Here is a 57671-nt window from a genome sequence, read left to right as displayed (position 1 = left end):
ACACCCTTTCACTGCATTACTGCAAGCAAGGGTGTTTAATTTTAGTATTATATTAGTCGATGGACAAGCCTGCATAAGGGCCCTTTTTACTCTTTCCCATCCAATAAACGACCAAGGCCACCTAATACACTACCTTCACCAGTACTTTGCGCTGCTGGGCTTGTAAGACGTGCTGCTAATCGGCTAAGTGTTAAGGACTGAATCCAAACTGTTCCAGGACCTTCTAATGTTGCGAAGAATAAACCCTCGCCGCCAAATAGAGCTGTTTTTACTTTACCAACGAATTCGATATCATAGTTAATATCTTTTGTCATGGCAACGAGACAACCTGTATCAATGCGAAGTTTCTCACCAGGTTTTAATTCACGTTTATATACAGTTCCACCTGCGTGCATGAAAGCAAGGCCGTCACCTTCAAGTTTCTGCATGATAAACCCTTCACCACCGAAGAAACCAGTTCCTATTTTTTTCGTAAATTCAATTCCGATAGAAACACCTTTTGCGGCACAAAGAAAGGCATCTTTTTGACAAACTACTTTTCCTTGATATTCTGTTAAATCTACAGGAATAATTTTACCAGGATAAGGAGCAGCAAATGAGACGTGGCGTTTGCCGTGACCTGTATTTGTAAATACAGTCATAAACATACTTTCGCCTGTAACGAGACGTTTACCAGCGCCCATTAATTTGCCGAATAAACCGTTAGATGGGCCAGAACCGTCACCAAAGATTGTTTCCATTTCAATGTAATCTTCCATCATCATCATTGCGCCAGCTTCTGCGATAACGCTTTCTTTTGGATCTAATTCAATTTCAACAAACTGCATATCATCGCCATATAACTTATACTCGATTTCATGTGCTTGCATTTTTTCACCTCATAAATATGTAGTAATTATATTGTACAGAAGTTAAAAGAATTAGAGTACTGTATTTTTGTTAATTTTTGAATAAAAATAGAATAAAAATTTAAGGTTATACTAGGATTATAAAAAATGATGGAATGAAAGTGTTCTCATTTGACGTTTTCGATATAGCATGATATAGTGAAAGCACTATTGAGCTACATAATGTGGTACGGAAATAAAGCACGTTGTATTAAAGGCTGTAAGCTTGTTATACATTCATGTCCTTTATATCCACCTTTTCATGTGGATTCATAGTTTCATTTTTATTTAGGAGGTACATGACATGCAAACAGGTAAAGTTAAATGGTTTAACGGCGAAAAAGGTTTTGGCTTCATCGAAGTTGAAGGCGGAGAAGACGTATTCGTACATTTCTCAGCTATCCAAGGCGACGGCTTCAAAACTTTAGAAGAAGGTCAAGAAGTTTCTTTCGAAATCGTTGAAGGAAACCGCGGACCACAAGCAGCTAACGTTACAAAAAACTAATTAGCTAGCGATAAAAAGCATTCCGATTTTCGGAATGCTTTTTTTTATTCTTTGGAACTAGATTCATTTGAAGATAATTCGCCCTTAAAGGTACGTTCTTCAAAATCATCAAGCATTTGTTCATATTCTTCATGCTCTTCTGTAGCGAAAACTTGTGGGTTTTTCCCGTACATATCCGTACCGATAAAGTTTTCAAAATCCTCCACGTAGCCTACGTTTTCTTCACTATTTACATACATGCCATTATAGTTTTTTGAATCTTGTCTTTCTAAATCAGACGGCGTTTCAGATGTTCCGTAATTTGCGACATCTTGCCACGCATCTTCCGCATCGTACTCAACAGAATGGTCCTCATCATGCTTGTGGAAAGAAGGAGACAACACTTCTTCTTCAACTGGCCGTGTATTCATATTTAACTTATTTGTCGCGTGCTGTATGCATGTTGTAGCAGTCGGCATTGCTTCCAATCTTTCAAATGGAATTTCTTCGCCAGACACTTCGCAAATGCCGTACGTACCCGCTTCTATTTTTTGTAGGGCATGTTTCGTCTCCTCAAGCTGTTTATGCCAAAGTTCAATAAGCCCGAAGTCTTTTTCCCGTTCATATAGCTCTGTAGCCATATCACCTGGATGGTTGTCATAGCTAGACAGTTCTCCTACTGAATCGCGTTCAGAAGCACGATCTGTATTTTCATGAGTTTGTATCGTTTGTTCCAGTTCTTGTTTTTGTTTTTCTAAAATGGATTTAAATTGACCTACTTGTTGTGGAGTTAACATAGTCGTCCACCTTCCTACAATTCAGTTTCTTTACATAGTATGAGCGTTGAGAGTAGGAATTATGAGATGAATTTCAGATATGAAAAAGGAGCCGCATAAGCAGCTCCTTTTATAGAAAGTATCCAAGTAATAATCCGATTCCCATTAGGAAACCGAAGATTGTATTTGTTTTTGCTGTTGCAATCATCGCAGGTACCATTTCCATTGGAATGCTTTTGCCGATAAAGCCTTTCGTCGCTTTAAATGCTTTCGGTGCACTTAAAAATACGATAAGCATCCATGGTGATACGATGCCTACGATAATTAAAGCAATTGTCCAAATGTAGGAAACGATGAACATCGAAGCAAGTACACCAACCGCTCGCTCGCGTCCAACGAGAATTGCTAACGTTTTACGACCGTTTTCTTTATCGCCATCCAAGTCACGAATATTATTAGCTAGTAAAATGGCACCAATTAAAATGGAGCTTGGAATAGATAGTAAAATGACTTCTGATGTTACAGTGCCAGTTTGAATAAAGAATGAAATCCCAATAATAATGACACCCATAAATAATCCGGCTGTCAACTCTCCAAATGGTGTATATGCAATTGGAAGTGGGCCACCTGTATAAAGGTAAGCAACGGCCATACAAACAAGACCGATTGCAGCAAGCCACCAACTAGAATTTATACAAATATAAACACCTAATAGTATTGCGATGCCGAAAAATCCAAATGCTAAGTTAAGCACTGTTTTTGGCTGAATGCCATCGCGAACGATAGCGCCGCCGATACCAACTGAACCTTCGTGATCAAGTCCTCTTTTATAATCAAAGTATTCATTAAACATGTTTGTTGCTGCTTGAATGAGAAGACAAGCAAGAAGCATCATAAGGAAAAGAGGAAGATGTATTTGATTTATACCTCCGACCTGCATCGAATATGCTGTTCCGATGAAAACAGGTACGAAAGCGGCTGTTAATGTATGGGGACGTAGTAAACTCCACCAGATGCGCCAGCCTGTTTGCTTACTTGGCTTTGGCGCCGTAGGAGAGGAATTCGTTTTGACGTTCATTTCCATGTTGAATCCTCCTTTGGTCACATATTGTACACAACTAAGTGTAGAAAAAGCATCATTTAGTGTCAACGTTTATTTTCTAGGAAGAGAAGGTGAATTTCTCAGAAATGCTAAACGTTGACAGGCCTTTCGTTTGAGGTGTATCTTAAAATCAAGCGTAATTATGACTATTTTTCGCCCATAGGGGGGAGACAATTGTGATTCAAACGAAACAAAAAGGCTTGCAAGAAGTTCTTATTGCAGCTATCAAGCGTGCAACTAACGAAAAAACATTGGTTAGTTTTGTAAAACAAATAGACTGGGTGGATCCGCTTCTGTTCTATGCAGCAGGAAAAAGGATTTCATTCGAAAATAGATGTTATTTTGCAGACCCGGCTCAGCATGTAATATTTGCAGGAATTGGCTCTGTTTTCACTATAGCAAATTCTTCTCATAAGCGCTTTCAAACCGCTCGTGACGAGTGGGAGAAAGTAAAAGAGAATGCATTTGTCCAAAGAGATGAATATGAATTTGGAACGGGTCCGCTTTTATTTGGTGGTTTTTCATTTGATCCAGAAAAAGAGAAAACGGACCTATGGAAAGAATTTAAAGATACGACATTTTCACTACCAGCATTTTTATTAACTGTAAAAAATGAAAAAGCATGGTTAACGATGAATACATTTGTTGCAGCAACAGATTGTGCAGAAACTGTTTATAATGAAATGATTTCTTTAGAAGAGAAAATTTTTGAGGAGAGTAAATGTGCGCTAAACGGATCGAAATTAACTGTTATTTCTAAAGTAGAAGTGGATCCGAAAGGCTGGATGAAAGCAATTGAAAAAGTACAAGATGAGATGAAGCAGGGTAACGTGCAGAAGGTTGTATTGGCGAGGGAACTAAAAGTAGAGATGAACCATTCGATTGATTCTGCTCTTGTTTTAGAAGCACTTCGCATTGGTCAACCGGATTGTTACGTATTTTCTTTTGATTATAAAGGAGCATGCTTCTTAGGAGCGACGCCTGAGAGATTAATTCGCAAAGAAGATGAGAAATTTACATCGATGTGTCTTGCTGGTTCAATCGGTCATGGTCATTCTATAGAAGAAAGTGAACGAAATAGTAATGCGCTTCTTCATGATGAAAAGAATTTAGCTGAACATGGTTATGTCGTTAACATGATCCGCTCGGTACTAAATGAACATTGCGAATACGTTAATATTCCGGAAAGCCCAGGTTTATTAACAACGAAAAACTTAATTCACTTATATACGCCTGTAGAAGCAAAAGGCGATGCGAGTCTTTTAACAATGGTAGAAGAATTACATCCAACACCAGCTCTTGGCGGGACACCTCGTTTGGAAGCGATGAAACTGATCCGTGATGTTGAATTGTTAGACAGAGGGTTGTATGGTGCACCGATTGGCTGGATAGATGATGAAGGAAATGGTGAATTTGCGGTTGCGCTGCGCTGCGGATTATTAAACGGCGAGAAAGCATCCTTATTTGCCGGTTGTGGTATTGTAATTGATTCAATCCCGCAGCTTGAATATGAAGAAACAAGTTTGAAGTTTAGACCGATGCTTGGTGCTTTGGAGGAATTAATGAAATGAACAATCATATAGAAGCATTATCATATTATTTAGGCGCGTTCGTGGATGAACTGACGCGTCTAGATGTATGTGATGTTGTCATTAGTCCAGGCTCACGGTCAACGCCGATTGCTTTACTAATGGAACAACACGAAGGAATGAACACATATTTACATGTAGATGAAAGATCAGCTGGATTTTTCGCGCTCGGTATTGCGAAAGCGAAAAAACGCCCAGTAGCATTATTATGTACGTCAGGAACAGCAGCAGCTAATTACTATCCAGCTGTATGTGAAGCTTTTCATTCAAGGGTCCCGCTTATCGTCTTAACAGCGGATAGACCGCATGAATTAAGAGATGTGGGTGCACCACAAGCAATGAATCAATTTAATTTATACGGTACTTTTGTGAAACAATTTACAGAGATGGCACTGCCAGAAGCGAGTGAAGCGATGTATCATTACGCTCGTATGACGACGCAGCGCATAGTAGCAAATGCTTGTTTAGCGCCGCAGGGTCCTGTTCATCTTAATTTTCCAGTTCGCGAGCCACTTATCCCTGATTTCTCACTAGAAAGCTTATGGGATAAAGGACGTAGTGAATATACAAGAGTAGTTCAGCAAGGAAACGTGACGATGCCGAGTGAATATGTAGATTCTCTTGTAGGGCGCCTTTCACATATGGAAAAGGGGCTTATTATTTGTGGAGATGATAGTCATTCAGAAATTGCAATGTTTGCAACGCAACTAGCTGAAAAAACTGGCTATCCTATATTAGCAGATCCACTTTCTAATATTCGTAGCGGACACCACGATAAAACGATGGTAATTGACTGTTATGATACATTTTTACGAAATGAGCAGTTAAAAGAAAAATGGAAACCGGACGTGTTAATTCGCTTTGGTGGTATGCCTGTTTCTAAATCATTAACGCAGTTCATAAAAAAACAAACGAAAGCAGTTCATATCGTTGTCGATGAATCAGGACAATGGAGAGATCCAGCTCTTATTGCGACAGAAGTTGTGCAAGCAAGTGACATTGAATTCTGCAAGGCAGTAATAGAAAAAATGCCAGTTATGAAGAAGAATGATTGGTTCGTAATGTGGCAACATATAAACGAAAAAACGAAGGAAACGCTTCGTGAAATGGAAACATATGAAACTGCATTTGAAGGAAAGGTTATTACAGATATTGTGCGCGTATTACCAGAAGACGCAACGTTATTTGCGAGCAATAGTATGCCAATTCGTGATACAGACTCATTCTTCTTCACATCGGATAAAAACATCCATGTGATGGCAAACCGTGGCGTAAATGGTATTGATGGAATCATTTCGACAGCTTTAGGAGCGAGCATTATTTGCGATCCACTTGTATTAGTGATTGGTGATTTATCATTTTATCACGATTTAAATGGGCTATTAGCAGCGAAATTACATGAATTAAACATAACAATTGTCGTTGTAAATAATGATGGCGGGGGTATTTTCTCATTCTTACCACAATATGAGAAAAAGGAACATTTTGAATCATTATTTGGAACACCAATTGGACTTGATTATGAGCACGTTGTCAAAATGTACGGTGGTTCATTTAGCCGTGTAAATGGTTGGGAGCAATTCCGTGAAGAAGTACAAAAGGGAGCAACGACAAAAGGTTTACACGTTGTGGAAATTTGTACGAACCGTGATGAAAACTTAACATTGCACCGTACGTTATGGGCAAAAACACAGGACGTAATTACTACATCGTTGCAAGGTGAATCAAAATGAACGTAACACTGCAAGGTGTATCGTATGAATATGAAGTAGTTGGAAGCGGGGAACCACTTCTACTTCTTCATGGTTTTACGGGAAGCATGGAAACGTGGCGTTCCTTCGTTCCTTCTTGGAGCGAGCAGTTTCAAGTCATTTTAGTAGATATTGTTGGGCACGGAAAAACGGAAAGCCCTGAAGATGTGACGCATTATGACATCCGAAATGTGGCATTGCAAATGAAAGAACTATTAGATTACCTTCATATTGAAAAAGTACATATACTTGGCTATTCAATGGGCGGTAGATTGGCGATTACGATGGCATGTCTATATCCAGATTATGTACACTCTCTTTTATTAGAAAACTGTACAGCTGGGCTCGAAAACGAAGAGGATAGAAAAGAACGTCGTGAAAAAGATGATCGACTTGCCGATAAAATTGAGCGAGAAGGCATAGAAAGTTTTGTATCCATATGGGAAGATATTCCACTTTTTGAAACGCAAAAACGTTTAGCAAAAAACGTACAAGAAGCGGTACAAAAAGAGAGGCTTGCTAACAACCCAAAAGGGCTCGCAAATAGCTTGCGCGGCATGGGAACTGGGGCTCAGCCTTCATGGGGGGATGAGCTGAAAAACTTAAAAATACCTGTTCTTTTAATGAACGGAGAATATGATGAAAAGTTCTTCCGCATATTAAAAAACATCGAAAAATGCGTGTCTGATGCGAAATTTGTCAAAATTCATGGCGCTGGCCATGCAATTCATGTGGAACAACCGGAAAAGTTTGATACAATAGTAAAGGGATTTCTAAAAACTATGCAGTGATACTTTTTTCAGCAAGAAGGAAGCCACACTTATAGGTGAAATCAGAAATATACAAGGAGGTAGTTGTAATGGCTATTGAATGGGTAAAAGAAGGCAATTACGAAGATATTATTTATTCAACATACAATGGTATCGCAAAGATTTCGATTAACCGTCCTGAAGTACATAACGCATTCCGTCCAAAAACGGTAATGGAGTTAATCGATGCTTTTGCACAAGCTCGTGATGATGCAAATGTTGGCGTTATCATTTTAACAGGTGAAGGTGGACGTGCATTCTGTTCTGGCGGCGACCAAAAAGTTCGCGGTCATGGTGGATATGTAGGTGACGACCAAATCCCTCGTCTAAACGTATTAGACTTACAACGTCTAATTCGCGCAATTCCTAAACCAGTTATCGCAATGGTAGCAGGTTATGCAATCGGCGGTGGACACGTACTTCATATCGTATGTGACTTAACAATCGCTGCAGACAACGCTGTATTCGGACAAACAGGTCCTAAAGTAGGAAGCTTTGACGGTGGATACGGAGCTGGTTACCTAGCTCGTATGGTAGGCCACAAGAAAGCTCGTGAAATTTGGTACCTATGCCGTCAATACAATGCACAAGAAGCGCTTGATATGGGCTTAGTAAACACAGTAGTACCATTAGAAGAGCTTGAAGCAGAAACAGTACAATGGGCACAAGAAATTTTAGCAAACAGCCCAATGGCACTTCGTTTCCTAAAAGCTGCATTCAACGCAGACACGGACGGTCTAGCTGGTATTCAACAACTAGCTGGAGATGCAACGTTATTGTACTACACAACTGACGAAGCAAAAGAAGGTCGCGACGCATTCAAAGAAAAACGCAGTCCGGACTTCGGTCAATTCCCTCGTTTCCCGTGATGAAAGCGGAGCCGACTGTTTAGCCCCGTTGGCTAAGGTTCTTTCGCACAGAAAGTGTTTTTTACGTTCTCGTGCGGAAGGTTCTTAGACGGAAGGGTCTAGGAGGCGTAGCTAGATGAGATTAAACCGGAAACAAAACAACTAAGAGACTTGATATCATATCAAGTCTCTTTCTTTCATGAAAGGAGAATGAATGATGGAGACGATGCCAAATTGGTTAATGCAACGTGCATTTTTAACACCAGATCGCACTGCAATTGAAATAGAGGAAGAGAAAGTTACTTTTATGGAGCTACATGAAAAAGTAGTATCTGTTTGTGAACACCTCACGCATGTTGGAGTGGAGCGAGGGCAAAAGGTGGCTGTTCTGATGAAAAATGGTATGGAGATGATTACAGTTATTCACGCCCTATCTTATGTAGGTGCAGTAGCTGTGCTTTTAAATACGCGTCTTTCAAGAGAAGAGCTACTTTGGCAAATGGATGATGCTGAAGTTGTTTGTTTAGTAACGGATCAAGATTTTGATGCTAAAGATGTTCCTGTTTATTCATTCGCCGAAGTGATGAATGGACCAAAAGAGGAAGCCTCTATACAAGAAGAGTTTTCTTTAGAAGAAGCGATGACAATTATTTATACGTCTGGGACGACAGGCAAACCGAAAGGCGTTATTTTAACGTACGGCAATCATTGGGCAAGCGCAGTCGGTTCGTCGCTTAATTTAGGACTTCGTGATGATGATTGTTGGTTAGCCTGCATGCCGATGTTCCATGTTGGCGGGCTATCTCTTTTAATGAAAAACATTATGTACGGCATGCGTATTTTACTTGTTCCGAAATATGATGCTGATTTTATTCATAAAGCACTTCAAACGAGAGGAGTAACAATTATTTCTGTCGTTTCTAAAATGTTAACTGATTTATTAGAGCGACTTGGAGAAGGGACATATCCATCTTCTTTACGATGCATGTTACTTGGCGGAGGACCAGCGCCGAAACCGTTATTAGAAACATGTGTGGAAAAAGGAATCCCAGTGTATCAAACGTACGGTATGACAGAAACATCTTCGCAAATTTGTACGTTATCCGCAGATTACATGTTAACGAAAGTAGGATCAGCTGGAAAACCACTATTTCAGTGCCAACTTCGTATTGAAAAAGATGGCGTAGTAGTGCCACCATTTGCGGAAGGTGAGATTGTAGTAAAAGGACCGAACGTAACAGGCGGTTACTTTAACCGTGAAGATGCGACGCGAGAGACTATTCAAAACGGATGGCTTCATACTGGCGACCTCGGTTATTTAGACGAAGAAGGGTTTTTATACGTATTAGATCGCCGCAGTGATTTAATTATTTCTGGCGGAGAGAATATATATCCAGCTCAAATTGAAGAAGTGTTGCTTTCTCATCCGGCAGTAGCGGAAGCTGGTGTTGTCGGCATGGCTGACGATAAATGGGGACAAGTACCAGCTGCTTTTGTTGTGAAAAGTGGGGCGGTAACAGAAGAAGAAATTCTTCATTTTTGCGAGGAGAAATTAGCGAAATATAAAGTGCCGAAGAAAGCATGTTTCTTAGAGGAATTACCACGTAACGCTTCGAAAAAATTGTTAAGACGAGAGTTAAGACAATTAGTGGAGGAGATGTAGGTGGAGATAAAAAAAGCGACACTTCATATAACGGAAATGCCACTCGTCATCCCGTTTGCTGCAAGCTACGGGACTTACGAAAAGCGTGAGAGTATCGTTATTGAATTAGAGGATACGGACGGGTACATCGGATTTGGGGAAGTCGTTGCATTCTCTGAACCGTGGTATACGGAAGAAACGGTGAAGACAGCGCTGCATGTACTGCAAGACTTTTTAATACCTGATTTATTAAAGGCTGAAATTTCTCATCCGAATGAGGTACCGGGTCTATTTCAACATATAAAAAGAAACCGAATGGCAAAAGCCGGAATAGAGGGGGCTGTTTGGGGTTTATATGCGAAGCGTCAAAAGAAATCGCTAGCGACAGTACTTGGCGGAACTAGTCATGAAATTGAAGTCGGCGTTGTAATTGGCCTTAATACGATTCCAGTTATGTTAAAACAAATCGAGAAGTACGCGGAAGAAGGATACGAGCGTTTTAAAGTGAAAATAAAGCCAGAGCATGATTATGAGTTATTAAAAGAAATTCGAAAAGAGTTTCCGCATATCCCGCTAATGGCTGATGCAAATTCAGCATATACATTAGCGGATACAGAGAGGCTGAAACGACTAGATGAATTCCAATTAATGATGATTGAACAACCGTTAGCGGATTACGATTTTCTTGATCACGCGGAGTTGCAAAAGAAAATTGAAACGCCGATTTGTTTAGATGAAAGTATTCATGGTTTAGAAGACGCACGCGTTGCGATTACGCTTGGTAGTTGCCGCATCGTTAACATTAAGCCAGGGCGAGTGGGCGGATTAACAGAGTCGGTTCAAATTCATAATTATTGTATGGAACATAACATACCCGTTTGGTGCGGTGGTATGGTGGAGATGGGGATTTCACGAGCGCAAAATGTTGCTCTTGCTTCATTGCCGAACTTTACGATTCCAGGCGATATATCCGCTTCTAGCAGACATTGGGAGAAGGATATTATTTCGCCGGAAGTGATGCTTGAGAGCGGGAAAGTGATTGTACCACAAAGCGTTGATACTGAGTATGAAGTAGACCGCGGAAGGCTGGCGGAAATCACGAAGCAGCGGATTGTTTTTGAACGGTAAATGGAAGTTGCGTTAGGATGCCCGCAAGTAGCGAGAGGATTTTGTCGTTCATTGTCGGTAAGTCAATATAATTGGAAAATCGCTGATATAATTTTATTTACCAAGGTTACTTTAACGAGTAGCCTTTTCGTATTGTACAAATTGGATAGACTAGTTTACAATCGAGCGTATAAAAATGGAATGGAAAAGGGGGAGTAAAATGAAGCGCATTTCAATTTTAATAGCTGATGATGAGGCGGAAATTGCTGACTTAATTGAGATACATTTAGAAAAAGAAGGGTACCATGTTGTGAAAGCAGCGGATGGGGAAGAGGCGGTTCATATTATTGAAACGCAGCCAATCGATTTGGTAGTTTTAGATATTATGATGCCGAAAATGGATGGTTATGAGGTGACGCGTCAAATTCGCGCGAAACATCATATGCCAATTATTTTTTTAAGCGCGAAAACTTCGGACTTTGATAAGGTGACAGGTCTTGTACTAGGTGCGGATGATTATATGACGAAGCCTTTCACACCGATAGAATTAGTTGCACGTGTAAATGCACAACTGCGTAGGTTTTTTACGTTAAATCAACCGAAAGTAGCGGAGAGTAAATCTGCTTTAGAAATAGGCGGAGTCGTAATTAATCCTGAGCGCAGGACGGTTGATGTGTATGGTGAGCAAATTGAATTAACGCCGAAAGAGTTCGATATTTTATATTTATTAGCGAGTCATCCGAAGAAAGTATACAATGTGGAAAATATTTTTCAGCACGTATGGGCGGATGATTATTATGAAGGTGGAAATACAGTAATGGTACATATTCGTACTTTGCGGAAGAAACTTGGAGAAGATAAAAGAAAGGATAAATTAATAAAAACAGTGTGGGGAGTAGGTTATACTTTCAATGGCTAATATGATGAAAAGTTTTCGATTTAAAATGATTGCCTTATTTGCGTTAAGTATGGTGCTTGCAGCAACTGTAACTTATATAATTTATAAAGGATTGCAGTTGTATTATAAAACGATGGTTCGCTACGAAGAGCCTTTAGCACAATTTAGGTCAATGGTAAGGGAATTTGGAGACATTAACTTCTTTTTAATTTTCTTTATTCCGTTATCTATTATCTTTTTCTTCTTTTTGACAAAACCGTATTTAAAATACTTTGATGAAATTTCTAATGGGATTCATCATCTTGCGAACGGTAACTTTACGAATAAAGTTCAAGTTTCATCAAATGATGAGTTTGGAAATATCGCGCGTGAAATAAATGTTGCAAGTGAAAAGTTAAAAGAAGCTGTTGAAAGAGGAGATTTTGCAGAAAGTAGTAAAGATCAGCTTGTTGTGAATTTAGCTCATGATTTAAGAACACCGTTAACATCCGTGTTAGGATATTTAGATTTAATTCTTAAAGATGAAAATTTAACAAAAGAACAAATTAAACATTTCTCCACAATTGCATATACAAAATCGCAAAGACTGGAAAGTTTAATTGATGAGCTATTTGAAATTACACGTATGAATTATGGCATGCTAAAGCTGGATAAAAAGCCGATTGATATAAGTGAGTTGCTTATACAGTTAGAGGAGGAATTGTATCCGTTATTAGAAAAACATCATTTAGAAGCTAGATTGAACGTGGCTCCTCATTTACCGATGCACGGTGATGGAAAATTGTTAGCTAGAGTATTTGAAAACTTATTAACAAATGCCGTTCGTTACGGGTATGATGGGCAATTTGTTGATATGAATGGATATGTTGATAATGGAGAAGTTGTCGTACAAATTATGAATTACGGAGATAGCATTCCGGAAGAAGATTTACCGTATCTTTTTGATATGTTCTATACAGGTGATAAAGCAAGAACTGAGAACCGTGGCGGGACTGGCCTAGGACTATTTATTGCGAAAAATATTGTCGAGCAACATAACGGTACGATTTCTGCTGAGAGCAATGTAGTTAGAACGCTATTTGAAGTACGATTGCCAAAAGACGAGAATGTAACAATTTAATAAAAATTTAAACTTTACCCCACTTTTTATTTTAATAGTTTTTTCTATTCTATACGTAAGTTACGTTAAGGAGGAACTAGAAATGAAAAAGTGGGTATTTATTTCTTTTTTTATAGCATGCACAGTATGTGTAGGCGTTTATATATCACCGTTATTTCAAAAGGAAATCGATGTTAAAATTGTCGGGAAAGATGAGCTAGTAAAGGCGGCAAACACCGAGAGGAAAGAGATTACGAAGGAACAAATTTATAAGGGTGATTTATTATTAGTTAACAGGGATTATCCAGTAAAAAAAGATAGTATTAGGTCTGATATTATAAATGTAAATCATAATAGTGAATTAGTGAGAGGTTATGTAATATTTGATAGAAATCTTCGTTTATCAAAGGATGTTGTGAAAAAGTTTTTGAACGTAGTCGATGCGGCTGGAAAAGAAAGTGTTAACCATTTTTTGATTAGTAGTGGTTATAGAGATTTCCAAGAGCAAAAACAGCTATATGAAAAAATGGGATCTGATTATGCACTTCCAGCAGGATACAGTGAACATAATTTAGGATTATCACTGGACATTGGGTCTACTCAAAAGAAAATGGAGAAAGCGCCTGAAGGAAAATGGATTGAAGAGAACGTATGGAAGCATGGCTTTGTATTACGTTATCCGAAAAATAAAAGTAACATTACTGGAATTCAATATGAGCCATGGCATATCCGTTATGTCGGCCTACCTCATAGCGCAATTATGCAAAAAAAGAATTTTACACTAGAGGAATATTTAGAGTTTTTAAAAGAGGAAAAAGAGGTTTCAACTGAAGTAGAAGGTAAGAAATATACTGTTTCTTATTATAAAGTTTCTGAGAATACGAAAGTGAACGTTCCAGCAAACAAGCAGTATGAAATTTCCGGGAACAATATGGATGGGGTTATTGTGACGATTCAGGAATAGAGAAAAAGGCTGTGCCATTTGGGACAGCCTTTTCTTATATAAGAAAGGAAGTGACGTTTTTTGTCGGTAAATCGATATTCTTTGTCGAATCGTTAATATATTATAAGTTATGATAGATATAATTGAAAAATCGTTGATATATTGTAAGTTATGATAGATATATTCAAAAAATCGTTGATATAATTTCCTATACTATTAGCATTTTGGAGGAGCATCTTTTTATGTATTTTTAAACATTATAACGTTATATTTACTTCTCCCTTTTTTTGTGTTACGCTAAACGTGTGAAAGAGATATAAAATGAAACTTTAATGTAAGCGTATTCTTATGGCTTCTTATAGAAAAGGGTGGAAATACAATGACAGAACGATTCGTACTACGTAATGTGAAACGTGTGAACGGGGAAGAGATTGACATTGTAATTGAAAATAATAAAATCGCACAGGTGACAAAAGCTGGTGCTGGTGAGGGTGGAAAGGTTCTTGATTACGCAGGTACTTACGTATCAAGTGGCTGGATTGATTTGCACGTTCATGCTTTTCCAGAGTTTGATCCGTATGGCGATGAGGTGGATGAAATTGGCGTTAAGCAAGGGGTAACGACAATTGTTGATGCGGGTAGTTGCGGTGCTGATCGCATTGCAGATTTAGTAAAAAGTAGAGAGCAGGCAAAGACAAATTTATTTGCCTTTTTAAATATTTCTCGCATCGGTTTGAAACGAATTGATGAATTATCCAATATGGAATGGATAGATAAAGAGAAAGCGATAGAAGCAGTAGAAAAGTATAAAGATGTAATCGTTGGGTTAAAGGCGAGAATGAGTAAAAGTGTCGTTTGTGATAGTGGAATTGAACCGCTGCATGTAGCGCGCGCTTTATCCCATGAAACATCATTACCGATTATGGTACATATCGGTTCAGCGCCTCCCCGTATAGAGGAAGTTGTACCTCTTTTAGAAAAAGATGATGTCATTACACATTATTTAAACGGGAAAGAAAATAATTTATTTGATGAAGAAGGGAAACCGCTACCTGTGTTGTTAGCTGCGGTGAATCGCGGCGTGCATTTAGATGTTGGTCACGGTAATGCTAGCTTTTCTTTTAAAGTAGCAGAAGCGGCGAAGCGTCACGATATTGCCTTTAATACAATTAGTACGGATATTTACCGGAAGAATCGTATACATGGTCCAGTGTATAGTATGGCTCACGTTCTTTCGAAATTCCTTTACTTAGGTTATCCGCTAGAAGAAGTGATTGATGCGGTTACGAAAAATGCGGCAGAGTGGCTTAAGAAACCAGAGCTTGGCCGTATTCAAGAAGGAGATATTGCAAACTTAACTTTATTTACGGTTAAAGATGAGAAGGTTACGTTAATTGATTCAGAAGGGGATCAGCGCATTGCTGAAAAAAGAATTGATACGAAAGGGGTTGTAATTAATGGGTCATTCATTGAATGCTAAGTACGGATTAAAAAGAGTAATTAATGCGAGCGGTAGAATGAGTATTTTAGGTGTATCTGCTCCTACAGATACGGTAATGGATGCGATGAAACATGGTGGACAAAATTATGTGGAAATTGCAGATTTAGTAGATAAAGCAGGAGACCATATTGCGAGAATTCTAGATTCAGAGGCAGCGGTCGTTGTGAATTCAGCCTCGAGCGGAATTGCGCTTTCTATCGCTGGTATCGTTACAGAAGGAAATCGCCGTAAAAGTGAAAGACTTCATCAAGAAGTAATCGCGAAAAACGAAGTGATTATGTTAAAAGGTCATAACGTTCAATACGGTGCTCCTGTTGAAACGATGATTTACTTAGGTGGAGGAAAACTCGTTGAAGTTGGCTACGCAAATGAAGGGAAAGCAGAACATATTGAAGATGCGATTGGCGAAAATACAGCAGCAATTCTTTATGTGAAATCACATCATGCAGTGCAAAAAAATATGATTTCTGTTGAAGAAGCGTGGGAAGTAGCACAGCGAAATAATATCCCGCTTATCGTCGATGCGGCGGCTGAAGAGGATATTCAAAAATACGTGAAGTATGCAGACCTTGCCATTTATAGCGGTTCAAAGGCAATTGAAGGACCTACTTCTGGTATTGTGGGCGGGAAACGAAAATATATTGAATGGCTGAAAGTGCAATTACATTGTATCGGAAGAAGTATGAAAGTGGGGAAAGAAACAACTTTCGGTTTACTTCAAGCGCTTGATGAGTACGGAGTAAAAGAAGATAAAAGTGAGCAAGAAAAAGAGTTATTACAAGTACTTATGCCGCTGAAAGAATTAAACGGTATAAATGTAACGATCGTTCAAGATGAAGCAGGAAGAGCAATCTTTAGAGCACGTATTCATATTAACGAGAAAGAGTTAAATAAATCGGCAAAAGACGTTGTGACTGCATTACGCGACGGGGAAATCGCAATTTACACACGTGATTACGGAGTAAGACAAGGATTCTTTGATATCGATCCACGTCCACTTCAAGGTGATGACATACATGTAATTGAAGAAAAATTGAGAGAAATTGTAGGGGGAAACTAAAATGACAAATATTCAAAAACGTTTTTATAAAGGCCGCGTAGCATTAAATGTATTAGCGAACAATATCCAAAATGCGAAAGATATTTTTGAAGCAGCAGAAGGTTATGTAGTAGTAGGAGTGTTATCAAAAGACTACCCAACAGTAGAAGAAGCAGTTACAGCGATGAAAGCATACGGAAAAGAAATTGATAACGCTGTATCAATCGGACTAGGCGCAGGAGATAATCGCCAAGCAGCAGTTGTAGCTGAAATTGCGAAGCATTATCCTGGTAGCCATATTAACCAAGTGTTTCCTTCAGTTGGAGCGACACGTGCAAATCTTGGCGAAAAAGATAGCTGGATTAATAGTTTAGTATCGCCAACAGGAAAAGTAGGTTACGTAAATATTTCTACTGGCCCAATTAGTGCGGCTGGAGAAGAAAAAGCAATCGTTCCAATTAAAACAGCGATCGCACTTGTACGTGATATGGGCGGAAATTCATTGAAATACTTCCCAATGAAAGGGCTAGCTCACGAAGAAGAATATCGCGCAGTTGCGAAAGCTTGTGCAGAAGAAGGATTCGCATTAGAGCCAACAGGTGGAATTGATAAAGAAAACTTTGAAACAATTGTACGTATTGCGCTTGAGGCAAATGTAGAGCAAGTTATCCCGCACGTATACTCTTCTATTATTGATAAAGAAACTGGTAATACGAAAGTAGAAGATGTTCGTGAATTATTAGCAGTCGTGAAAAAGCTAGTTGATCAATATGCGTAAGAAAATTGCAGCGTTCGGCGAAGTAATGATGCGCCTGCAAGTACCTGGATATGAATTGTTGTCGCAAGCTAACACGTTAAATTACTCATTTTCAGGTACAGGTGTGAACGTTGTAGCGGCACTTTCTCACTTAGGGCATGAAGGGCTTCTTATTTCAACTTTACCGGAAAATTCGGTTGGAGATGCAGCTGTATCTTACATTCAAAAGTTAGGGATTCAAACTTCTCTTGTTTCAAGAGGCGGTAAATATGTAGGTATGTATTTTTTAGAAAATGGATTCGGTGCACGTGCAAGCCGCGTTACATATTCGAATCGATTAGAAAGTAGCTTCAATACGGCATGTGAAGAAATGTATAAATTTGAAGAAATCGCAAAGGAAATTGATATCGTTCATTTTTGCGGTATTACACTTGCGATGAATGATACGGTGCGTCATCATATGAAATCTTTAGCGAGAGCAGTTAAAGAAAACGGAGGAACCGTCGTTTTTGATTGTAATTATCGTCCCTCACTTTGGGGAGAAGACGGATATGAACAGGCAAAACCGCATTATGAAGAAATGCTAGGACTTGCTAATATTGTTATGATGAATGAAAAAGATGCGATGTTCGTTCTTGGGATGAAAACAGAAGAGACGGAGCGTGAGGCGCAGCTGCTGGATCTCATTCCAAAGGTAGCTGAAACGTATCATATCGCTACAATCGCTGGTACTCATCGCTCTATTAACAGTGATAATACACATTCGCTTCGCGGGTTTATATGTAAAAATGATTCGTTCACTTTTGCAAAAACACTTACGTTTTCTGTATATGATAGAATAGGTGCTGGAGATGCTTATACGAGCGGAATTATTCATGGCGAGATAAAAGAGTTTGCACCAGAGAAAGCTGTTTCATTTGCGTCAGCAGCTGGAATGCTAGCACATACAATCGTCGGTGATACGCCAATGTCATCAGAGAAAGATATACTTCGGGCGATGACGGCATCAGTAGGTGATGTAGAAAGGTAGTGGGTGTAACAGTGAACGTAACGAGGAAAAAAGGACCATTATATTTACAAATAAAAAATATTATTCGTGATCGAATATTGCATGGCGTATATGCGATTCATACGAATATTCCTTCAGAACCGCAATTAGAAGAAGAGTTCAAAGTTAGTAAGATTACAGTGCGTAATGCGATTAAAGAACTCGCTCAAGAAGGATATTTGGAAAAGAAGAGCGGCAAAGGAACGAAAGTGATTCGTAATACTTCTGCGACAAAACTGTCAAAGGGTAAGAAATTTACAGAAGTATTAGTGGAAGAAGGATATAAAGTACAGAAGAAATTGCTAAAAGCAGAAGTCGTTCATAATGAAGAAGGAACAGTGCCATTTCGATTATTCGGCAAAGAGAGTTTCCGTATCGAACGTTTATATACGTTAAATGATGCACCGTACATTCATTATACGCACTATTTCTCAGCTCGAATGGCAAGTACAGATTTATCGGACTTTGATTTACAATCGCTTTATGATTTAGTTGAAGACCGAGGTATACATTTAGAAAACTTCAGAGATGAATTCGCGGTTGGGCTTGCACCTAATTTCGTTGCAGAAGCGCTAGGTGAAAAAGAGGGAACAGCGCTATTAAAACGCATGCGCTATTCTTACGATGAAGTTGGCGAAGTAATTGAATATAGCGAAGGCTACTACAATACAGAAATGCAGCATTATGTAGTGAATTATGACGTATAAAAAAGAGGGGATTTTCCCTCTTTTTTTATAAAGTAAGGAGAATGGGAGATGGATATATACTTATTAATCGTCACGTTACTTGCAATTGCGATTGTTATTTTAGGGGTATCATGGTGGAAATGGCATGCATTTATTAGTTTAACAGTTGCGAGTTTGTTTTTAGCTATCATGTCTGGACTGAACTTAACGAAAATAGTGACTGCCTATGAAACTGGTGTTGGTAGTGTACTAGGGCATTTAGTTGGTATTTTAGCTCTCGGAACAATTTTAGGGAAAATGATGTCCGATTCAGGGGCCGGCATGCAAGTGGCAGATTTCTTTATTCGATTTTTCGGTGTAAAGAAACTACCTTGGGCTATGTTATTTGCAGGATTTGTTATAGGGATTCCAGTGTTTTTTGAAGTGGGGATCGTCATTTTATTACCACTTGTTATTTCCATTCGAAAAACGACGAAGCAAAATATATTATTAATTGCGTTACCTGTCATTGCAGGATTATCTATTGTTCACGGGCTCGTGCCTCCGCATCCAGGGGCGATGACAGCAATCGGTATTTATAACGCGAACTTAGGAAAGGTACTTTTATATTCATTAATTATCGCGTTACCAACAGCCATTATCGCAGGACCGATATTTGCAAAGTGGGTACATAAAAGGGTGATACCTGAAAATGAACCAGAGCTTATTCGGGTTACGACTGTCTCAACTGATTTGCCAAGTCGTAAAGTTTCATTCTTTATTATTTTACTACCAGTTGTATTGATGATTTTATCAGTAGTTGCACCATATATTTCATTACCGAAAAAAATGACTGAATTTTTCGTGTTTATAGGAAGTCCAGTAATCGCCTTACTTATTTCATGTTTCGCAGCATTTTATTTACTTGGTATCAAACAAGGTATTAATAAAAAGATGATTAAAAAATTAACAGATGAAAGTTTATTGCCTGTCGGTTCTATTATTTTAATAATTGGTGCAGGCGGTGGATTTAAACAAATATTAATTGAAAGCGGCGTTGGAACAGCTATTGCACAAATGGCAGAACATATTTCGTTATCACCAATCGTATTAGCTTTCATGGTAGCTGGTTTAATTCGAATTGCAACAGGTTCAGCTACAGTAGCATTAACGACAGCAGCAGGGATTGTTTCACCAGTTATTCAGCACATGTCTGGTGTGAATTTAGAGCTTCTCGTTATTGCAACCGGTGCAGGTTCATTAATGTTTTCTCACGTAAATGATGCAGGGTTCTGGCTTGTAAAAGAGTATTTAGGTTTGACGGTGAAGGAAACGTTTAAAACGTGGACGGTACTCGAGACATTATTATCATTTATTGCATTTGGTTTTGCTCTTTTGTTGAATATGTTTCTTTAAAGGATACCTGAATAGGTATCTTTTTTTTGATTAAGCCCAATTCCTAAAACAAGCCCGTTTTTAGGTAAGCCAAGCTTCCTATTCGCCCTGAAAACATAATATAAATGGAATCCCCTCATTTAGAGCAAGGTGAACTTGTTATGAATGATACTAAAGGAGGAATAGGGTAATGAGCGAAAAGTGTGAACACAGACATGATGATTGTAACCGCAGACATGGTTGCGGAGGCGGTTTTGCGCTTCTAATTGTATTGTTTATTTTATTAATTATCATCGGTGCTAGCTGCTTCGGCGGAGGCGGCGGTTGTGGCTATGGTGGTTACGGCGGTTACGCAGGCGGCTACGGTGGATATTGCTGCTAATTATTAAAAACTATTGAAAATAGCCTTGTGCATATTGCACAAGGCTATTTTATTCATATTTTTATATGCTGTGATAATTTATTAATGTACAGAGAACGGATTAAGAAGAAGAAAATAATCTCGATAATCCCGAAAAAGGTGAGTACGATACATGTCTCTTTTAGTAAGGAGAAAGAAAACATACTTTGTAAAAACTTAACCGCAAATAATGTGTGAACACCAGCAACGATGTAAGGAACGAAAAATAAAATTCCTAATTGAATCGTTGCAGAGCGAAACATTTCTGATTCAGTTAAGCCAAGCTTTGTAATCGTAATATACTTTTGTCTTTCAGTTGTTAAGTCATTATACATACGGAAATATAAAACACTAGCTGCTCCGATAAAGAAAATAAAGCCGAGAAATGCCCAAATAAAGAATTGAGCGACTGCATTTCCTTTACTATGAACGAGTTCATCCGTAGCTGTATAAATATAAAATGGTTTAATGAAATCTTCTTCATTTTTATGTGCTTCATACAAGGTTTCTGCATCGTGATCTAAGCTTTTTAATATATTTTTTGTTGGGACAATTGCATTTTCCCAATTTTCCACGAAGTAGTTATAGACTGTAATTGTTTCAATATGAGGAATCATATTTTCAATTACTTCATCTTGCATCACAATTAAGTGAGGTAATGCAAAGGGAGGCTCAATTCCTCTATTAATAAAACCTTTAATTTGAAATTCCTTTTTATTAGAGCCAAGTGTAATTGTGTTCTGCTTCGCAAATGGGTTAGACACGAGATTTAATAACGCTGGTGAATAGCGAGAAATATTATAAACTTGTGAAGAATCGAGAGTGATTTTTGGTCTGTTTAATTGCTGTGCTATTGCGTTATAATCACTCATTTTCATAATGGCAATTGATTCTTTTAAAGCTGTATCTTTTAAAACGGTAAACTTATATTTGTCATATTGAAAATTAGCATTTGTAAGTTCAGTTTCAATCGTAGTAATATGCTTTTGTTCAAATGCATTAACACCTTCTGATGTATAGGTGAATGGTATTGGATATCGTTCTAGTATGGGTGCTTTCGTATTATTGTTTGCAGCAAATAACCCGATAATAATTGTAAATGCAAGTGCAGATAGCATAGAAACAATAAAGAGTACATTAATATTACTGCGTGTACGAGAAACTAAATCTGAAATCCATAACATATTTATTTGTTTTAAGTAAAACTTTCTTCGTTTCTTTAAAATATAGATAAAGAGAAGAAATGTTTGTGAAAAAAATAAATACGTCCCAATCACTACAAGCGGTAAAATAGATAGCATAATTAAGAATACAGATCCATTTTGTGCATTTTTTTCCGTTATGTAGCCTTGCGGATAACCGGCAATATAATAACATAGTCCTAAACAAGTTAAAGCAAATAGTGAAATGAGTATAGATGGTTTTTTCTCGCTCTTCTCTTTGTTAACGCCCTTAATAAGCTTCGTTGTTTTTCGAGTACGAATAAACATCGGTGTGAATGTAGAAACGATTAAAAATAAAATGATAAATGTTACGGTTGTAACGATAATCGCTTCTGTTGGCCAATATAAATATAGACCTTTCGAACTGGTTAATTTCGAAGTGACTAATAAGAAAAAGTTAGAAAATACAAGGCCACCTTGTATCCCGATAAAGATAGATAATATCCCGATTATCATGTTTTCAGTAAATAACAATTTTTTTAATTGTCTCTGTGAGATACCGAGAATCGTAAGTATCCCGAATTGTTGCTTCCGTACATTTAAAAATGTACCGATTGAATATAAGAGAAAGAAGAACGAGAACATAACGATAACAAACTGCGCTGTACTAGCTAAATTCATTAGAGGATCCCGATCTTGAAAGCTTTGTACACTCTGTAAGCGTGGATGATACGCGTATACAGTAAATGAAAAGAAAACCATGATAGAAAACGCACTACTTACAAAGTAGGCGAAATATGCTTTTGAATTACGTGAGACATTTTTAAATGCGAATTGCCAAAACGTCATCCACGTCTTCCTCCTAATAAGGCTAGAACATCTAATATTTCTTGATAAAACTTCTCGCGATATAATCCGCGGTGCAGTTCATTGTAAAGCTCTCCATCTTTAATGAAAATAACACGGTTACAATAACTTGCTGCAAACGGATCGTGCGTAACCATTAAAATCGTTGCATCTTCTTCTTTGTTTAATTTCGTAAATAACTCCATTACATCAATAGCGGCTTTTGAATCCAGGTTCCCTGTCGGTTCATCGGCTAGTAAGAGAGAAGGGTGATGAATAACAGCGCGTGCTACTGCAGTACGCTGTGCTTGTCCTCCAGAAACTTCAAAAATACGTTTGTCCAAAATATGATCAATTCCAAGCTTTTTTGAAATGTTATCAAGCTTTTCATCCATCTCTTTTAATGGAACATTATCTAATGTTAAAGGTAGTACGATATTTTCACCGATTGTTAGTGTATCTAGTAGGTTAAAGTTTTGGAAAACAAATCCTAACTCTTGGCGGCGGAAAATAGCTAACTTCTCTCTACGAAATGTGTGTGGTTTTTTTCCGTTAATAACGACGTCACCAGAAGTAGGAGAATCAATTGTAGAAATAACGTTTAAAAATGTAGATTTCCCGCTACCAGATGGCCCCATAATGGCAACGAATTCCCCTTTATCTACGTGTAAATTTATATTTTTTAAAGCAGTATGAGGGACTTTTCCCTCATATACTTTTGAGACGTTTTTTATGTGTAATACTTCTTCCATAGTAATCACCTTTCTACTTTTAAAACTTAATATGTTGTGATAATTTTTGCATATAAAAGGAACGAATTAAAAGGAAAAATAAAATTTCAACTGTTCCAAAAATCAACAGTACGACTGTAATCTCAGCGAAGAACGAGAGATGTAAAACTTCTTGTAGCATCTTTGTCGCAAACATCGTATGGATTGATGCCATAATGTAAGGCACGAAGAAAAGAATCGCAAGCTGAATTGTCGCTGAACGTTTCATTTCAGTTTCAGTTAAGCCAATTTTCGTAATCGTTATATATTTTTCTTGCTCATTTGTTAAATCTGTATACATTCGGAAGTAAAGAACACTACCAGCACCGATAAAGAAAATAACACCTAAGAAAGTACCAATTAAGAAGAACGAAGCGACATTTAGTTTTGTTGTGTATAGAGAATCGCTCGCTTCACTTGCATGGAACGGTGGATGCTCTGCTTGAATTGCTGCATTGTCGTTATTGATTTTTGTGATAAACGATGAACCGATATTATGTGCTTTTTCCCAATCTGTAACTTTGAAGTTATATACACTCATTTGTTTGGAAACTGTGGATAAGGATTCTACAGTTTCATCAGATAGTATGAGTAATTGGTATATTAAGCTGTTTGGGAATGGGCTATAACTTTTATATTCTTTCACTTGTAGTTGTAAATTGTTTTGAGTAAGTGTAAGAGTATTTTTCTTTTCTTCATTGTGAAGTGTTCCAATAACTTGATCATCTAAGTCTTTCATAAGAATATAAGATTCATTCTTATTTACCGTGAGTTTTTCCCAATTTAATGCTTTAGCAAGTACATTATAGTCACTTTGTTTAATTGCGTAATAGAGCTGCGTGTTATCTTCAGCTGAAGATACTTCATATATATCCGTTTTAAATTTCGTATAAGTAAAATGCTCTTCATTAAATTTCTGCTCTAACCAGTTTAAATGTTCATCAGCTAATGTATTTTCAGTATGTGATAAATACGTAAACGGGAAAGGGTTTTGTCTAATTGCATCAAACTTTGTAAATTTCCCAAAACCGTATAAGAATGTAATCATTGTAAAAGCGAGTGTTGATAGCATCGCTACAATAAAGAGCATGTTAATGTTTGTCCGAATGCGCGCTGCTAAATCCGAAATCCAAAGCATATTAATTCGTTTCATATAAAACGTTCTTCGCATTTTTAAAATACGAATAAGTAAAAAACTAATTTGTGAAAAGAAAAAGTATGTTCCAGCTGCAATAAGCGATGGAATAACAAATATACTAGAGACGGCATATAAAAGCCCAATGGTATCGCCTAACGACATAAAATATAATGGATTGGATTCTAATACATATCCAGTTATTAAACATGCCGCACCAAATAGAGAGATGAGCACGGATGCTTTTCTTTCTTTTTGTTGTTTTCCTTCTTTTAAAAGACGTACGGCTTTTCTCGTGCGAATGAGCATCGGTGTAAAAGATGATACGAGAATGAAGAGCCCGAGAAAGATGATGATAGTTAAAACGATAGCACTTGTAGGCGGATATAAATATAAACCAGGTACGTGTGTAATTTTGGCGGTAACTAATAAAAAGAACTGTGAAAAGACAACTCCAAGTTGAATGCCAAAAAATATAGAAAGAGCACCAATTAACATATTTTCTATAAATATGAGCCGCTTTAATTGTTTTTGAGATATGCCAAGTACTGTTAAAATCCCGAACTGTTTTTTTCGTACTTTTAAAAACGTCCCGATTGAATACAGTAAAAAGAAAAATGAAAAGAACACAATGACAACTTCTGAAATTGTCATTAATATGTTCAGAGAATAATTCACGTCTGTCATATGCAATTTAGGATGAAATAAATAAACTGCAAATGAGAAAAAGATTGCGATGGAGAACGCACTGCTTACAAAATAGGCGAAATAAGCTCTGGCGTTCCGCGTCACGTTTTTAAATGCAAACTGCCAAAATGTCATTCACCTGAACCTCCTGATAGGGTGAAGATGAGAAGAGCATAAGAAATACTCTTTTCATCAAGTTTGTTTTAAATATTTTGTCCACTTGTGTATTGTGATAATTTTTGCATATAAAGTGAACGAATGAATACGAAAAATACGATTTCAACGAATCCAAAAATAATAAGAACGGCTGAAACTTCTTTGAACAGAGATAAACCAATTACATCTTGTAGCATTTTTGTTGCGAACATTGTATGAATGGATGCCATAATGTACGGAATGAAAAATAAAATACTAAGTTGAATGGTTGCAGATCGTTTCATCTCTGTATCTGTTACACCGATTTTAGAAATTGTTATATATTTCTCTTGTTCGTTCGTCAAATCCGTATACATTCTGAAGTAAAGAACGCTACTAGCTCCAATGAAGAAGATAACTCCTAAAAATGTCCCGATTAGGAAGAATGCAGCACTGCCTGATGTTATTCTATATAAAGAGTTTGCCGATTCAAAGTAGCGAATGAGAGGCCCTTCATATTGGAAATTATCTCGATCTTTTTGTACTTTTTTCATAAAATTATCAGCAATTTTATATGTCTGTTCCCAGTTTTGAATTTTGTAATTGTATGCTGATATATGCTTTACGGTGCTAGGTAAGTTATTTACGATAACATCAGGCAAAACTATCGTTTGATATGAAAAGCCAGATGGAATTGCATTCACATGCTCATAGCCTTTTACTCGTAATTTCGTATTTGTACTAGAGAGTGTAATGTAATCTCTTTTGTAGCTTTGCTCAAATTCGTTGAATATAGTGAAATAAGATGTCCCTGTTAACACAAATACTTCGTTATCATCCATAAATAGTTGTTTCATTCGTAAAGAATCTGCAAGTTTGTTATAGTCACTTTGCTTAATTGCGTATACGTCATTATAAATAGCTATATCTTTATCTTCTTTTAGTGGTGTTTCATATATATCAGCTTTTATTTTTTGATAAGGGAAATGCTCTTTTTGTAATTGTTGCTCAAGCCAATTTAAATGCTCTGTAACAAAAGGGTTCGCCTCATAAGAAAAATAAGAAATTGGGAAAGGAGAAGTTCTATTAACTTCTAGCTTAATAAATTTCCCGAATCCATATAGAAACGTAATCATTGTGAAAGCGATAGTAGATAGCATCGCTACAATAAAAAGCATATTAATATTCGTTCGAATACGGCTCGCTAAATCCGAAATCCAAAGCATATTAATCCGTTTCATATAAAACTTCCTTCTTTTCTTTAAAATATAAATAAGTAAGAAACTAATTTGTGAAAAGAAGAAATATGTTCCAATTGTAACAAGCGTTGGGATAACGAAAATACTTGAAACCATATATATAACACCGATTTGCGGGTTTACTGATACGAAATATTTAGGATTTCCAGCTAACGCATAACCACCAAATAAACAAATCGCACCAAATAATGAAACAAGTATGGATGGTTTTCTTTCTTTTTGTTTTCCACCATTTGTTTTTAAAAGGTGTACTGCTTTTTTTGTACGAATAAGCATTGGTGTGAATGCAGATACAATGATAAAAAGACTAAGGAAAACAATGGTTGTTAAAATAAACGCGTTAGTAGGCCCGTATAAATATATTCCTGGAACATGCGTAAGTTTGGCTGTTACTAATAAGAAAAATTGAGAAAAAACAACTCCAAACTGCATGCCGAAAAAGATAGATAAAATCCCGATTAACATATTCTCCATAAAAATAAGACGATGTAATTGTTTTCTCGATATTCCTAAAATGGTCAAAATACCAAATTGTTTTTTTCTAACTTTTAAAAAAGTACCAATGGAATATAGTAAAAAGAAGAAAGAGAAAAATACAATTACTACTTCTGAAAATATCATTAATGCTGAAATTTCAGAGGTCATGTCAAAGTTTTGTAATTTCGGATGGAATAAGTAAACAGCAAACGAAAAGAACACAGCAATGGAAAAGGAACTACTTACAAAGTAAGCAAAATAAGCTCTCGAGTTGCGCGTGACGTTTTTAAATGCAAATTGCCAAAATGTCATAGATTATACCTCCGGCTAGAAGATATAGAAGTAGTTGTATTGCAAAAAATGTATGAGAGTGAGTTCTCATACATTTTGCTTGCATATGTTACGATCATACTTCGGTCACCTTCTCCGTATGTTCTGCTTGATTATTTGCAGCATTGTGGAAGATGATTTTAATGGTCGTTCCTTTACCAACTTCAGAATCTAGTTTGACAGAGTGACCTAAATAATCACAAATTTTACTTACAATATAAAGTCCCATACCAGTAGATTCTCCGAAGGCGCGACCGTTTTTCCCAGTGTAAAACGGTTCAAATACTCTTCGAATATCTTCTTGTGGAATACCAACACCTTCATCACGAACTTCTAAAATAATATCTTTTCCGTTTCGGTAAGCAGATAAGAAAACTTTCTTTCCGCGCTCACCGGAGTAACGAACAGCGTTTGTCATTAATTGATAGATGATAAATTTTAGCCATTTCGCATCAGAAGCAACTTTTAAATCAGAATGGACTTCTAAAACAGGGAAGACACCATTACGAATGAATAGTTCTTTTAATCCATTAATATTTTTTGTTACCGTATCTTTTAATGAAATCGTCTCGACATGGAAATCTTCATGGAAGTTATTTAACCTAGCCATGTATAAAGCCATATCAAGCCCTTGGTTTAGACGCTCTAATTCTTTTTTAAACTTTGGAATTAAATGCTCGTCTTCCATTTCTAGCACCATAAGCTGCATAACAGAAACAGGTGTCTTCATTTGATGTACCCAATGGTTAATGAATAGTTGATGTTCTTGTTGTTTTACTTCATACGATTGTAGTTCTTTTTGGAAGAGGCGGTACTGCGTACGCACGAGTTCATTGACACCGTGAGGCATCGGAGCAGTCGCTCTTTCAATAAACGCATCTTCCATTTTTTCTGGTTGCTCACTTAATCTATGGTACATTCTACGATTGCGAACGTAACGATAAGCGAGGAAACAAATGAATAAATATAAACTTAAAACGACGAAGTAAAATTTATTGTTTTGAAATCCATCTACTGCATCATAAAGAACGAAAATGATACCGAAGTTTAATACGTACAGTAGGAAAAATGCAAAATGATCACGTAAAAATAGCTTCATGCTTATTCACTCCAAGTTGCGTTAAAGCGATATCCAAGTCCACGTACTGTTTCAATAGAGTTCTCAATGCCAAGCTCATTAAACTTTTTACGAAGACGCGTAATGTTTACGTTTAATGTATTTTCTTCAACGAAGCTCTCGTCATCCCAAAGCGCAGCTAATAAATCTTCACGGCTCGCTGTACGAGGGAATTTAGATAATAACATTTCAGCTAAAATAGCTTCTTTCTTCGTTAAAAGAACTTGTTCAGATCCGAAGTGAATTTCAGGACGTTCTGGGAATAGTTTTAAACCTTCTACTTCAACGATACGTTCAGAAATATTCGGTGCATAATCACCGTAAATACGACGTAATTGTCCTTTGATTTTCGCCATTACAACATCGTAGTGGAACGGTTTTGTAATGTAATCATCCGCACCGCTTTCAATTGCCATAATTTGTTCCATCTCACCAGCACGAGCTGAAATGAAAATAATTGGACAAGTAGATTCATGACGAATTTGACGGCACCAGTAGAAACCATCGAATTTCGGTAAGTTTACATCAAGTAAAACAAGATGTGGTTTCACAGCGTTAAACGATTCCATAATATCATCGAAATTCTCCGCTACCACAGCCTCATAACCGTACTTCTGAATGTGAGATTGCAGTAATGATGAAATATTTGGATCGTCTTCAACGATTAAAATTTTATACATATGTATATTCCTCCTCAAAAAAACAATTGTAGCTATAGTGTATCATGTGTTTCAAGTCTTTTCATTATGTTGAAAGATAAGCTAGTAAACAGTATAGGTTAAAAGTGAGAAAAGTAAAAAGGGCGTTGGATGGAATTGACAAATAACGGTAATCGGTTTAACATTTAGATAAATATCTAAATGTCTAATTATCGAAAGGAAGAAAGACATTGAATCAAGCATTCAAAGCATTAGCAGATCCAACAAGGCGAAAAATTTTAGACTTATTAAAAGAAGGTGATCTAACCGCTGGTGAGATTGCTGAACATTTCAATATGACAAAACCAAGTATTTCACACCACTTAAGCGCACTTAAAAATGCTGAACTTATTCAAGATGAAAAGAAAGGGCAATTCGTTGTGTACTCTTTAAACACAACGGTCTTTCAAGATTTGTTGACTTGGGTGTTTACATTTACGAATAAGGGGGAAGAGGGGAAATGAGGAAGCATCTTTTTGCAATCTTATTAATTGTTATAACTTGTTTAGCTTGGGCGTTTGCTTGGCCACATTTACCGGATACAATTGCAACGCATTGGAGCGGCGGTAAAGTAGATGGATATTCTTCTAAATTGTATGGAATGCTTTCTATGGTTGGAATTATGATTGTTTTATATATTTTTCTAAACGTGTTACCAAAGATTGATCCAAAGAAAGCGAACTACGAGAAGTTTTCTAAAGCTTTTATGATGATGAATAACGGGATATTACTGCTACTATTTGTAGGGAATATAGATATTATTACAAGTGGATTAGGATACAATTTATTCATTAATCGCGTGCCGGAATTATTAGTGGGTATTTTATTTATAGTCATCGGAAACTATTTACCACAATGTAAACCAAATTATTTTGTAGGTATAAAAACGCCGTGGACGTTAAGTAGCGAAGAAGTATGGAGAAAGACACACCGTTTTAGCGGAAAGGTGTTTGTTGCATTGGGGATCATTATGATTTTAAGTGTTTTTGCACCAGTAACGTGGAAATCTTTCGTAATGGTTGGAATTATTATTGGTGCAGTAGGATTAACGATGGGATATTCATATATTGCTTATAAAAAAGAAATAGGGGCCTAATAAAAAATTATGGGGGAGAGAGGATGAAAAGACACGTATTACCATGGAGTTTAATTATTGGCATTGCAATTGGATGGTATATTGTATGGCCATATTTACCAGAACAAATTCCACGCCATTATAATGCAGCAGGAGTAGTAGATGGATATTTTTCTAAAATAGAAGCAAGTTCATTCTCGATAGGTAGTATGGTAGTGCTCTATATGATATGGCTAGTTTTTGGATTCATAAAAGATAAGTCTACACAGCAATCCAAAGTTCTTTCAGCGATTAATTATGCCATTCTCTTTATCGGATTTGGATGTAACATATTTGCACTATTAGCAGCGTCTAATTATATTGCATCGGGCTCAATTGCATTTAATTTTGGACTTGGAACATTGTTTCTTGTACTAGGTAATTACATGCAACAAACGAAGCCGAACGGGTTAGTAGGCATTCGAATGGACTGGACATTAGAAAATCCTGTAGTTTGGAGAAAAACACATAGATTTGCTTCGAGGGTATTTGTAATAGGTTCACTTTGTATATATGCCGGGGCTTTGCTTCCAGATCCATTTAATATTTTTATGGGGATTGGAATCATATTAATATGTATTATCGTATCAACAATAAAGTCATATAGTATTTATAAAGAAGAGTTGAAAATGTAAATAAAGCTGCTTTTCCTTTTAGGGAAGAGCAGCTTTGTTTTTTTATCACTTCTTCAAAACCGGTATCCAAATTTCACTTTTAAAGTTTGGAGAAGATATGTCTTTCTGTTCATTCCACAATACTTCCGGTCCTTCCGCTAGTTCATAGTTCGAAGAAGGGAACCATTCAGAATAAATACGCCCCCATACATTTTGTAGTGCATCAGGAAATGGACCGACAGCTTCAAATATAGCCCATGTTGAAGCTGCGACTTCGAGTTGTTTAAACTGCTCTGGACAATCCTTTGTTGTGGCTACTCCAATATAGTGATCAAGTTCTCCTTTTTCCGCCATTCTTCCTTCAGAAAAATTAGTAGAAGCACTAATAATTCCAGTAGGTGCAATGTTTGAAAGGGATTTTAATGTTTGAATAGACTCTGGGTTTAAACTTTTCCACATAGAAGCAATTTCTTCATTTACACCGTTAAAAACGATTGGTACTCGTTTTGTAATACCTATAATTCGAAAGGGCTCTTTTTCTTCAATTCGATAGTTCATTTCATTTCCTCCTTGAATGGATAATTGGAAGGTCATTGGTGAATAAGCCTTCAAAGAATGGCTACTATTTCGGGCCTCTGAAGGTGTTATACCGTGCAAGTTTTGAAATGCACGAGCGAATGAATCTGGTGAGTTGTATCCATATTTTATAGCGATATCAATGACTTTTACATTGTTGTTTTTTAGTTCAAAGGCAGCGAGAGTAAGACGTCTACAGCGAATATATTCTGATAGTGATATGCCAGCTAAAAAAGAAAACATTCTCTTGAAATGATATTCGGAGCAGTAAGCTATTTTTGCGACTTCTTTAAAATCAATTTCATGTGTAAGGTTGTTTTCGATATACTGCATTGCAGCATTCATATTTTTAAGTGAATCCATATTATTACCTCCTCTGTACATAGAATAGCAGGAACGAAATAGCTCCATCCGACATTTCGTGCACAACTTTGTAGGTGCATTTTTTACCTTACAAAATTGTAATGTTCCTGTAAGGAGAATGAATGGATGGTATGATATCCCAATGTTATAGTAACAAAGTACTTTAATTCATTACGTTAACTTTTTGATTTCTTTACTTATGTGCCTTACATAACTGTCATGTTTGTGTAAGAAACATCGATAGTGGCAAGAGTAGAGAGTGTATATAGTTGAAAATAGAGAATAGAAGAAATGAGGGATGTCGAGATGAAAACAGTATTAGAAGCAAAAAATATTGAAAAAGTATATGACACGGGTGGTAATAAATTTGCAGCGTTAAAAGGTATTAACTTACAAGTAAAAGAAGGTGAGTTCGTTGGAATTATGGGACCTTCTGGTTCTGGTAAGACGACTTTACTAAATGTTCTTTCTACAATTGATAATGCGACGAACGGTGAAATTTTAATTGATGGAAAAGATATTGTGAAAATGAATGATGATAAGTTAGCGTTATTCCGCCGCGATCATTTAGGTTTCATTTTCCAAGATTATAACTTATTAGATACGTTAACAGTGAAAGAGAATATCGCTTTACCACTTGCGTTATCAAAGGTGAAAGCGAGTGAGATTGATCGCCGCGTTCTTGAAATCTCAAAGAAATTTGGTATTGATCATATTTTAAGTCAGTTCCCATATCAAGTATCTGGTGGACAGAAGCAGCGCTGCGCAGCATCACGTGCAATCGTTACGAATCCAAGTATGATTTTCGGGGACGAGCCAACTGGAGCGCTTGATTCTAAATCTGCAACAGATTTACTTGAAAGTATGAAGTCATTAAATGAATATGATAACTCAACAATTTTAATGGTAACGCATGATGCATTTGCAGCAAGTTATTGTAAACGAGTTATTTTCATTAAAGATGGTGAACTATATAAAGAATTGCACCGTGGTGAATCAACGCGTAAACAGTTCTTCCAAAAAGTCGTTGACGTAATGTCTTCTATTTCTGGAGGTATGGCTGATGACCTTATCTAGCATTGCCCTCCGCAACATACAGCGGAACTTTAAAGACTACTTTGTATATTTCGCATCTATGATTTTTAGTATTGTTATTTATTTTACATTTAAAGCACTGCAATATAATTCACAAATGGAAAAAGCAGCAGAAGCTTCAAAAAAAATTAGCGGAGCGTTCCAAGTTTCCAGTGTGATGCTTATCATTTTCGTAGCAGTGTTCATTATATATTCGAACGGATTCTTTACACGTAAACGTAAAAAAGAAGTTGGCTTATATTCGTTATTAGGTATTCGTAAAAGACAAATTGGTAAAATGCTCTTTTATGAAAATATGTTAATGGGATTAATGTCATTAGTAATCGGGATTGCGATCGGTAGTGTCCTTTCGAAATTATTCCTTGAGTTATTAGTAAATATGATGGGATTAAATTTAAACGTTCATTTTGAAGTACCGATGGCTGCCATTATTGATACAGCAATTATTTTCTTTGTGATTATTTTATATACATCACTTCAAGGATATCGTTTAATTTATCGCTTTAAGTTAATTGAACTTTTCCGTGCAGAACGTGAAGGAGAAGCAATGCCAAAAGGATCTGTCATCATGGCATTAATTTCAGTTTTCTTAATCGGTTCAGGTTATTTTTTAGCGCTAATGTACATGAAAGCAGTTATGTATGCAGACTTTATGGTCGTTGCATTATATATTTTATTAGCGACAGTAGCAGGGACTTATTTACTGTTCATGTTCTTCACAGTATTTGTATTGAAACGTGCAAGAAATAATAAGTCAGCATTTTATAATGGTATGAATATGGTAACGACATCGCAGTTACTATATCGTATTAAAGGAAATGCGAAATCATTGGCGACAATCGCTATTTTAAGTGCAGTTACATTAACAGCGGTTGGTACGTCAGTTACGATGTATTACAACACATTTACGCAATCAAAAGTTGCTGCGCCGTATAGTTATTCCTATGAGAAAAAAGATGCAGCATTAGATAAAAAAGTAAATGAAATACTTGCTGGAGAGAAGAATAATCACCCAGTCACATATGAATCAGAAGTTGAAATGATTCCTGTGAAAGGAACATTTAAAGGTGAAAGAGCTGATCAAGTTCTGAACACACACTATAATGTTACGAATCAGTACCAGCTTATTTCTCAATCAAGCTTTAATAAACATGTGAAACATTTAGGTGTAGAACCTGTAAATTTGAGTGCGAATGAAGCTTTCGTATATGATAGCTTATATATTGAGAAACTTGATTTTGGTCCTCTTTATACAGGAAATACAGCTGTATTCCCTGTTGGAAATGAGTCAAAAGAATTAAAAATTAAAGGTGTAAATAATAGAAGCCTTACAAATTTAAATGAACTATTTGTAATAGTTCCTGATAAAACATATGAGCAAGTGAAACAAGTAAACGAAACGCGTACTGTAAAAAATATTGATGTAAAAGGTGAGCGAAATAGTAAAGAGTTAACAGCAAAATTAGCAAGCATTATGCCAGCTGGAGAATCAGAAGTTTTAAAACCATTTAACGATTTCTATACAGGATTCCAAATGGGGCTTGAAACGACAGGCTTAATGATGTTTATTGGGTTATTCTTAGGATTAGTATTCCTATTAGCAACAGGCTCAATTATTTACTTTAAACAATTAACAGAAGCAAGTGCTGACCGTGATCGTTACATTGTCCTTCATAAAGTTGGTGTAACGAAGCAAGAAATGAAGAAAGCTATCGCAAAACAAGTAAGCTTTATCTTCGCTATTCCGTTAGTAATCGGTATTTTACACAGCTTATTTGCACTAAAAGGTTTATCAAATATATTACCATTTGAAATTATGATTCCGCTTCTCATTAGTATTGGAGTATACGGTGTCATCTATATTGGATATTACTTCTTAACGGTTCGTTCTTATTATAAGATCGTGAGTGCGAAGTAATAAGGGGCAGCTATCGCTACACGCGATAGCTGTTTTTTTATTCTTCATAAAATCTTAAGAAACTTCCTCAATTTTTATTAAGAAACGATAGTTATACTTAGACACAAGTTAAAAACTATCGAACGAATGAGGAGAGGTTTACATGCAGCTCATTACATTTTTACATGAATTTATAAAGCATCCAAAACATACTGGTGCAATTGCGCCAAGTTCAAAAATATTAGCAAAGAAAATGGTCGATGTAATTGATTTTAATAAAGCGAAATGTATTGTAGAGTTAGGGCCTGGCACAGGGGTTTTTACGAAAGAGATTATGAAGAGAAAAAAGAAGGAAACAATATTTCTTCTTATTGAAATTAATGAAGTATTTTTTAAAGAATTAAAAAGAAAGTTTAAAGATGAGCAGAATGTCATTGTTGTACACGGTTCAGCTGAAAATATAAAGAAGTATATGGAGGAGCTCAATATAGAATGCATTGATTACGTTTTATCAGGGTTGCCTTTCACTTCTTTACCAGAAGAAGTTTCAAAGCGCATTTTAAATAATGCGATGGAAGCGATACATGAGAATGGTGAATTCATTACATTTCAATATTCACTTGTGAAAAAAGGGTTTATACAGCATTTCTTCCCTGAAATTACACTAGAAAAAGTATGGCTCAATTTCCCGCCAGCCTACGTCTTTAGTTGCAAAAAAGAACTAAGGAGAGCGTATGCATAATGGAATTACATGAATTATTATCCTATATCGAGCAATACGGTTATTGGGCATTATTTTTCTGTTTATGGTTAGGTATTATCGGTATGCCAATTCCAGATGAAATGATTGTTATGAGTGGTGGTTTCGTATCTTCAGTAGGTATATTAAGTGTTGTTCCTTCATTTGTATTAACATATTTAGGTGTTGTATCAGGGCTTTCTTTAGGATATATATTAGGGAAGGTATTTGGCACGAAGGTACTCCATAAATTGATGAAAAAGAAAAAAGCGAAGTATTTAATAAAATCACAAGAAATGGTTGATAAATACGGACAGTACGCGTTAGTTACAAGCTATTTCATACCAGTTGTAAGACATATCGTGCCGTATTTAGTTGGAATGAATAATATGTCATTTAAGACGTATGCTTTGTATTCTTATACGACAGGATTTGTTTGGACACTCGTTTATTTCGTACTAGGTTCTTTATTTGGACAACATATTGAAAGAATTGTAGCAGTTGCGATAGAGTATGGTATGTATTTTGGCGGAAGTATTGCATTGATTGTGAGTGTGTTTTATTTATACAGACAAAAAAGAAATACAGTGATGAGTAAATAAAGGAGGCGGCAGCCTCCTTTTATTATTAATATGGCTTTATTTATCGAAGTGCTGATGCAAAGCCCTGTTACATTAAGAAAAAGTTAAGAAACCGCACGAGTTTTTATTAAGAAATGCTCTCTATACTTAGAAAGGTCTTATAGAAAAACATAATGAAAGGCGGAATATAGATGAAAAGATTTATTTTAGGATCATTACTTGTCATCATAGCAGGAGCGGCATATTTGTTAAATGGGAGTGCTACAGTAGATTCCATGAATCCGTTTCTTAAATTAGAATATCGTTATGCGGTAATTGATAACGATGGAAAAGATTTAGGTGGAAATAAAGGCCGTGCATACACAGTGAACACATATGATAAGGATGGAAACGAAAAAGAGATAACAATTGATGGAGTGGATACATTGCAAAAAGGTTCCTACTGGCATGTAATTACGAGAGGAAAGTCTGTGCACGATAAAGTGCAAATAGAAGAAGAAATAATTCCTGATGGCGCGAAGGTGAAGTTAGGATTATAAGTATAGAACCGATTCTCAATAGGGGAATCGGTTTTGTTATTTTATGGTAACATGTAGAAGGGGGAGTGAGAGTTATGCTACTCATTGTTAGTCTTATATTGATTGGGATTATGTGTAGTATGAGAATAGTATCCTTACATATGATAGAACGAGAAAAGATAGAAGAGAGATATGTATATTGCCCAAAATGTGATGCGAGAATTAGAAAAGGGAATGCTGCGCCTTTTTGTTCAAAATGTAATTTAATATTTTAGAGAAGGTAAAAAGGCAACAACGAACATATTTCATTTCGTTGTTGCCTTTTTTTATGAAGAATAATAACAACTTTCTATGTTCCACTGATAATTTCTATAGTTACCTCCGCAAGAATAGTGGTTTTTTTTAATAAAATCATTTTTAATAATTTTATTTTGGAGCTACAGACGTTGAAACATAAAATTGTTACTTATTAGTATCTATAACACTTTAAAGTGCGTACTTTTTATTGTGTTGTAGATAAGACATAATTACATACGTGAGAGGGAAATGAGTAGTGTAGAACTAAAAAGCATATACGTTATTTTTCATAACTATCGTGTTTTGATCGGTCATCCCTTTTCACATTATTTACATCCATTAATCATTTTTATATAAATTTTAGGAGGAGATTTTAAATGAAAGATTTATTAAAAGGTACACTTGGTTTTGGTACGGCACCACTAGGTAATATGTACCGTAATATTCCGGAAGAAGAAGCAATCGCAACAGTGGATGCCGCTTGGGATAATGGTGTTCGTTACTTTGATACAGCTCCACTTTATGGATCTGGTTTAGCAGAGATTCGTCTTGGTGAAGCACTATCGAAAAGAAATCGTGATGAGTACTTCTTAAGTACAAAAGTAGGTCGAATTATTTCAGATGAATTGGAAGATCCATCTACACGTGATTTAGGTGAAAAAGGCGGACTGTTCGAATTTGGTCGTAAAAATAAAATTATCAATGACTACAGTGCGGACGCAACTCTTCGTTCTATTGAAGACAGTTTAAAACGTTTAAAAACAGATCGTCTAGATTTTGTTTATATTCATGACGTAGCACAAGATTTTTATGGAGATGAGTGGATTTCACAATTTGAAATTGCTCGAACAGGAGCATTCCATGCACTTACGCAATTACGTGATGAAGGTGTAATTAAAGGCTGGGGCCTTGGAGTGAACAAAGTAGAATCAATTGAACTTATGCTGGACTTAGAAGAAGCAAAACCAAATGTATCTTTACTAGCTGGTCGCTATTCATTATTAGACCATGAGCGTGCATTAGAACGTGTAATGCCTGCAGCTGTAAAAAATAATATGGACATTGTTGTTGGTGGACCATATAGCTCAGGTGTTCTTGCTGGAGGAGCTCACTTCGAATACCAAAAAGCGTCACCAGAAATCATTGCAAAAGTTAATAAAATGAAAAACCTTGCAGATCGTCATGGAATCAGTATTAAAGCTGCTGCTTTACAATTTGCATTGGCTAATCCAGCAGTTGCTGCTGTTATTCCTGGTGCAAGTAAACCGGAACGAATTGCAGAAGACCAAGCTGCATTGAAAACAGTGATTCCGGCAGCGTTCTGGGAAGAAATGCGCGAACAAAAATTGGTTGCAGCTAATGCACCACTACCAATCAACGTTAAATAAAAAGGAGAGTAATTAACATGGCAAACACTATTACATCTATTGAAATTCCAGCTTCACCTGAACAAGTATGGAAATTAATTGGAGGTTTTGATGCACTTCCAGATTGGTTACCGTATATTCCTAGCAGTAAAGTAACTGAAGGCGGACGTGTACGTCATTTAGCTAATCCTGATGGCGATGCGATTGTAGAACGTTTAGAAGCATTTAATGAGAAAGAGCGCTACTACACATATTCAATTATGCAAGCACCATTCCCTGTAACTAATTATTTATCTACAATCCGTGTTAAAGAAGGTAAAGATGCTAACACATCATTAGTTGAATGGTCTGGTAGCTTCACTCCTGTAGAGGTTACTGATGAAGAGGCAATTAATCTATTCCATGGAATTTATAAAGATGGTTTAGAGGCATTACAACAAGCATATTTAGCTTAACCAATTTATTAAACATTTGAAAGTCTGCAGTGTAACAACTGCAGGCTTTTTTATGATTAGTGCATTTCTTTTTAAGAAAATATCTCTATACTCAATGCTGTTACTTAAAGAGGACAGAAGCACATGCAGATCGTGAGCGTTACATCGTTCTTCGAAAACTAGGTGTCACGAAAAAAGAAATGAAAAAAGCAATCGCAAAACAAATGAGATTTATCTTCTTCATTCCTTTAGTAGTTGGTATATTACACACTTTATTTGCGCTAAAAGGATTAGGGACAGTGATTCCTTATGAAATTGCAGTTCCGTTACTAATTAGCATCGGTGTGTATAGTGTTATTTATATTGGTTATTATTACTTAACAGTTCGTTCTTATTTCAGGATTGTTAGTAAATGAAAATAGGGTATACAGTTTTTGAAAAAGCGAAAGAGAGCATAGTGAAAATTATGTTCTCTTTCGCTTTTTTTAGTTAAAATGAGGTGTAAATGAAGATGGTATTTAAATGGAGTGTTACATTTGGAAATTCTTATCATAGCAGGATGTTTATTAATTGGTATCACTTTAATCAGTTTCAGTATTTATCGATTTGTAAAAGAATTAAAAGAAAAAAATTCAAAGAGAGAGAAATGGAAAGTAGTAGCTGGAAATTTGATAGAGTTATTTAGTGATCCATTGCACGGAGCGCCATTCTATTTTTTAACTGGGGGTCTCTTTTTGGTAATCGGACTGTTATTTCTTTCTATGGGAATGGGCTGGCTTGAAATTGATTAAGGCGTATTAACAAAGATATTTCATAGTTGTATTGCGAAGAGGAGAGAGCAAATGCCGGTTATAAGAGATATACAATTGAGTTTTCTAAAAGTAAAAGAGCATACCAGAAACATAGAGGCATTACAGTTAACATCTACAAGCAACTACGATGAAGACATCTCTTTTGGTAAAGAGACGAGCAGTATTACTTCTTTATATTGTCGACATATGCCAAAGTTAAGAATGGATTATGAGAAAGGGATTTTGATTCATTGTGTGGATGATATTTCATTACTCGATGAGTGGGAGAAGAAATATAGAATTTTCCCTGAATATATGAATGTTTTTGTGGAGTATGAGAGTGTGAAGGATTTTCCATATTTATCAGATAGAGAGAAAAAAGAATTAGCCCTTCAAATCGTTCATGTTGAAATGAAGCGTTTAGCTGTGAAATATGATTGGGATATAGAAGAGTTAGAAAAAGTGAAGAATAAGATACTAGAATTGAATTATAGAAACGAGTTCGTATATATAAAAAAGAGTAGTCCGAATAAAAAATACGTATGTAGTATAACATGTCAGCATGAAGTGGCTTGGAAGTTAAACCATAAAGTGATGTTGATAAATAATAAAGGGAAAACTGTATGGGTGTTAACCTTTTTAGAGAAAGATATCCCAGCTAATTTAGTTTGGAAGATTGAAAGAATAGATTGGAAATAGATGAGAATTGGAGTGAATATGATGGAGACACAAATCGTTATTGGAGTACCTGGTTTATGGAAAGATAGAACAGAATTAATACAAGAAGTTGTGAGTAAAAGTAACTATATATTAGCGGGAAATGTTATGCACCATAAGGAGAAAGAGATTGGCTTTGAAATTGATATATATGAACAAGACTCTTCTTTGAGAGAGGCTTTCTTCTATGCAGGTGGTGAGCGTTTTGATGAAGAATTGCTTCAGGAGTTGGAGAAGCATACTTATACAGTGTATGTTATTGCAAAAGTTGACGATACAGAGAGATTACAAGAAGTAATTGATGTAGGAATGGAACTTTTAAATGCAGGTGGACTTGCTTTAAAAGTTGAAACAGCAGGTGTGGCTTATTCGAAAGAAGAATGGCAAGAGCTTGCAGAGAATAAGGAAATATTCCCGATGTATTCGCACCTTGTAACTTTAGTTGGAGATGAAGAGGACGGTTACTATTCATGTGGAATGCAAGCATTTAATCTACCAGATGTTGTTTTAGACGGAGGGATAAATCCGGAAGTAGCTGTAGATTTATTAAATGATTTTAACCTACATAATATATTGGAAAAACCTAATTTGAAAGATGGAGATACAATTAGTTTCACAGAAGATGCTCCAGTGTATCTTTTATCTCATTATATAGATAATCGTTATGAACAAGAGGATCCATTTTATAACCCGTGTGGGGTATGGAAGTTAGAGAGTGCTTCGGCAAAGAAATCTATCTTTCAAAAATTGGGGAGTGTGCTAAAACGATGGAAAAATACATAAAAGAACAGAGGAGTATATGTGATAAATATAAAGCGGAGTATGTAGAATCTCCGAATGACTTGAAATTAGGAATAGCGCAAAATGTGAAAGATGGTATCGCTCCGATTAATGGGTTACGAATGCCTATAGAAAATGGAACGACAGGTTGGTACATTTGGGCTGGTGAAGAAATGGGGACAGAAGAAGATTTCTTTCTTCCTTTACACGTTCAACATATTGATGAATGGGCACCTGAAATAAAGAAGTATTTAGGGTTACCACCTGGTTGGAGATTTTTAATTGCTGGAGATTACGAGGACGTGTGGTATGATCCGAATTTGTTTGATGAAGATTTAGAAGAGGATGCAGATGAATGGGAAGAAAATATGCTACAAGAGTATGGATGGTACATGCATAGCATATTAGCAGAAGATATTGATGGCATCCATGCTAATTATCATACGCATGGTCTAAGAGATAACTTTAATCATCAAGATTTACAAATAGCATTAAATATGGATCCTGAAGTCGCGCATAGTGTTTTTTGTACCATAATAGAAGAAATAAAGAGCGGAAAAAAGTTTGAACAAGGGATTGAGTATACGAATATTATTGAAGGATATCCCATTATTATGAAGTCTTTCGTAGAGATGGATCGAGAAGTTTTGAGGGTTTTATTACCTGATGAAAGAGGGATCCTTCCTACGAGGCCAGAGTGTGATGAATGTTATAAGACTCAATTGGATGATATTGAGGAGAGTTGATAAAAAAGAGCTTGAAACTATTCAAGCTCTTTTTTTATCACTATTTATGTCCTAAAATATGCTCAATCTCATGCAAACTTAATTTACTTGCCTTAGCAATCGTTTCAAGTGGTATACCAAGATCATACATATTTTTAATCATTTGAATTTTCCCCTGTTGAACTCCTTCTTTTCGACCTTGTTCAATGCCTTGTTCAATGCCTTGTTCAATGCCTTTTTCAAGCCCTTTTTTAATTCCTTGTTCCATTCCTCTTTTTATTCCTTCTGTCTCTGCATGGGCGAATTTTGCTGCTTCATCCATTAAAACTTTCTCCCTTGCGTCATAGGCTTGCCGGAAAGAAGAATCTTGACTCATACGTTCCCATTTATTTATCGCTTTTTGTAAAATAGGATCTTCGTTCATAGCAATATCCTCCAATAGTTTAGTTAAGTGCTCATCCTCATTTGCTGAAAGCAATAAAAGCCAACGAACAAATGGATCTTTCCACGGATTTACTTTTTCTTCATGCCATTGTTCAGTTAACTTTGGAATTTCTATAATGTGGATTTCTATGTCTTCACTCAGGAGTTTTTGTTGTTGTGTATTCCATAATATGCTCGTTGTATGGAAGGCTGGGTGTTCCGAAAACATTACGAAGTTTAGTAAGTTTATGGTGATGGTTTTGTGAAGTGCACTGTAGGGCATCCCTTTTTGTAGTTGAGATGTGTATAGTCTTCCCCAATAATATAAACTGCGTTTAACCATATCGTGATTATTATTGAGTTGTATTTCTACATTAACTTTTGTTCCTGTGTCTAATGTCGCTGAAATGTCTAAAATAGATAACTTATCTTCTTCATATTCCCTGTGTAAATGTGGATCTTCTAGTTGTAGAGAAGCAATGGGCGACTCTAAAGACTCTTGTAACATAGCATTTAAAAATGCAATTAGAATATCTTCGCTACCATTCGTACCAAACAATTGTTTAAATGCAAAATCAATGCGTAAATTAACTAACTGTTGGTTGAACAAAGTTTGTCCTCTCCCTTATATGAAGGTGCTTCTTTCCTTCATTGTACATAAAAAGAACTAGAGTATGCAAACAAGCCATTCTTCTATTTTTTAGTAGTGTTATTAGAATGTCACAGTTAAGTATGGTTATGTTATACTCTAGTGAAATTAAAAAAATATTTTTGTTTATATCGAGGTGAAGATGCTACATATGCAAAAAGATATTTTAAAACTATTAGATAAAAAGCAAAGTAACTATGAATTTCCTGCATTTGATAATGAATATATGGATATTTCGCAAGTGAAATTCTCTCTTTTCTTTAACGATACTAAGGATTGGTTAATGGTGTTTCAACTTGTTGGTGTAGGTTCATTAGGTGTATGTAATGATATTCAAGTATATGGAGATAGAATTACTCATTCAATGGGTGATGATTGCATTTTACAATTAAATGATGGCAATTATGAGTTGTTTGATGATGAAGGTGAATTTATGCCGAATATTTATAACGGCAGTCTAAAAATTCGTGAGCATCATTTTGAATATGAATTTACAGAAGAGGATTATATAAATAATGGAATAGAAGTACAAACGACAGAGCATTATCCAACATACTTTATGCGTATGCTTGCTACTAATGAAGAAGTTAGAACATTATTATGGTGGAGTAAAGAAGAGATTTTAGAAGAGTTCGGTTTAGAAGGTAATTGGGAACTAGCGTATGAAACGGAAGAATGGAAACATGTTGAAGACGAAAAAGTAAGTGAAAATGAATTCTTCCAATCAGTAGCCGCTGCAATAGAGAAGAAAGATCCACGTATTATTGTGAAGAAGGATTCTAACACGCATTGGAGAAATTGGGTAGCGTTTGATTGTGACTGAAAAGGATAGGAGAAAGAATAATAAATGAAAAGAAGAAGAAAATCCGGAGAAAAAGTACAAATGCATCGTTGTGCACTACCTCTATGCTACGGAAGTGAAGCACCATATTATTATTACGAGGTAGCGCCCCATGAAAGAGAGGAACGCTTCCATTTAACATCAGAACTTTGCGTAATGGACGATGAGCATTACTTTATTAGAGGTTGTTTAGAGATTCCTATCATTGACTACCACGAAAACTTCATATGGACTGTTTGGGTATCACTTAGTAAAGAAAGTTATGATGAAGTATTAGAAAAGTGGGATGAGAGAGGCCGAGAAAATAGTGATCCTTATTTTGGGTGGTTATCTGTAGAAATACCAGTTTATCCAGAAACATTAAATTTAAAAACAAATGTACATATAAGAGAAGTTGGAATGGCACCGTATGTTGAATTAGAGCCAACCGAGCATCCTTTAGCAATCGAACAAAGAAATGGAATTACTTTAGAGAGAGTTAAAGAAATACAAGAAATAATTCAACGACATAGCTAGATTAGAAGAGAAAAAACGAGTGCTAGCACTCGTTTTTTTCTTTACACAACCGCAGGATTATAAATCATCGTAAAGTGTCCTGGTAATAATTCAATGTGACAAGGTGTATGAAGCGAACTTTCTCCATCTGTATCTACTTCTTTTTCTTCTTTCGTTTCAATATGAATGGATTTTGCTTTTACGTGGAAGATGTCATTTTCATTTGAATCCTCGAATAGTTTCTTTCCGATGTAATCTTTAAATGCTTGAATACCTGTTGATTTGACTACGAAAATATCAAGTGTTCCGTCATCACATTTTACGTTCGGAATAAAGGATGGAATACCACCAAGATATTCACCATTTCCAACCATGACAAGGACAGCTTCGTCTTCATATACTTGTCCGTCATAAGTAATTTTTACTGGGAATGTTTCAGCATTTTTTACAGTTCGAATTGTGCTTAAATAGTAACCGATTTTACCAAGCTTTGCTTTTTCTTCTGCATCGATATTGTTTGATACTTCAGATACGAGACCAATCCCCCAGAAGTTTAAGAAATGTTGTCCATTTGCTTTTGCAACGTCAACTGGTTTTATATGTTCTTTTGTAATAAGTTTTGCCGCTTCTGCAATGTTTTGCGGAACACCAAGTGTGCGAGAGAAGTCGTTGCAAGTTCCACCTGGAATAATTGCAAGTGTAGGTCTAGTTTCGAGAGGTGCTAAGCCATTTGTGCATTCAAATACTGTTCCATCCCCACCAAAGACGATAATTAAATCTACTTTACTAGCAAACTCTTGGCAATATTTTGTTGCATCACCTTGTTTTTTCGTATGAAGGATATGTAGATCAGGAAAAGCTGCGGCAAGAGGTGGTACGATTTTTGTTAAATTTGTATGTAAGTCACCTTGACCAGCTTTCGGATTTACGATGAGGAGTACTTTTTCAAATTTTGTCTTTGTCATTTTTATTCTCTCCCTTTGTCTTTTACGAATCGTGATAGAAAATAAACTTCCATCAGTAATTGATGGAAGCTTATTTTATTATATTACTCCGTTACAACTGAAGCGATAAATGGTAAGTTACGATATTTCTCAGCACAGTCGATACCGTAGCCAACGATAAATTCGTCTGGAATTTGGAAGCCAACATATTCAGCTTTTAAGTCCACTTTACGGCGTTCTGGTTTATCAAGTAATGTACAGAACTTGAGTGCCTTTGGTTTATGCATAAAGAAGTGGTCTTTTAAGAAATGAAGTGTTAAACCAGAATCGATAATATCTTCTACAACAATTACGTTTTTTCCAGTAATGTTTACGTCGATATCTTTTAGTAGTTTCACTTTTCCTGTCGTTTCTGTTTGATTTCCATAACTAGATGCAGAAATGAAGTCAATTGTTACATCGTTTTTAATGTGACGAATTAAATCAGCAGCAAATACGAATGAACCTTTTAATACGGCGATAACTACGATTTCTTCTCCTTCAAAGTCACGTTCGATTTGAAGTGCTAATTCTTTCACTTTTGCTTGTAATTGTTCTTCAGAAATTAAAGTGTCTTTTATTTCAATATTCATTGTAATCCTCCTACAGTGTAAAACTTGCGAACATTTCGACTGTAAAGGATAGAATAGAAAAAGTCAAAGAAGATAGTAATTTTTTACAAAGACAACGACAAAATCATCTGATGATATGATATACTAAGTATATTAAGAAAACGCTTCCATAAAGGGTGAATATGATGAAGAAGAAACAGTACACAAGTGTAACATTTATAAAAGCATTACTTTTAACAATTGTTCTTGGCCTGTTGGCTTACGTAATTGATGTACCTGCGATTCGTATTTCATTAATTGGAATGACTTTAGTGTTAGGAGCAATTTCGCACGGTATGATGTCGCAGCTAAAAGAAGCTGGACTTGATGATATGAGAGATCATATAGATAACAAGTAAGAAACCTTCATTATATAGAGTGAAGGTTTTTTTGTTTCTTACAAAAATGTAAGGTAGTTGTAAGGCAAATCGATAGTTGCATAATAGCATTTTGGATAAACTATGGGTGTAAGGTAAAAGGCAAGCATATTTTAGGTAAATTAAGTTTTAGGCACTCTATATGTGAAAAAGGAGTAGGAGGGCATGGAGAAACGTTGGACGACCTTTTCTTTTTTAGCGACTAGTAACACCGTAATGCTAGATGGAAAAATGGATTTTTTGCACTTGTTTGATCGTGAAGATGATCATTCTTCTTCTAAATTTACAATGAAATGGAATAAATGGAGCGAAAGTTGTAGGTTTGAAGAAGAGGCCCCTAACGAAGAGCAAAAGATTATTTTAACAAACCCTATTAAAGCGTGGGTTGTTCAACGTCGTAAGTGTAACGTCAAAAATCACTTCAAGAAAACTGAGCCGAGACAATTAGTTATCGCTCCGGCCCGTTCTACTTCCAAATCACGCGAAAGTAACATGTAAATATTGAGACACACACCCGAAAAAACATCGTACATATTACGATGTTTTTTTCTTTTTCTACAATGAAATCTTTAAATGAAATATATTTCATCTGCATCTTATATTTATATCTCTTGCTTATTCTAGTAATACATCCGGTGCGAGTTGATGTGAATAAAATATAAGGAGAGAATGAAGATGAAAAAGAGACTATTACCAATTTGTGCAATGGCACTTTTAACAGTAGGATATTCTTCAGTAGCGAGTGCGGATACTGGAACAGTAACAAAGGAAGAAGAAGCGCAAGTGCAACAAGATAAAGCTAAAAAAGAAGAAGCAATTAAGGAACAGCAAAAAAATGAAGTAGAGAAAAAACAAGCGGCCCAAGTACAAGAAAAAAATGATATGGCTAAAAAAGAGGAAGCAATAAAAGCTGAGAAAAAGAGTGAAGAAGAGAAAAAGAGAATAGCGCAAGAACAGCTAAAAAATGATATGGCAAAAAAAGAAGCAGCGATAAAAGTCGAGCAAAAGAATGAAGTAGCTAAAAAAGAAGTAGTAAAGCCAGTTGTACAAGGTGAAAAATTACCAAATACAGCATCAAATAATGTAGCAATGATGGGATTAAGTGCATGTCTTGTAGCGATAGGTACATTATTTGGTTTGAATCGTCGCAATAAGATTAAAGTGTAAATAAAATATTTTCCTATAAAGAATGGAATAATTTCATATATTAAAAATGGTAGGTTACTCCTACCATTTTTTGCATGGAGGGATGAAGAATGAAGTTACTCAATTATATCGGTATCATATTGATGGCTATTGGGCTATTCATGGGATCCTATTACGCTGTGGAATGGTATAAAGGAAAAAGCTCTGCTCAAGAATTAACGAAAGAAGAAATAAAGAGCCTTAAAAATATACAAGATACTCAACTTTCTCATGAAACACCTGTAACTTCTCAAGTGCCTTCTTCTCAAAAAGAACATAAAGAAGGTGAAAAGGTAGCGATGTTAAACATACCGAAAATAAAGAAGAAGTTTTCTATATATTGGGGAGCGGATGATACGACTTTGAAAAAAGGAGTTGGTATGTTTGTTAGTGATTTAACGACAACCCCATCTGGAGGAGGACATACTGTACTGAGTGGACACCGAGATACTGTATTTACAGATTTAGGAGAGTTGAAAGAAAAGGATACTCTTGTTTTAGAGTATGATAATAAAACGTACACATATGAAATTCAAAAGACATGGATTACTCATGCGGATGATCGTACTGTTATTATAAAAAAAGAAGAACCGATATTAACACTGACAACTTGTTACCCATTTGATTATATAGGGGATGCACCAGATAGATATATTATCGAGGCGACGTTAACTGGCAGTTATTCAAAGTGAAATTATAGTTTCTGAAAACGGGAGGGGGATATATCAGTTATGTCAAAAAACATTTTAATTGTTGAAGATGAAGACATATTACGTGAAATATTAAAAGATTATTTTTTAAGTGAGCAATATGTAGTGTTTGAAGCGAGGGACGGGAAAGAGGCTTTAGTTGTATTTGAAGAAGAAGAGGTTGATTTAGTTATTTTAGATATTATGTTGCCAGAACTCGATGGATGGTCTGTTTGCCGAAGAATTCGAAAGACGTCCGAGGTGCCTATTATTATGCTGACGGCGCGCGTAGATGAAGACGATACGTTACTTGGTTTTGAACTTGGGGCAAATGATTATGTGACGAAGCCGTATAGTCCGCCAATTTTATTAGCAAGAGCGAAAAGGCTGTTAGAAAGCAGAAAAGTGACAAAGCAACTTTTAGAGAATGAAGATGATACATTATCAATCCATGATATTCACGTTCATTTTCCGTCACGCACTGTTACGGTAAATCGAACTGATATTAATTTAACGCATACAGAATTTGAAATATTAGCGTATTTCATGAAAAATCAAGGAATCGTTTTAACGCGAGAGCAACTCATTTCAAGAATTTGGGGATATGAATTTGCTGGCGATGATCGAACGGTGAATAGCCATATTCGTAATTTAAGAAATAAATTAGGAGAGAAAGCAAAGTATATTACAACTGTAGTACGAACTGGTTATAAATTTGAGGGGAATATATGAGAAAAGGGATTGTACTAAAATTATTTACTCTTACAACAGCATTATGCATGTTAATTTTAGCGACGATATTTATTGGACAAACGATATTTTTCAAACAATATTATGCGAATCGAAAAGTGGAAGATATTAAAGTGAATTTAAATTCCTTTGAGAAGAACTATTTAAATCATGCAGGAAATGCAGAAGAAATTCAGAAACTAGAGCAAGACTTTTTAAGAGAAAATAATACGTGGATTACGACATTAGATAAGAACGGGAATTTAAAACATGCAGATGATTTTTATTTTGAAGTAACGATAGATCGTAGGCAACAAAAGAGCTTTGGACAACAAATATTCAAAATTCCCTTAGGTAATCTCGTCAATATAGAGGAGATTGATAATAAATTATCAGAGCATTTTTTAGGGCAAGAAATTTATTTTTCTGGAGTGAGAAAAGAAGATAGTTTTATTCCATTCTCTTTTTCTTTATCTAAACAGAATTTAAGCGGATCTAATAAACCGCTAGAAAAAGCATTTAATGAGAAAATGAGAAAATTATATGAGGAGAAAAAGAAAGCAACCGGGGAACAAGTTGTTAAGGAGAAGAGGCCAGCCGTTCAGGAGCAAGCTGCCCAAGAACCAGATGTTTACATAGGAGGGCGTGTTACAAAAGTACAGTTTCCAGATGTAAAAGGCCCCGTAAATCCAATTTATAAAAATACTTTATTTTTGGATAGTATAAAAGAATTTCAAACGGATGTATTACTAAAAGAGAGTAATCAAATAGAGTATTCAACAAAGACAATGGACTATGGAAAGAATGATATAAAATATAAATTATTAATGAAACCAATAAAAGAAAAAGATGGATCAGTAACATATATTTATGCGATGGCTTCTTTACAGCCCGTAGATGAAGCTGTACAAATGGTGCAAGATTATTACATCTATATCATTGCATTTGTAGTCGTTCTTATTTTTTTAGCTTCGTTTTATTATTCAAAACAAATTGCAAAACCGTTATTAAAAATAAATGATACGACGAAGAAAATAGCACAATTAGATTTTACAGAAAAAATACCGATTACTTCAAAAGATGAAATTGGAGATTTATCGAAAAATATTAATGTGCTATCAAATAAACTCCATTCGCATATTGGGCAGTTAGAAGAAGATATTGAAAAGGAAAGAAAGTTAGAAAAGACGCGAAAAGAATTCATTTCTGGTGTTTCACATGAATTAAAAACACCGCTAAGTATTATGAAAAGCTGTATTTCTATTTTAAAAGACGGGGTAGCTGAGCATAAAAAGGATTATTATTTTCAGGCGATGGAGAGAGAAGTAGACAAGATGGATACGTTAATTTTGGATATGCTTGAGTTAGCTAAATTTGAATCTGGTACATATAAAATGAAAAAGGATTCGTTTTATATTGATACAGTAATTGAAGACATATGTGAACATCTATCTGTGGAAATAGAGAAAAAAGAGCTTCGTGTTCATAAAAATATATGTTCATTTGAAGTGATTGCAAATCAAGGCCGGATTGAACAAGTCATCGTGAATTTCATTACGAATGCCATACGTTATACACCAAATAAAGAAGATATTATTATTTCTACAATAGATGAGAAGGATCATATAAAAGTGTGCATTGAAAATAAAGGTACTCACATTGAAGAAGAACAATTAGATAAAATTTGGGATCGTTTTTATCGAGTGGATACAGCTCGTCAGCGTTCACAAGGTGGGACGGGGCTTGGGCTTGCCATTTCAAAGAATATTTTAGAACTACATGATACTGAATATGGGGCAGGAAATACAGAAGATGGTGTGTTATTTTATTTCTATTTACCGAAAACAGCGTAGAAAATATAATCTACGTTTTTTTAAATTATTTTCATATTATCTTTACCTAATCTTTATTTTTAATCAGTATAATTTGTTTAGAATATGAGGTTATGTAAGGAGTCGATGAACCGTGCATAGCAATTGGCTAAGTATAATGGTATTTATTTTCTTTTGCGCATTTATTGTATTTTTAATTAATATTACGATATGAAAAAAGAGCGCTCATTAAGCGCCCTTTTTTTGTGTATTCATTTGATAAGCACTGATGCTTTTGAATAAGCGTGGTGAAGTGATAAATAAAAATATAAGTAAAACGGTACATAGAATATAGGAACCAATCATTGTACTACCGTTAAATATTAAAGAATATAGGAAAGCCGATTGGCCTTTTGGTGCATATTGTCCCCAGAAAATGATACCAGCGATAAAGTGACAGAAGTAACGAGCTAGACTACCGATAAAAGTAGCGACGATAATGTATCCAATTACTTTCTTTCCTTGGTTTGGTTTTGATGAAGGTTTGTCTTTACGGCTACCTAAATTTGATTGTTCTTCGCTATTTTCATTTGACGCTAAAAGCGCCTTTTGAATTGGACGGTAGAATAAACCAGCAAATCCAATGAATGCGAAAGCAACAAAGTATTCAATTAATACTTGAATTGGTGTGACGATAATGGCATCGCCTACGACAATTTGTAATAATCCCCAAATTAAGCCTCCTAAGAAAGCCATTTTGAAGCCCCAGCGGTATGCGATAATAAAAATAGGAATCATAGCAAATGAAATGGAACCGCCTGTTGCTGATATTTTGATTGAAAGTGGTAAAATGTCGATGACCAAGGCGAAGGCTGCAAGAATAGCAGATTCGATCATCGCTTGTAAATTGGTGTTACGCATGTTGTATCCCCCTAAATCCAAGTTGTACAAAAAAGAATAGATATCATAGGAGGATACGAAATACGTAAATAAAAATGAGGTATGTATTTCGGACGTTTGCACAATCCCTGCGTTAGCATTAACTAACAGGTTCGAAGGGTCGGAACGAAGTGTTCCCTCTCAGCAGCATGGCTCCCCCAGTGATAACGAGATTCTTTATTTGCTATTGTTTATTGTAAGCGAAATGGATGAGAATGGCAAACAAATGCTGTATGACAATAATTGAAATAGAATTGTAGCGAAATGTTAATAAATATGAAGCAAAAGGGTATAGTACAAGAGAAATTGGGTGTGGTATAATTTTTTTGAAAATAATTATCATTCTCTTCTGAGGGGGAAGGTTATGAGCTTAGTAGATATTAAAATTGGAGAGAAAGTGTTAGTAAAAAGTATTCAGTCTTTAGATCAGCTATTAAAGCGTAGACTAGCTGCTTTCGGTCTTGCGGAAGGAAGCGAACTTCGCTTGAAACAGAAAGCGATGTTCAAAGGTCCTTGTACATTGGAGTGTCGTGGACAGTTAATTAGTATTCGTCATTGTGACGCGAAAATGATAAAGGTGGAATTAGCGTGAATAAGGTAGCTTTGCTAGGGAATCCGAATACAGGGAAGACATCATTATTTAATGCACTTACTGGTTCTTATGAATACGTAGGAAACTGGAGCGGTGTAACAGTAGAAAAAAAGGTTGGTAAATTAAAAGATAGACAAGGAACATTAATTGATTTACCAGGTGTGTATGATTTAAATCCAGTTTCACGTGATGAAGGTGTTGTAACAAACTTTCTATTAACAGAAGAATTTAATCATATGTTAAATATCGTAGATTCTTCGCAATTTGAGAGAAATATGCATTTAACGTTGCAATTACTTGAATTTGGTAAGCCGGTCTCAATTGGTTTAAATATGGTTGATGTGGCGAAGCAAAGAGGAATTGTCATTGATGTAAAACGATTATCAGAACTATTAGGTGTAACAGTCGTTCCTGTCGTTGCAAGAAGTGGAAAAGGTTGTGAAGAACTACTTGCGACTCTTAAAGAAAATGACAAAAAGGAGAAAAAGCCATTCCTTATTTCATATGGTGTACAAATGGATGAAGGAATTGGAGAAGTAATTGCTCTTTTAGAGACAGCGAATTATGAGCATCCGAGATGGTTAGCACTTCAATTTTTAAGCAATAACGAAGTAGTAGAAAAAGAAATGAAAGCATTACCAATTTATAAGGAACTCATAGCCATTCGATCTCGCTTAGAAGGAAAACTTGATTGTACGTTAGAAGAGCACATTTACAAAACTCGTGAAGCGTATATTGAAAAGTTAAAAACAAATGTTATGAAGCATGAGAAAGAAGGAAAAATTCCTTTTTCAGAAAAAATTGATAGATTAATTACACATAAAATTTTAGGACTTCCAATCTTTTTAGCAGTTATGTTTTTTATTTTTCAGGTTACGTTTACGTGGATTGGTACACCTTTATCGGATATGTTAGATGAGTTTTTTGGTGGTCAGCTTACGGATTGGGTGACGGCTGGACTTACAAGTATTGGAGCTTCTGATTTTATTCAAGCACTCGTTACAGAAGGTATTATTGCCGGTGTTGGTGCTGTATTAGTATTCGTACCACAAATCTTTGCACTATTCTTTTTCATTTCATTATTAGAAGACTCAGGATATATGGCGCGAATTGCAGTTGTTATGGATAGAATTATGGAGTTCTTTGGCTTAAACGGTAAAGCTTTTATTCCGATGATTATCGGTTTTGGATGTAACGTTCCAGGTATTATGGCAGCGAGAACGATTGAACAGGAGAAAGAGCGCTTACTTACAATTTTAGTAACACCGTTTATGTCTTGTTCAGCACGATTACCTGTATATGCATTATTTGCGGGCGTATTCTTCCCTAATAGTCAGGCGACTGTCGTATTTTCTTTATATGTCGCAGGTATTGTTCTGGCATTACTCGTTACAAAAATTATGTCTCTTACGATTTTGAAAGCAGAAAAATCTATTTTCGTAATTGAATTACCGCCTTACCGTGTGCCACAAGCGAAAACGTTATGGCTGAGCACGTGGGAGAAAGGAAAGGGATTTGTTCGTAAAGCTGGTACATTCATCTTTGGTGGTTCGGTTGTTATTTGGTTATTAAACTATGCAGGTCCATCAGGATTTGGCGTTGATATGGGAGATAGCTACTTAGCGATGATTGGTGGATTTATCGCACCATTATTTGCACCGCTCGGCTTCGGAACGTGGCAAGCTGCGGCATCCCTTTTAACAGGATTTTTAGCGAAAGAAGTTGTCGTTTCTACAATGGCAATTATTTATGCGGTTAAAGAAGATGTGCTTGGAAATGTAATGGGAGCACATTATACAGCATTATCAGCTTATGCATTTATGTTCTTTATTTTATTATATGTTCCGTGTTTAGCGACCGTAGCTGTTATTAAACGTGAAACAGGATCAGCGAAATGGACGATTTTTTCAGTCGTTTATCCACTCGTAGTTGCTTATGTATTAACGCTCATTATATACCAAGTTGGATCCTTACTCGGATTCTAGAAGGAGATGTATTGTGATGATGGTCAATATTATAATTGGAGCTATCATTTTTGGTTATGCAGCATATACGTTAGTTAATTTTGTAAAGAGAAGTAAAAAAGGAAAATGCGCGGCATGTTCTTTAAATAAGTCATGTCAGTCGCAAACTTGTAGCCCGGATATGGAGCAAATTGCTCATAATAAATAGAAAAAAGCTTTGCGAAATTTCGCAAAGCTTTTTTGTTTTACTTTTTACTTTTTAATTTTTACAAGTTGAGAAGCTTCTACGCCTTTGTAACCAGGGAATTCTTTACTCGGGTCTTTATCAAATTTTAATACACCTACAGATTTTTCATCACCTTTTACATTGCTGTAAGTTGCGTCATCAACAATCGCATACATATCTGTATATGCACGGCCACTTCCGATAATTGTGTTGCCTTCATATTTTAATTTCGCTCCATCAAGTGTAGCATTTTCTACTTTCTCTTTTGCGAATAATACACCTTGTTCTGTTGTTACAGCTGGTAATTTATCAAGTGGTTTCGTGTTGTCTTTTTCATCAACTTTGCTAAGTAACTCTTTTTTCACTAGTTCTTCACCAGTTTTCTTATCCATTACAAGAACTTTTTTACCATCTAATGTTGTCATTTTCATTTTATAGAAGTCTTTTTCTTTCACTTCTTTTTTGTTTTTATCTGTAATTTGTTGAACTTGTTCTTCTGAGCCGTACAGTACAAAACCGTTCGCTTTCTCTCCTAATAAAGAACAACCTGATAATGCTCCAAATGAAATTGCTGCTGCTAATCCGATTCCTACTAATTTTTTCATGATGATTTCTCCTTTTATATGTTTTATAGTAAATACAATTTTTGTATTAGTGCTTACATGTGAAGAAGCTTGTTTGTTGCTTCTGGTATTAGTGTATAAGAAATATCGGAATGCAACTATCGAGTTAGCTTACAGTAACATTACACTTATGTAATTTAGTGAAATTGCACAAAAGTAAGTTAATTTCAAAGAGGGATAATGAGAATATATTAGAAATGCAATATTGTATATAGAATGTCATATTATAATGGATGTATTTTGGAAATAACATGTAAGGACATATTAGTTTTGTTATAATAAACACATAGGCTGTAAAAATGAATATTCTTTACTGTAAAGGGAGATTTTTCAGTTTTCCAAGTAGTGAATTTGAAATATGAGGTATATCATAGGAGGAATTTAGATGTCTGTATTTAAACGATTAAGAGATTTAACAATGTCGAATGTGTACTCGTTAATTGAAAAAGCGGAAGATCCAGTTAAGATGACGGATCAATATTTACGCGATATGCAAGCGGATGTACAAGAAGCTGAGAAAAGTGTAGCAGCTCAAATCGCACTTGAGAAGAAATTCAAAATATTATTTGAAGAGCAAGAAGCACTTGTGAAAAAACGTGAAGAGCAAGCTCATATGGCTGTTCAAGCTAATAACTTAGATCTTGCGCGTCGTGCATTAGAAGAAAAACAAAATGCAGAGCAAAAGATGAATGAGTATAAAGCAAGCTACGAGCAAAATAAAGCTGCTGCTGATAATCTTCGTCTTAAGTTAGAAGAAATGCGCAAGCAATTAACAGAGCTGAAAAATAAACGTGAAACACTTGTAGCACGTGTAAATGCAGCGAAAGCACAGAAGAATATTAATCAGGCGATGTCTGGATTTGATTCAAATTCAGCAAAGGCTGGTTTAAGCCGTATGGAGGAGAAAGCTCTTCAATTAGAGGCTGAAGCGGAAGCAAGCGGTGAAGTTTATAAGAAAGAAAAGTCATTAGATGATGAATTCGCAAGCTTAAACAAAAATTCTGCTGTTGACGATGAATTAGCTCGTATTATGAAGCAGTATGAGAAATAATATAGAATAGAGACAAATGAACCGACATGTCTAAACAAATTCATGTCGGTTTTCTATTATATTTTTGAGGAGGTTTTGCAATGACATGGATGAATGTAGTTGCCATGCTTGTATGGACTGGAGCGAGTGCAGTACTTTTATTTGCAATTATGTGGGTTGATTCGATTTTTACAAAATACAATGATTTAAAAGAAATCAAAAATGGAAATACAGCTGTAACAACTCGTTTTATTATGAAATTATTTGCACAAGGGTACATTTTATCTCAATCGATAACGAAAGCAAATGATTTATGGCAAGCACTTCTTGCATCAGCAGTTTCTTTCGTTATTTTATTAGTGGTAGAAATGTTTATCGAATTCGTATTAAAGAAAATGTCTGGTCTTGATTTAGAAGAAGGTACGAAAGAAGGTAGCGTTGCACATGCGATGTTAGCCGGATCATTACATATTGTTGGTGCACTTATTTTAGGTGCTTGTTTATAAAGAGAAAAGGAGGGGTAGATCATGAGTTTATTTAAACGAATTAAAAATATAATGAAAAGCCCAGAGCCACCGAAGCCGGAAAAAAGTCTTTTAACGTTAGCTCCTGGTGATATGATTGAAGTTTCATTAGTCATGTACGAATTAACTGGGAAAACGAGTATGCATTCTCGCAAGGAAATTGTTTTAACACTGCAAGACGGGAAAGACATTCGTTATTTAAAAATTGAAGATCGTGAAAATACGTATTACAAATTATATACACCAATTGATGGTCGCTTAGATTCAATTGAGGAAATTCCGACGACAATTGAAATGGATGATACAGAGTACCATATGGAAGAACAATATAACGGACGTGTTGTTGTGATGGGGAAAACACCATTCTCAGCTTCAGAGGAACAGTACGTCTGGGAATTCCAATCAGATAATCGAAAATTATTGCGTATTGAATGGCAAAATGGTCGTACAATGATGTATGAGGGAGAAGCAATCATTCCTGCTGATGTACAAATTATAAGAGCAACGTAAGGGGGCGTAATCATGTCAAACCGATTGTTTACCATGATTAAATCGTTTGTGATCCCTATACTTGCTATCGTTACATTACTTGTTATTGCTGGTTATGCCTTATCAGGTTGTCAAGGCGGGCAGACAAAATCGATTCAAGACCGTTATCCGCTTGAGTCTGTCGCAAAGGAAGGTAAACAAGAATCTTACGTGTATAGGGCCGCCAATCGGTCAGTTCCTGAAGTCGCGAAGGAACTTATAGCCGAAAGGAAACCGAAACAAGCATCTAAAGAAGACGAAAATCAAATGTTTCTCGTTTATTCGGATAAAATGTATAACCTTCAAAAGGATAAAGAGAAACCATCTGATACGTTAATTGAAGTAAGTAATGAAGAATTTGTCCGTCAAAACTACCAACCGTCCTTCTTGCAAGGATATATTATGGGTAGCATATTAAACGATATATTCGGTTCACGAAAATCATCATATGGTGATTATCGAGGATATAATGACAGACAAAATCATA

Annotated in this window: 62 protein-coding genes, 1 pseudogene and 1 riboswitch (1 of these 64 only partly in view); of the genes and pseudogenes, 48 read left to right on the top strand and 15 right to left on the bottom strand. The window is 35.9% G+C overall.

What is annotated here, in order from left to right; genetic code table 11:
• Positions 1-86 precede the first annotated feature (86 nt).
• Positions 87-869 (bottom strand): TIGR00266 family protein, encoded by a 783-nt coding sequence (locus tag N2V79_RS23885; RefSeq protein WP_001147841.1) that lies wholly within the window; start codon positions 867-869, stop codon positions 87-89.
• Positions 870-1191: 322 nt separating this feature from the next.
• On the opposite strand from N2V79_RS23885, the gene cspD reads away from it, so the two are divergent.
• Entirely contained in the window at positions 1192-1392 is a 201-nt protein-coding gene (gene cspD, locus N2V79_RS23880; protein ID WP_001193052.1) for a cold-shock protein CspD, read from the top strand.
• A gap of 44 nt (positions 1393-1436) precedes the next feature.
• Here the strand turns inward: cspD and N2V79_RS23875 are convergent, their stop codons facing one another.
• The gene (locus tag N2V79_RS23875) at positions 1437-2168 is read right to left on the bottom strand and encodes a yteA family sporulation protein (RefSeq protein WP_000957398.1); all 732 of its coding nucleotides are present in this window, start codon (positions 2166-2168) and stop codon (positions 1437-1439) included.
• 109 nt (positions 2169-2277) lie between these two features.
• Positions 2278-3231, bottom strand: a complete 954-nt coding sequence (locus N2V79_RS23870) for a 1,4-dihydroxy-2-naphthoate polyprenyltransferase (RefSeq protein WP_000425766.1) — start codon at positions 3229-3231, stop codon at positions 2278-2280.
• A gap of 194 nt (positions 3232-3425) precedes the next feature.
• Between N2V79_RS23870 and N2V79_RS23865 the strand changes: the two genes are divergently transcribed.
• The 16 genes from N2V79_RS23865 (at position 3426) to N2V79_RS23790 (ending at position 20722) form a co-directional block, all read left to right on the top strand.
• Entirely contained in the window at positions 3426-4820 is a 1395-nt protein-coding gene (locus N2V79_RS23865; RefSeq protein WP_098250691.1) for an isochorismate synthase, read from the top strand.
• Positions 4817-6571 carry a 2-succinyl-5-enolpyruvyl-6-hydroxy-3-cyclohexene-1-carboxylic-acid synthase gene (gene menD / locus N2V79_RS23860; protein ID WP_098678738.1) on the top strand — a complete coding sequence of 585 codons (1755 nt, stop codon included), beginning with the start codon at positions 4817-4819 and terminating at the stop codon, positions 6569-6571. The genes N2V79_RS23865 and menD overlap by 4 nt, the downstream gene beginning before the upstream one ends.
• Entirely contained in the window at positions 6568-7380 is an 813-nt protein-coding gene (menH, locus tag N2V79_RS23855) for a 2-succinyl-6-hydroxy-2,4-cyclohexadiene-1-carboxylate synthase (RefSeq protein ID WP_340720267.1), read from the top strand. The genes menD and menH overlap by 4 nt, the downstream gene beginning before the upstream one ends.
• 68 nt (positions 7381-7448) lie before the next feature.
• The gene (menB, locus tag N2V79_RS23850) at positions 7449-8267 is read left to right on the top strand and encodes a 1,4-dihydroxy-2-naphthoyl-CoA synthase (protein ID WP_000963881.1); all 819 of its coding nucleotides are present in this window, start codon (positions 7449-7451) and stop codon (positions 8265-8267) included.
• 196 nt (positions 8268-8463) lie between these two features.
• A complete protein-coding gene (locus N2V79_RS23845; protein ID WP_197242914.1) occupies positions 8464-9909 on the top strand; it encodes an o-succinylbenzoate--CoA ligase in 1446 nt (481 codons plus the stop codon).
• The gene (gene menC / locus N2V79_RS23840; RefSeq protein WP_197242913.1) at positions 9910-11016 is read left to right on the top strand and encodes an o-succinylbenzoate synthase; all 1107 of its coding nucleotides are present in this window, start codon (positions 9910-9912) and stop codon (positions 11014-11016) included.
• A gap of 199 nt (positions 11017-11215) precedes the next feature.
• Entirely contained in the window at positions 11216-11914 is a 699-nt protein-coding gene (locus N2V79_RS23835) for a response regulator transcription factor (RefSeq protein WP_000822510.1), read from the top strand.
• Positions 11907-13013, top strand: a complete 1107-nt coding sequence (locus tag N2V79_RS23830) for a sensor histidine kinase (protein ID WP_000002599.1) — start codon at positions 11907-11909, stop codon at positions 13011-13013. Before N2V79_RS23835 ends, N2V79_RS23830 begins: the two co-directional genes overlap by 8 nt.
• 82 nt (positions 13014-13095) lie before the next feature.
• A complete protein-coding gene (locus N2V79_RS23825; RefSeq protein WP_098680059.1) occupies positions 13096-13956 on the top strand; it encodes a M15 family metallopeptidase in 861 nt (286 codons plus the stop codon).
• Positions 13957-14314: 358 nt separating this feature from the next.
• Positions 14315-15415, top strand: a complete 1101-nt coding sequence (locus N2V79_RS23820) for an amidohydrolase/deacetylase family metallohydrolase (RefSeq protein ID WP_340720266.1) — start codon at positions 14315-14317, stop codon at positions 15413-15415.
• Positions 15393-16496, top strand: coding sequence for a DgaE family pyridoxal phosphate-dependent ammonia lyase (locus N2V79_RS23815; RefSeq protein ID WP_197242905.1), 1104 nt, complete (start codon positions 15393-15395; stop codon positions 16494-16496). Before N2V79_RS23820 ends, N2V79_RS23815 begins: the two co-directional genes overlap by 23 nt.
• A 1-nt stretch (position 16497) precedes the next feature.
• Positions 16498-17253, top strand: coding sequence for a 2-dehydro-3-deoxy-phosphogluconate aldolase (gene dagF / locus N2V79_RS23810; RefSeq protein ID WP_340720265.1), 756 nt, complete (start codon positions 16498-16500; stop codon positions 17251-17253).
• Positions 17246-18262, top strand: a complete 1017-nt coding sequence (locus tag N2V79_RS23805; RefSeq protein WP_340720264.1) for a sugar kinase — start codon at positions 17246-17248, stop codon at positions 18260-18262. Before dagF ends, N2V79_RS23805 begins: the two co-directional genes overlap by 8 nt.
• Positions 18262-18987, top strand: a complete 726-nt coding sequence (locus N2V79_RS23800) for a GntR family transcriptional regulator (protein ID WP_340720263.1) — start codon at positions 18262-18264, stop codon at positions 18985-18987. Before N2V79_RS23805 ends, N2V79_RS23800 begins: the two co-directional genes overlap by 1 nt.
• Positions 18988-19035: 48 nt before the next feature.
• The gene (gntP, locus tag N2V79_RS23795; protein ID WP_025686764.1) at positions 19036-20361 is read left to right on the top strand and encodes a gluconate permease GntP; all 1326 of its coding nucleotides are present in this window, start codon (positions 19036-19038) and stop codon (positions 20359-20361) included.
• A 169-nt stretch (positions 20362-20530) separates the two neighbouring features.
• On the top strand, positions 20531-20722 hold the full coding sequence (locus N2V79_RS23790) for a YjcZ family sporulation protein (RefSeq protein ID WP_001290392.1): 192 nt from the start codon (positions 20531-20533) through the stop codon (positions 20720-20722).
• A 53-nt stretch (positions 20723-20775) separates the two neighbouring features.
• Here the strand turns inward: N2V79_RS23790 and N2V79_RS23785 are convergent, their stop codons facing one another.
• From N2V79_RS23785 to N2V79_RS23760, 6 genes are all read right to left on the bottom strand, one after another.
• Complete coding sequence (locus N2V79_RS23785) at positions 20776-22752, bottom strand: ABC transporter permease (RefSeq protein ID WP_088024198.1); 1977 nt, start codon at positions 22750-22752, stop codon at positions 20776-20778.
• Positions 22749-23501, bottom strand: coding sequence for an ABC transporter ATP-binding protein (locus N2V79_RS23780; protein WP_000393250.1), 753 nt, complete (start codon positions 23499-23501; stop codon positions 22749-22751). Before N2V79_RS23780 ends, N2V79_RS23785 begins: the two co-directional genes overlap by 4 nt.
• A gap of 19 nt (positions 23502-23520) precedes the next feature.
• Positions 23521-25476: an ABC transporter permease gene (locus N2V79_RS23775; protein ID WP_088024195.1), complete on the bottom strand. Its 1956-nt coding sequence runs from the start codon at positions 25474-25476 to the stop codon at positions 23521-23523.
• A gap of 68 nt (positions 25477-25544) precedes the next feature.
• Positions 25545-27524 (bottom strand): ABC transporter permease, encoded by a 1980-nt coding sequence (locus tag N2V79_RS23770; RefSeq protein WP_340720262.1) that lies wholly within the window; start codon positions 27522-27524, stop codon positions 25545-25547.
• Positions 27525-27618: 94 nt separating this feature from the next.
• A complete protein-coding gene (locus N2V79_RS23765; protein WP_000765342.1) occupies positions 27619-28641 on the bottom strand; it encodes a sensor histidine kinase in 1023 nt (340 codons plus the stop codon).
• A gap of 2 nt (positions 28642-28643) precedes the next feature.
• On the bottom strand, positions 28644-29339 hold the full coding sequence (locus tag N2V79_RS23760) for a response regulator transcription factor (protein ID WP_000276738.1): 696 nt from the start codon (positions 29337-29339) through the stop codon (positions 28644-28646).
• A 209-nt stretch (positions 29340-29548) separates the two neighbouring features.
• Here N2V79_RS23760 and N2V79_RS23755 point away from each other — a divergent pair, with 209 nt between their 5' ends.
• From N2V79_RS23755 to N2V79_RS23745, 3 genes are read left to right on the top strand one after another with little or no spacing between them, the layout of a single operon-like run.
• Positions 29549-29821, top strand: a complete 273-nt coding sequence (locus N2V79_RS23755; RefSeq protein WP_001070531.1) for an autorepressor SdpR family transcription factor — start codon at positions 29549-29551, stop codon at positions 29819-29821.
• Positions 29818-30453, top strand: coding sequence for an SdpI family protein (locus N2V79_RS23750; protein ID WP_098125840.1), 636 nt, complete (start codon positions 29818-29820; stop codon positions 30451-30453). Before N2V79_RS23755 ends, N2V79_RS23750 begins: the two co-directional genes overlap by 4 nt.
• A 23-nt stretch (positions 30454-30476) precedes the next feature.
• The gene (locus tag N2V79_RS23745) at positions 30477-31106 is read left to right on the top strand and encodes an SdpI family protein (protein WP_000820672.1); all 630 of its coding nucleotides are present in this window, start codon (positions 30477-30479) and stop codon (positions 31104-31106) included.
• A 45-nt stretch (positions 31107-31151) separates the two neighbouring features.
• Here N2V79_RS23745 and N2V79_RS23740 read toward each other — a convergent pair whose 3' ends face one another.
• Positions 31152-32024, bottom strand: coding sequence for an AraC family transcriptional regulator (locus tag N2V79_RS23740; protein ID WP_069356368.1), 873 nt, complete (start codon positions 32022-32024; stop codon positions 31152-31154).
• A gap of 306 nt (positions 32025-32330) precedes the next feature.
• Between N2V79_RS23740 and N2V79_RS23735 the strand changes: the two genes are divergently transcribed.
• From N2V79_RS23735 to N2V79_RS23675, 13 genes and pseudogenes are all read left to right on the top strand, one after another.
• Positions 32331-33101 carry an ABC transporter ATP-binding protein gene (locus N2V79_RS23735; protein WP_000859656.1) on the top strand — a complete coding sequence of 257 codons (771 nt, stop codon included), beginning with the start codon at positions 32331-32333 and terminating at the stop codon, positions 33099-33101.
• Complete coding sequence (locus N2V79_RS23730) at positions 33088-35037, top strand: ABC transporter permease (RefSeq protein ID WP_340720261.1); 1950 nt, start codon at positions 33088-33090, stop codon at positions 35035-35037. Before N2V79_RS23735 ends, N2V79_RS23730 begins: the two co-directional genes overlap by 14 nt.
• A gap of 142 nt (positions 35038-35179) precedes the next feature.
• Positions 35180-35758, top strand: a complete 579-nt coding sequence (locus N2V79_RS23725) for a class I SAM-dependent methyltransferase (RefSeq protein WP_001176064.1) — start codon at positions 35180-35182, stop codon at positions 35756-35758.
• Positions 35758-36357, top strand: coding sequence for a DedA family protein (locus tag N2V79_RS23720; protein WP_016079930.1), 600 nt, complete (start codon positions 35758-35760; stop codon positions 36355-36357). The genes N2V79_RS23725 and N2V79_RS23720 overlap by 1 nt, the downstream gene beginning before the upstream one ends.
• Before the next feature lie 170 nt (positions 36358-36527).
• Entirely contained in the window at positions 36528-36875 is a 348-nt protein-coding gene (locus N2V79_RS23715) for a YxeA family protein (RefSeq protein ID WP_000819387.1), read from the top strand.
• Positions 36876-36949: 74 nt separating this feature from the next.
• Entirely contained in the window at positions 36950-37129 is a 180-nt protein-coding gene (locus N2V79_RS23710) for a hypothetical protein (protein WP_043935205.1), read from the top strand.
• 399 nt (positions 37130-37528) lie between these two features.
• Positions 37529-38539 carry an aldo/keto reductase gene (locus N2V79_RS23705; RefSeq protein WP_088024178.1) on the top strand — a complete coding sequence of 337 codons (1011 nt, stop codon included), beginning with the start codon at positions 37529-37531 and terminating at the stop codon, positions 38537-38539.
• Positions 38540-38556: 17 nt separating this feature from the next.
• Positions 38557-38973, top strand: coding sequence for an SRPBCC family protein (locus N2V79_RS23700; RefSeq protein ID WP_016079934.1), 417 nt, complete (start codon positions 38557-38559; stop codon positions 38971-38973).
• Positions 38974-39074: 101 nt separating this feature from the next.
• A pseudogene (locus N2V79_RS23695) lies at positions 39075-39368 on the top strand (FtsX-like permease family protein); the annotation flags it as partial.
• A 120-nt stretch (positions 39369-39488) separates the two neighbouring features.
• Positions 39489-39743: a hypothetical protein gene (locus tag N2V79_RS23690; protein ID WP_000404317.1), complete on the top strand. Its 255-nt coding sequence runs from the start codon at positions 39489-39491 to the stop codon at positions 39741-39743.
• 51 nt (positions 39744-39794) lie between these two features.
• The gene (locus N2V79_RS23685) at positions 39795-40442 is read left to right on the top strand and encodes a hypothetical protein (protein WP_340720260.1); all 648 of its coding nucleotides are present in this window, start codon (positions 39795-39797) and stop codon (positions 40440-40442) included.
• A gap of 21 nt (positions 40443-40463) precedes the next feature.
• Positions 40464-41243, top strand: coding sequence for a DUF4261 domain-containing protein (locus tag N2V79_RS23680; RefSeq protein WP_340720259.1), 780 nt, complete (start codon positions 40464-40466; stop codon positions 41241-41243).
• Complete coding sequence (locus tag N2V79_RS23675; protein ID WP_000417362.1) at positions 41228-41986, top strand: DUF4262 domain-containing protein; 759 nt, start codon at positions 41228-41230, stop codon at positions 41984-41986. The genes N2V79_RS23680 and N2V79_RS23675 overlap by 16 nt, the downstream gene beginning before the upstream one ends.
• A gap of 40 nt (positions 41987-42026) precedes the next feature.
• Here the strand turns inward: N2V79_RS23675 and N2V79_RS23670 are convergent, their stop codons facing one another.
• Complete coding sequence (locus tag N2V79_RS23670) at positions 42027-42998, bottom strand: Rpn family recombination-promoting nuclease/putative transposase (RefSeq protein ID WP_340720258.1); 972 nt, start codon at positions 42996-42998, stop codon at positions 42027-42029.
• A 190-nt stretch (positions 42999-43188) separates the two neighbouring features.
• Between N2V79_RS23670 and N2V79_RS23665 the strand changes: the two genes are divergently transcribed.
• A complete protein-coding gene (locus tag N2V79_RS23665) occupies positions 43189-43860 on the top strand; it encodes a DUF7003 family protein (protein WP_255914345.1) in 672 nt (223 codons plus the stop codon).
• A gap of 24 nt (positions 43861-43884) precedes the next feature.
• Positions 43885-44394, top strand: a complete 510-nt coding sequence (locus N2V79_RS23660; RefSeq protein ID WP_340720257.1) for a DUF2199 domain-containing protein — start codon at positions 43885-43887, stop codon at positions 44392-44394.
• 41 nt (positions 44395-44435) lie between these two features.
• On the opposite strand, the gene N2V79_RS23655 is transcribed toward N2V79_RS23660, so the two are convergent.
• Both N2V79_RS23655 and hpt read right to left on the bottom strand, forming a co-directional pair.
• Positions 44436-45338, bottom strand: a complete 903-nt coding sequence (locus tag N2V79_RS23655; protein ID WP_000167901.1) for a diacylglycerol/lipid kinase family protein — start codon at positions 45336-45338, stop codon at positions 44436-44438.
• Between the two features lie 83 nt (positions 45339-45421).
• Positions 45422-45949 (bottom strand): hypoxanthine phosphoribosyltransferase, encoded by a 528-nt coding sequence (gene hpt, locus N2V79_RS23650; protein ID WP_001019294.1) that lies wholly within the window; start codon positions 45947-45949, stop codon positions 45422-45424.
• A 161-nt stretch (positions 45950-46110) separates the two neighbouring features.
• Here hpt and N2V79_RS23645 point away from each other — a divergent pair, with 161 nt between their 5' ends.
• The 6 genes from N2V79_RS23645 (at position 46111) to N2V79_RS23620 (ending at position 50800) form a co-directional block, all read left to right on the top strand.
• Positions 46111-46326: a hypothetical protein gene (locus N2V79_RS23645; RefSeq protein ID WP_002041936.1), complete on the top strand. Its 216-nt coding sequence runs from the start codon at positions 46111-46113 to the stop codon at positions 46324-46326.
• Between the two features lie 183 nt (positions 46327-46509).
• Positions 46510-46842: a hypothetical protein gene (locus N2V79_RS23640; protein ID WP_000415613.1), complete on the top strand. Its 333-nt coding sequence runs from the start codon at positions 46510-46512 to the stop codon at positions 46840-46842.
• A gap of 177 nt (positions 46843-47019) precedes the next feature.
• Positions 47020-47511, top strand: a complete 492-nt coding sequence (locus N2V79_RS23635) for an LPXTG cell wall anchor domain-containing protein (protein ID WP_069356357.1) — start codon at positions 47020-47022, stop codon at positions 47509-47511.
• Positions 47512-47600: 89 nt separating this feature from the next.
• Positions 47601-48221 (top strand): class D sortase, encoded by a 621-nt coding sequence (locus N2V79_RS23630; RefSeq protein WP_078401148.1) that lies wholly within the window; start codon positions 47601-47603, stop codon positions 48219-48221.
• Positions 48222-48260: 39 nt separating this feature from the next.
• On the top strand, positions 48261-48950 hold the full coding sequence (locus tag N2V79_RS23625; RefSeq protein WP_000041862.1) for a response regulator transcription factor: 690 nt from the start codon (positions 48261-48263) through the stop codon (positions 48948-48950).
• Entirely contained in the window at positions 48947-50800 is a 1854-nt protein-coding gene (locus tag N2V79_RS23620) for a sensor histidine kinase (protein ID WP_340720256.1), read from the top strand. Before N2V79_RS23625 ends, N2V79_RS23620 begins: the two co-directional genes overlap by 4 nt.
• A 207-nt stretch (positions 50801-51007) precedes the next feature.
• Here the strand turns inward: N2V79_RS23620 and N2V79_RS23615 are convergent, their stop codons facing one another.
• Entirely contained in the window at positions 51008-51679 is a 672-nt protein-coding gene (locus N2V79_RS23615) for an energy-coupled thiamine transporter ThiT (RefSeq protein WP_001246567.1), read from the bottom strand.
• Between the two features lie 86 nt (positions 51680-51765).
• Positions 51766-51867: riboswitch (TPP riboswitch) on the bottom strand.
• Positions 51868-52061: 194 nt separating this feature from the next.
• Between N2V79_RS23615 and N2V79_RS23610 the strand changes: the two genes are divergently transcribed.
• The 3 genes from N2V79_RS23610 to N2V79_RS23600 are packed head-to-tail and all read left to right on the top strand — an operon-like array spanning position 52062 to position 54461.
• Complete coding sequence (locus N2V79_RS23610) at positions 52062-52289, top strand: FeoA family protein (protein ID WP_000060512.1); 228 nt, start codon at positions 52062-52064, stop codon at positions 52287-52289.
• Entirely contained in the window at positions 52286-54274 is a 1989-nt protein-coding gene (gene feoB / locus N2V79_RS23605; RefSeq protein ID WP_053563489.1) for a ferrous iron transport protein B, read from the top strand. The genes N2V79_RS23610 and feoB overlap by 4 nt, the downstream gene beginning before the upstream one ends.
• A 16-nt stretch (positions 54275-54290) precedes the next feature.
• Positions 54291-54461, top strand: a complete 171-nt coding sequence (locus tag N2V79_RS23600) for a FeoB-associated Cys-rich membrane protein (RefSeq protein WP_000989598.1) — start codon at positions 54291-54293, stop codon at positions 54459-54461.
• 44 nt (positions 54462-54505) lie between these two features.
• On the opposite strand, the gene N2V79_RS23595 is transcribed toward N2V79_RS23600, so the two are convergent.
• Entirely contained in the window at positions 54506-55084 is a 579-nt protein-coding gene (locus N2V79_RS23595) for a lipoprotein BA_5634 family protein (RefSeq protein WP_048565089.1), read from the bottom strand.
• Positions 55085-55487: 403 nt separating this feature from the next.
• Between N2V79_RS23595 and N2V79_RS23590 the strand changes: the two genes are divergently transcribed.
• The 4 genes from N2V79_RS23590 to N2V79_RS23575 all read left to right on the top strand — a co-directional run.
• Positions 55488-56153, top strand: coding sequence for a PspA/IM30 family protein (locus tag N2V79_RS23590; RefSeq protein WP_000110281.1), 666 nt, complete (start codon positions 55488-55490; stop codon positions 56151-56153).
• A gap of 80 nt (positions 56154-56233) precedes the next feature.
• The gene (locus tag N2V79_RS23585) at positions 56234-56638 is read left to right on the top strand and encodes a DUF350 domain-containing protein (RefSeq protein WP_000220087.1); all 405 of its coding nucleotides are present in this window, start codon (positions 56234-56236) and stop codon (positions 56636-56638) included.
• Positions 56639-56659: 21 nt separating this feature from the next.
• Positions 56660-57166: a DUF4178 domain-containing protein gene (locus N2V79_RS23580; protein WP_000051755.1), complete on the top strand. Its 507-nt coding sequence runs from the start codon at positions 56660-56662 to the stop codon at positions 57164-57166.
• 12 nt (positions 57167-57178) lie between these two features.
• A protein-coding gene (locus tag N2V79_RS23575; protein ID WP_242807147.1) for a DUF4247 domain-containing protein crosses the window boundary here: on the top strand, positions 57179-57671 show its 5' portion. 326 nt of this gene lie beyond the right edge of the window; 493 of the gene's 819 nt are visible here — the first part of the coding sequence; its start codon is at positions 57179-57181; the stop codon falls past the right edge of the window.

It is taken from the genome of Bacillus sp. CH_70 (assembly GCF_038007045.1).
In the GTDB taxonomy this organism is placed as follows: Bacteria; Bacillota; Bacilli; order Bacillales; family Bacillaceae_G; genus Bacillus_A; species Bacillus_A cereus.
This window is presented reverse-complemented; position numbering and strand designations above follow the sequence as displayed.

Bases quoted from the DNA above. Each gene is read 5' to 3' on its own strand.
- N2V79_RS23765 (WP_000765342.1), bottom strand. From the start codon at position 28,641: ATGAAGCTATTTTTACGTGATCATTTTGCATTTTTCCTACTGTACGTA.
- N2V79_RS23620 (WP_340720256.1), top strand. From the start codon at position 48,947: ATGAGAAAAGGGATTGTACTAAAATTATTTACTCTTACAACAGCATTA.
- menB (WP_000963881.1), top strand. From the start codon at position 7,449: ATGGCTATTGAATGGGTAAAAGAAGGCAATTACGAAGATATTATTTAT.
- N2V79_RS23645 (WP_002041936.1), top strand. From the start codon at position 46,111: ATGATGAAGAAGAAACAGTACACAAGTGTAACATTTATAAAAGCATTA.
- N2V79_RS23680 (WP_340720259.1), top strand. From the start codon at position 40,464: ATGGAGACACAAATCGTTATTGGAGTACCTGGTTTATGGAAAGATAGA.
- N2V79_RS23815 (WP_197242905.1), top strand. From the start codon at position 15,393: ATGGGTCATTCATTGAATGCTAAGTACGGATTAAAAAGAGTAATTAAT.
- dagF (WP_340720265.1), top strand. From the start codon at position 16,498: ATGACAAATATTCAAAAACGTTTTTATAAAGGCCGCGTAGCATTAAAT.
- cspD (WP_001193052.1), top strand. From the start codon at position 1,192: ATGCAAACAGGTAAAGTTAAATGGTTTAACGGCGAAAAAGGTTTTGGC.
- N2V79_RS23805 (WP_340720264.1), top strand. From the start codon at position 17,246: ATGCGTAAGAAAATTGCAGCGTTCGGCGAAGTAATGATGCGCCTGCAA.
- N2V79_RS23600 (WP_000989598.1), top strand. From the start codon at position 54,291: ATGATGGTCAATATTATAATTGGAGCTATCATTTTTGGTTATGCAGCA.
- N2V79_RS23665 (WP_255914345.1), top strand. From the start codon at position 43,189: ATGCAAAAAGATATTTTAAAACTATTAGATAAAAAGCAAAGTAACTAT.
- menD (WP_098678738.1), top strand. From the start codon at position 4,817: ATGAACAATCATATAGAAGCATTATCATATTATTTAGGCGCGTTCGTG.
- N2V79_RS23710 (WP_043935205.1), top strand. From the start codon at position 36,950: ATGCTACTCATTGTTAGTCTTATATTGATTGGGATTATGTGTAGTATG.
- N2V79_RS23760 (WP_000276738.1), bottom strand. From the start codon at position 29,339: ATGTATAAAATTTTAATCGTTGAAGACGATCCAAATATTTCATCATTA.
- N2V79_RS23595 (WP_048565089.1), bottom strand. From the start codon at position 55,084: ATGAAAAAATTAGTAGGAATCGGATTAGCAGCAGCAATTTCATTTGGA.
- N2V79_RS23870 (WP_000425766.1), bottom strand. From the start codon at position 3,231: ATGGAAATGAACGTCAAAACGAATTCCTCTCCTACGGCGCCAAAGCCA.
- N2V79_RS23750 (WP_098125840.1), top strand. From the start codon at position 29,818: ATGAGGAAGCATCTTTTTGCAATCTTATTAATTGTTATAACTTGTTTA.
- N2V79_RS23745 (WP_000820672.1), top strand. From the start codon at position 30,477: ATGAAAAGACACGTATTACCATGGAGTTTAATTATTGGCATTGCAATT.
- hpt (WP_001019294.1), bottom strand. From the start codon at position 45,949: ATGAATATTGAAATAAAAGACACTTTAATTTCTGAAGAACAATTACAA.
- N2V79_RS23585 (WP_000220087.1), top strand. From the start codon at position 56,234: ATGACATGGATGAATGTAGTTGCCATGCTTGTATGGACTGGAGCGAGT.
- N2V79_RS23885 (WP_001147841.1), bottom strand. From the start codon at position 869: ATGCAAGCACATGAAATCGAGTATAAGTTATATGGCGATGATATGCAG.
- N2V79_RS23700 (WP_016079934.1), top strand. From the start codon at position 38,557: ATGGCAAACACTATTACATCTATTGAAATTCCAGCTTCACCTGAACAA.
- N2V79_RS23705 (WP_088024178.1), top strand. From the start codon at position 37,529: ATGAAAGATTTATTAAAAGGTACACTTGGTTTTGGTACGGCACCACTA.
- N2V79_RS23725 (WP_001176064.1), top strand. From the start codon at position 35,180: ATGCAGCTCATTACATTTTTACATGAATTTATAAAGCATCCAAAACAT.
- N2V79_RS23660 (WP_340720257.1), top strand. From the start codon at position 43,885: ATGAAAAGAAGAAGAAAATCCGGAGAAAAAGTACAAATGCATCGTTGT.
- N2V79_RS23720 (WP_016079930.1), top strand. From the start codon at position 35,758: ATGGAATTACATGAATTATTATCCTATATCGAGCAATACGGTTATTGG.
- N2V79_RS23640 (WP_000415613.1), top strand. From the start codon at position 46,510: ATGGAGAAACGTTGGACGACCTTTTCTTTTTTAGCGACTAGTAACACC.
- N2V79_RS23590 (WP_000110281.1), top strand. From the start codon at position 55,488: ATGTCTGTATTTAAACGATTAAGAGATTTAACAATGTCGAATGTGTAC.
- N2V79_RS23685 (WP_340720260.1), top strand. From the start codon at position 39,795: ATGCCGGTTATAAGAGATATACAATTGAGTTTTCTAAAAGTAAAAGAG.
- gntP (WP_025686764.1), top strand. From the start codon at position 19,036: ATGGATATATACTTATTAATCGTCACGTTACTTGCAATTGCGATTGTT.
- N2V79_RS23770 (WP_340720262.1), bottom strand. From the start codon at position 27,524: ATGACATTTTGGCAATTTGCATTTAAAAACGTCACGCGCAACTCGAGA.
- N2V79_RS23780 (WP_000393250.1), bottom strand. From the start codon at position 23,501: ATGGAAGAAGTATTACACATAAAAAACGTCTCAAAAGTATATGAGGGA.
- N2V79_RS23730 (WP_340720261.1), top strand. From the start codon at position 33,088: ATGACCTTATCTAGCATTGCCCTCCGCAACATACAGCGGAACTTTAAA.
- N2V79_RS23625 (WP_000041862.1), top strand. From the start codon at position 48,261: ATGTCAAAAAACATTTTAATTGTTGAAGATGAAGACATATTACGTGAA.
- menH (WP_340720267.1), top strand. From the start codon at position 6,568: ATGAACGTAACACTGCAAGGTGTATCGTATGAATATGAAGTAGTTGGA.
- N2V79_RS23630 (WP_078401148.1), top strand. From the start codon at position 47,601: ATGAAGTTACTCAATTATATCGGTATCATATTGATGGCTATTGGGCTA.
- N2V79_RS23580 (WP_000051755.1), top strand. From the start codon at position 56,660: ATGAGTTTATTTAAACGAATTAAAAATATAATGAAAAGCCCAGAGCCA.
- N2V79_RS23735 (WP_000859656.1), top strand. From the start codon at position 32,331: ATGAAAACAGTATTAGAAGCAAAAAATATTGAAAAAGTATATGACACG.
- N2V79_RS23715 (WP_000819387.1), top strand. From the start codon at position 36,528: ATGAAAAGATTTATTTTAGGATCATTACTTGTCATCATAGCAGGAGCG.
- N2V79_RS23740 (WP_069356368.1), bottom strand. From the start codon at position 32,024: ATGGATTCACTTAAAAATATGAATGCTGCAATGCAGTATATCGAAAAC.
- N2V79_RS23775 (WP_088024195.1), bottom strand. From the start codon at position 25,476: ATGACATTTTGGCAGTTTGCATTTAAAAACGTGACGCGGAACGCCAGA.
- N2V79_RS23615 (WP_001246567.1), bottom strand. From the start codon at position 51,679: ATGCGTAACACCAATTTACAAGCGATGATCGAATCTGCTATTCTTGCA.
- N2V79_RS23875 (WP_000957398.1), bottom strand. From the start codon at position 2,168: ATGTTAACTCCACAACAAGTAGGTCAATTTAAATCCATTTTAGAAAAA.
- N2V79_RS23790 (WP_001290392.1), top strand. From the start codon at position 20,531: ATGAGCGAAAAGTGTGAACACAGACATGATGATTGTAACCGCAGACAT.
- N2V79_RS23820 (WP_340720266.1), top strand. From the start codon at position 14,315: ATGACAGAACGATTCGTACTACGTAATGTGAAACGTGTGAACGGGGAA.
- N2V79_RS23655 (WP_000167901.1), bottom strand. From the start codon at position 45,338: ATGACAAAGACAAAATTTGAAAAAGTACTCCTCATCGTAAATCCGAAA.
- N2V79_RS23825 (WP_098680059.1), top strand. From the start codon at position 13,096: ATGAAAAAGTGGGTATTTATTTCTTTTTTTATAGCATGCACAGTATGT.
- N2V79_RS23830 (WP_000002599.1), top strand. From the start codon at position 11,907: ATGGCTAATATGATGAAAAGTTTTCGATTTAAAATGATTGCCTTATTT.
- N2V79_RS23835 (WP_000822510.1), top strand. From the start codon at position 11,216: ATGAAGCGCATTTCAATTTTAATAGCTGATGATGAGGCGGAAATTGCT.
- N2V79_RS23845 (WP_197242914.1), top strand. From the start codon at position 8,464: ATGGAGACGATGCCAAATTGGTTAATGCAACGTGCATTTTTAACACCA.
- N2V79_RS23635 (WP_069356357.1), top strand. From the start codon at position 47,020: ATGAAAAAGAGACTATTACCAATTTGTGCAATGGCACTTTTAACAGTA.
- N2V79_RS23675 (WP_000417362.1), top strand. From the start codon at position 41,228: ATGGAAAAATACATAAAAGAACAGAGGAGTATATGTGATAAATATAAA.
- N2V79_RS23785 (WP_088024198.1), bottom strand. From the start codon at position 22,752: ATGACGTTTTGGCAATTCGCATTTAAAAATGTCTCACGTAATTCAAAA.
- N2V79_RS23610 (WP_000060512.1), top strand. From the start codon at position 52,062: ATGAGCTTAGTAGATATTAAAATTGGAGAGAAAGTGTTAGTAAAAAGT.